46 protein-coding genes and 6 pseudogenes (2 of these 52 cut by a window edge) are annotated in these 57,671 nt (G+C 62.0%); 31 read left to right on the top strand and 21 right to left on the bottom strand.

Annotation, left to right across the window (positions count from 1 at the left end):
• From MJ643_RS04945 to MJ643_RS04895, 11 genes and pseudogenes are all read left to right on the top strand, one after another.
• Positions 1–703, top strand: partial view of a thiolase family protein gene (locus MJ643_RS04945; protein ID WP_247726677.1) — the 3' portion only. It extends 545 nt beyond the left edge of the window; 703 of the gene's 1,248 nt are visible here — the last part of the coding sequence; the start codon falls outside the window, past its left edge; the stop codon is at positions 701–703.
• A gap of 31 nt (positions 704–734) precedes the next feature.
• Positions 735–2,312, top strand: coding sequence for an AMP-binding protein (locus MJ643_RS04940; protein ID WP_247726676.1), 1,578 nt, complete (start codon positions 735–737; stop codon positions 2,310–2,312).
• 58 nt (positions 2,313–2,370) lie between these two features.
• The gene (locus MJ643_RS04935) at positions 2,371–2,694 is read left to right on the top strand and encodes an NIPSNAP family protein (RefSeq protein WP_172441397.1); all 324 of its coding nucleotides are present in this window, start codon (positions 2,371–2,373) and stop codon (positions 2,692–2,694) included.
• 125 nt (positions 2,695–2,819) lie between these two features.
• A complete protein-coding gene (locus tag MJ643_RS04930; protein WP_247726675.1) occupies positions 2,820–4,445 on the top strand; it encodes a bifunctional 3-(3-hydroxy-phenyl)propionate/3-hydroxycinnamic acid hydroxylase in 1,626 nt (541 codons plus the stop codon).
• Between the two features lie 71 nt (positions 4,446–4,516).
• Positions 4,517–5,830 carry a homogentisate 1,2-dioxygenase gene (gene hmgA / locus MJ643_RS04925; protein ID WP_247726674.1) on the top strand — a complete coding sequence of 438 codons (1,314 nt, stop codon included), beginning with the start codon at positions 4,517–4,519 and terminating at the stop codon, positions 5,828–5,830.
• Positions 5,831–5,844: 14 nt separating this feature from the next.
• The gene (locus tag MJ643_RS04920; RefSeq protein WP_247726673.1) at positions 5,845–6,651 is read left to right on the top strand and encodes a helix-turn-helix transcriptional regulator; all 807 of its coding nucleotides are present in this window, start codon (positions 5,845–5,847) and stop codon (positions 6,649–6,651) included.
• 237 nt (positions 6,652–6,888) lie between these two features.
• A complete protein-coding gene (locus MJ643_RS04915) occupies positions 6,889–7,281 on the top strand; it encodes a 2Fe-2S iron-sulfur cluster-binding protein (RefSeq protein WP_247726672.1) in 393 nt (130 codons plus the stop codon).
• Positions 7,282–7,389: 108 nt separating this feature from the next.
• Positions 7,390–8,801: pseudogene (locus MJ643_RS04910) on the top strand (acyl-CoA dehydrogenase C-terminal domain-containing protein).
• A 448-nt stretch (positions 8,802–9,249) separates the two neighbouring features.
• Positions 9,250–10,245, top strand: coding sequence for a fumarylacetoacetate hydrolase family protein (locus MJ643_RS04905; protein WP_247726671.1), 996 nt, complete (start codon positions 9,250–9,252; stop codon positions 10,243–10,245).
• Between the two features lie 57 nt (positions 10,246–10,302).
• Complete coding sequence (locus tag MJ643_RS04900) at positions 10,303–11,292, top strand: zinc-dependent alcohol dehydrogenase family protein (RefSeq protein ID WP_247726670.1); 990 nt, start codon at positions 10,303–10,305, stop codon at positions 11,290–11,292.
• Positions 11,293–12,113: 821 nt separating this feature from the next.
• A complete protein-coding gene (locus tag MJ643_RS04895; protein WP_247726669.1) occupies positions 12,114–13,844 on the top strand; it encodes a methyl-accepting chemotaxis protein in 1,731 nt (576 codons plus the stop codon).
• A 209-nt stretch (positions 13,845–14,053) separates the two neighbouring features.
• Here MJ643_RS04895 and MJ643_RS04890 read toward each other — a convergent pair whose 3' ends face one another.
• Positions 14,054–14,677, bottom strand: coding sequence for a hypothetical protein (locus tag MJ643_RS04890; RefSeq protein ID WP_247726668.1), 624 nt, complete (start codon positions 14,675–14,677; stop codon positions 14,054–14,056).
• Positions 14,678–15,075: 398 nt separating this feature from the next.
• Between MJ643_RS04890 and MJ643_RS04885 the strand changes: the two genes are divergently transcribed.
• The 16 genes and pseudogenes from MJ643_RS04885 (at position 15,076) to pcaC (ending at position 30,332) form a co-directional block, all read left to right on the top strand.
• On the top strand, positions 15,076–16,464 hold the full coding sequence (locus MJ643_RS04885; RefSeq protein ID WP_247726667.1) for an SRPBCC family protein: 1,389 nt from the start codon (positions 15,076–15,078) through the stop codon (positions 16,462–16,464).
• 87 nt (positions 16,465–16,551) lie between these two features.
• Complete coding sequence (locus MJ643_RS04880; RefSeq protein WP_172441222.1) at positions 16,552–17,112, top strand: 3-phenylpropionate/cinnamic acid dioxygenase subunit beta; 561 nt, start codon at positions 16,552–16,554, stop codon at positions 17,110–17,112.
• Positions 17,113–17,241: 129 nt separating this feature from the next.
• A complete protein-coding gene (locus tag MJ643_RS04875) occupies positions 17,242–17,571 on the top strand; it encodes a bifunctional 3-phenylpropionate/cinnamic acid dioxygenase ferredoxin subunit (RefSeq protein WP_172441221.1) in 330 nt (109 codons plus the stop codon).
• On the top strand, positions 17,568–18,797 hold the full coding sequence (locus tag MJ643_RS04870) for an FAD-dependent oxidoreductase (protein ID WP_247726666.1): 1,230 nt from the start codon (positions 17,568–17,570) through the stop codon (positions 18,795–18,797). The genes MJ643_RS04875 and MJ643_RS04870 overlap by 4 nt, the downstream gene beginning before the upstream one ends.
• A gap of 56 nt (positions 18,798–18,853) precedes the next feature.
• The gene (bphB, locus tag MJ643_RS04865) at positions 18,854–19,684 is read left to right on the top strand and encodes a cis-2,3-dihydrobiphenyl-2,3-diol dehydrogenase (RefSeq protein WP_247726665.1); all 831 of its coding nucleotides are present in this window, start codon (positions 18,854–18,856) and stop codon (positions 19,682–19,684) included.
• A 10-nt stretch (positions 19,685–19,694) separates the two neighbouring features.
• Complete coding sequence (locus MJ643_RS04860) at positions 19,695–20,633, top strand: VOC family protein (RefSeq protein ID WP_247726664.1); 939 nt, start codon at positions 19,695–19,697, stop codon at positions 20,631–20,633.
• A gap of 122 nt (positions 20,634–20,755) precedes the next feature.
• Entirely contained in the window at positions 20,756–21,538 is a 783-nt protein-coding gene (dmpE, locus tag MJ643_RS04855) for a 2-oxopent-4-enoate hydratase (RefSeq protein ID WP_247726707.1), read from the top strand.
• 26 nt (positions 21,539–21,564) lie between these two features.
• Positions 21,565–22,476 carry an acetaldehyde dehydrogenase (acetylating) gene (locus MJ643_RS04850; protein ID WP_172441217.1) on the top strand — a complete coding sequence of 304 codons (912 nt, stop codon included), beginning with the start codon at positions 21,565–21,567 and terminating at the stop codon, positions 22,474–22,476.
• Between the two features lie 25 nt (positions 22,477–22,501).
• Complete coding sequence (gene dmpG, locus MJ643_RS04845) at positions 22,502–23,524, top strand: 4-hydroxy-2-oxovalerate aldolase (RefSeq protein ID WP_172441216.1); 1,023 nt, start codon at positions 22,502–22,504, stop codon at positions 23,522–23,524.
• A 70-nt stretch (positions 23,525–23,594) separates the two neighbouring features.
• On the top strand, positions 23,595–24,968 hold the full coding sequence (locus tag MJ643_RS04840; RefSeq protein WP_247726663.1) for an outer membrane protein transport protein: 1,374 nt from the start codon (positions 23,595–23,597) through the stop codon (positions 24,966–24,968).
• 67 nt (positions 24,969–25,035) lie between these two features.
• Positions 25,036–25,866, top strand: coding sequence for an alpha/beta hydrolase (locus tag MJ643_RS04835; RefSeq protein WP_172441214.1), 831 nt, complete (start codon positions 25,036–25,038; stop codon positions 25,864–25,866).
• A 195-nt stretch (positions 25,867–26,061) separates the two neighbouring features.
• On the top strand, positions 26,062–27,024 hold the full coding sequence (locus tag MJ643_RS04830; protein ID WP_247726662.1) for an AraC family transcriptional regulator: 963 nt from the start codon (positions 26,062–26,064) through the stop codon (positions 27,022–27,024).
• A 282-nt stretch (positions 27,025–27,306) separates the two neighbouring features.
• On the top strand, positions 27,307–28,941 hold the full coding sequence (locus tag MJ643_RS04825) for a methyl-accepting chemotaxis protein (RefSeq protein ID WP_247726661.1): 1,635 nt from the start codon (positions 27,307–27,309) through the stop codon (positions 28,939–28,941).
• A gap of 12 nt (positions 28,942–28,953) precedes the next feature.
• A pseudogene (locus MJ643_RS04820) lies at positions 28,954–29,126 on the top strand (lyase family protein); the annotation flags it as partial.
• Between the two features lie 59 nt (positions 29,127–29,185).
• The gene (pcaD, locus tag MJ643_RS04815; protein WP_247726706.1) at positions 29,186–29,869 is read left to right on the top strand and encodes a 3-oxoadipate enol-lactonase; all 684 of its coding nucleotides are present in this window, start codon (positions 29,186–29,188) and stop codon (positions 29,867–29,869) included.
• A gap of 71 nt (positions 29,870–29,940) precedes the next feature.
• Positions 29,941–30,332, top strand: a pseudogene (pcaC, locus tag MJ643_RS04810) (4-carboxymuconolactone decarboxylase).
• Positions 30,333–30,437: 105 nt separating this feature from the next.
• On the opposite strand, the gene mobH reads toward pcaC, so the two are convergent.
• Positions 30,438–32,201 (bottom strand): MobH family relaxase, encoded by a 1,764-nt coding sequence (mobH, locus tag MJ643_RS04805; RefSeq protein ID WP_247726660.1) that lies wholly within the window; start codon positions 32,199–32,201, stop codon positions 30,438–30,440.
• Between the two features lie 795 nt (positions 32,202–32,996).
• On the opposite strand from mobH, the pseudogene MJ643_RS04795 reads away from it, so the two are divergent.
• Positions 32,997–33,098: pseudogene (locus MJ643_RS04795) on the top strand (bifunctional glyoxylate/hydroxypyruvate reductase B); the annotation flags it as partial.
• Positions 33,099–33,187: 89 nt separating this feature from the next.
• Here the strand turns inward: MJ643_RS04795 and MJ643_RS04790 are convergent.
• The 3 genes from MJ643_RS04790 to MJ643_RS04780 form a co-directional block, all read right to left on the bottom strand.
• The gene (locus MJ643_RS04790; RefSeq protein ID WP_247726659.1) at positions 33,188–34,777 is read right to left on the bottom strand and encodes a PAS domain-containing methyl-accepting chemotaxis protein; all 1,590 of its coding nucleotides are present in this window, start codon (positions 34,775–34,777) and stop codon (positions 33,188–33,190) included.
• A complete protein-coding gene (locus tag MJ643_RS04785; RefSeq protein WP_247726658.1) occupies positions 34,774–37,023 on the bottom strand; it encodes an EAL domain-containing protein in 2,250 nt (749 codons plus the stop codon). The genes MJ643_RS04790 and MJ643_RS04785 overlap by 4 nt, the downstream gene beginning before the upstream one ends.
• A gap of 169 nt (positions 37,024–37,192) precedes the next feature.
• Complete coding sequence (locus MJ643_RS04780) at positions 37,193–37,501, bottom strand: hypothetical protein (protein ID WP_247726657.1); 309 nt, start codon at positions 37,499–37,501, stop codon at positions 37,193–37,195.
• A 233-nt stretch (positions 37,502–37,734) separates the two neighbouring features.
• On the opposite strand from MJ643_RS04780, the pseudogene MJ643_RS04775 reads away from it, so the two are divergent.
• Both MJ643_RS04775 and MJ643_RS04770 read left to right on the top strand, forming a co-directional pair.
• Positions 37,735–38,798, top strand: a pseudogene (locus tag MJ643_RS04775) (IS1182 family transposase); the annotation flags it as partial.
• A 60-nt stretch (positions 38,799–38,858) separates the two neighbouring features.
• Positions 38,859–39,472, top strand: a pseudogene (locus MJ643_RS04770) (IS5 family transposase); the annotation flags it as partial.
• A gap of 125 nt (positions 39,473–39,597) precedes the next feature.
• On the opposite strand, the gene MJ643_RS04765 reads toward MJ643_RS04770, so the two are convergent.
• The 12 genes from MJ643_RS04765 to MJ643_RS04710 all read right to left on the bottom strand — a co-directional run bounded on the left by MJ643_RS04765 (position 39,598) and on the right by MJ643_RS04710 (position 52,463).
• Entirely contained in the window at positions 39,598–39,999 is a 402-nt protein-coding gene (locus tag MJ643_RS04765; RefSeq protein WP_077521618.1) for a biopolymer transporter ExbD, read from the bottom strand.
• Position 40,000: 1 nt separating this feature from the next.
• Positions 40,001–40,708: a MotA/TolQ/ExbB proton channel family protein gene (locus MJ643_RS04760; protein WP_247726656.1), complete on the bottom strand. Its 708-nt coding sequence runs from the start codon at positions 40,706–40,708 to the stop codon at positions 40,001–40,003.
• Positions 40,709–40,724: 16 nt separating this feature from the next.
• Complete coding sequence (locus tag MJ643_RS04755; protein WP_247726655.1) at positions 40,725–41,537, bottom strand: energy transducer TonB; 813 nt, start codon at positions 41,535–41,537, stop codon at positions 40,725–40,727.
• A 30-nt stretch (positions 41,538–41,567) separates the two neighbouring features.
• Complete coding sequence (msuE, locus tag MJ643_RS04750) at positions 41,568–42,131, bottom strand: FMN reductase (RefSeq protein WP_247726654.1); 564 nt, start codon at positions 42,129–42,131, stop codon at positions 41,568–41,570.
• A 385-nt stretch (positions 42,132–42,516) separates the two neighbouring features.
• Positions 42,517–43,311 (bottom strand): ABC transporter ATP-binding protein, encoded by a 795-nt coding sequence (locus tag MJ643_RS04745; protein ID WP_247726653.1) that lies wholly within the window; start codon positions 43,309–43,311, stop codon positions 42,517–42,519.
• Between the two features lie 9 nt (positions 43,312–43,320).
• Positions 43,321–44,091 (bottom strand): ABC transporter permease, encoded by a 771-nt coding sequence (locus MJ643_RS04740; protein ID WP_247726652.1) that lies wholly within the window; start codon positions 44,089–44,091, stop codon positions 43,321–43,323.
• A complete protein-coding gene (locus MJ643_RS04735; RefSeq protein WP_247726651.1) occupies positions 44,088–44,861 on the bottom strand; it encodes an ABC transporter permease in 774 nt (257 codons plus the stop codon). Before MJ643_RS04735 ends, MJ643_RS04740 begins: the two co-directional genes overlap by 4 nt.
• A 178-nt stretch (positions 44,862–45,039) precedes the next feature.
• Positions 45,040–46,095 carry an ABC transporter substrate-binding protein gene (locus MJ643_RS04730; RefSeq protein ID WP_172441202.1) on the bottom strand — a complete coding sequence of 352 codons (1,056 nt, stop codon included), beginning with the start codon at positions 46,093–46,095 and terminating at the stop codon, positions 45,040–45,042.
• A gap of 62 nt (positions 46,096–46,157) precedes the next feature.
• Positions 46,158–47,210, bottom strand: a complete 1,053-nt coding sequence (locus tag MJ643_RS04725; RefSeq protein WP_247726650.1) for an ABC transporter substrate-binding protein — start codon at positions 47,208–47,210, stop codon at positions 46,158–46,160.
• A gap of 243 nt (positions 47,211–47,453) precedes the next feature.
• Entirely contained in the window at positions 47,454–49,319 is a 1,866-nt protein-coding gene (locus MJ643_RS04720) for an ABC transporter ATP-binding protein (RefSeq protein WP_247726649.1), read from the bottom strand.
• Positions 49,312–51,093: an ABC transporter ATP-binding protein gene (locus tag MJ643_RS04715; protein WP_247726648.1), complete on the bottom strand. Its 1,782-nt coding sequence runs from the start codon at positions 51,091–51,093 to the stop codon at positions 49,312–49,314. Before MJ643_RS04715 ends, MJ643_RS04720 begins: the two co-directional genes overlap by 8 nt.
• A 209-nt stretch (positions 51,094–51,302) precedes the next feature.
• Positions 51,303–52,463: an LLM class flavin-dependent oxidoreductase gene (locus MJ643_RS04710; RefSeq protein ID WP_247726647.1), complete on the bottom strand. Its 1,161-nt coding sequence runs from the start codon at positions 52,461–52,463 to the stop codon at positions 51,303–51,305.
• A gap of 346 nt (positions 52,464–52,809) precedes the next feature.
• On the opposite strand from MJ643_RS04710, the gene MJ643_RS04705 reads away from it, so the two are divergent.
• Positions 52,810–53,547, top strand: coding sequence for a class II aldolase/adducin family protein (locus tag MJ643_RS04705; protein WP_172441197.1), 738 nt, complete (start codon positions 52,810–52,812; stop codon positions 53,545–53,547).
• Positions 53,548–53,737: 190 nt separating this feature from the next.
• On the opposite strand, the gene MJ643_RS04700 is transcribed toward MJ643_RS04705, so the two are convergent.
• From MJ643_RS04700 to MJ643_RS04685, 4 genes are all read right to left on the bottom strand, one after another.
• Positions 53,738–55,501, bottom strand: coding sequence for an ABC transporter ATP-binding protein (locus MJ643_RS04700; protein ID WP_247726646.1), 1,764 nt, complete (start codon positions 55,499–55,501; stop codon positions 53,738–53,740).
• Between the two features lie 66 nt (positions 55,502–55,567).
• Positions 55,568–56,167 carry a nitroreductase family protein gene (locus tag MJ643_RS04695; protein WP_247726645.1) on the bottom strand — a complete coding sequence of 200 codons (600 nt, stop codon included), beginning with the start codon at positions 56,165–56,167 and terminating at the stop codon, positions 55,568–55,570.
• 202 nt (positions 56,168–56,369) lie between these two features.
• A complete protein-coding gene (locus MJ643_RS04690; protein ID WP_247726644.1) occupies positions 56,370–57,500 on the bottom strand; it encodes an LLM class flavin-dependent oxidoreductase in 1,131 nt (376 codons plus the stop codon).
• A gap of 17 nt (positions 57,501–57,517) precedes the next feature.
• Positions 57,518–57,671, bottom strand: the 3' end of a protein-coding gene (locus tag MJ643_RS04685; RefSeq protein WP_247726643.1) for an LLM class flavin-dependent oxidoreductase. The gene runs 908 nt beyond the window's last position; the window shows 154 of its 1,062 coding nt (coding positions 909–1,062); the start codon falls outside the window, past its right edge — the gene reads right to left on this strand; it ends in the stop codon at positions 57,518–57,520.

Below are 57,671 nucleotides of genomic sequence, written 5' to 3'. Positions count from 1 at the left end.
TTTCGGCACCACGCAGAGGCAGATCGCCGCCGTGGCCGCGAAGAATCACACCCACTCTATGTGCAACCCGATGGCTCAGTTCCAGTACCCGCTCACCATCGACGAAGTTATGGCCGCGCGTGCCGTGTCGTGGCCACTCACGCTGCCGATGTGCGCACCCATTGGCGACGGTGCCGCTGCCGCCATTGTCTGCAATGAAGCAGGCCTGCGTCGCCTGAAGAGTCTGCGGCGCGAACGTGCGGTCCGCCTCCATGCCAGCGTGTTGCGCACGGCCACCGAGCGCGCGCCCGAGGACTACGCGCACCACCTCTGCCACTTGGCTGCGCTCGAAGCTTACGAAAAGGCAGGCGTGGGGCCGCAGGACATGTCGCTAGCCGAAGTGCACGACGCCACTGCCTTCGCCGAGATCCAGCAGACCGAGGCGCTGGGGTTCTGTGCCTTCGGCGAGGGCGGGCCGATGGCCGAGTCCGGTGCCACCACGCTGGGCGGGCGCATCCCCATCAATGTCAATGGCGGCTTGCTCTCGCGGGGGCACCCGATCGGTGCAACCGGCCTGGCGCAAGTGCACGAGATGGTCACGCAACTACGCGGCGAGGCCGGCGCGCGGCAGGTCGAGGGCGCGCGCTTCGCCATCGCCGAAAACGGCGGCGGCTTCAACGGCGTCGAAGAAGCGGTGACCTGCATCACCATCCTCGGCCGCTGAGCCTGACCCCATCCGCCAAGGAGAACACCTCATGCATCTGAACCGACTGTTCCAGCGCAGCGTGCGCATGCACGGTCAGCGCCCCGCGCTTGTGCGCGGACGGGGCGAACCGATCACGTACGCTCAGCTCGATCTGCGTGTGCGAGCGCTGGCGCGCTGGCTGCGGCACGACCTCGGCCTGGCGCGTGGCGACCGGGTAGTGCTTGCGATGAAAAACTACACCGAATACGCCGAGGCCTTGCTGGCCTTGTGGACGGCAGGGCTTTGCGCCGTGCCAGTCAACAACAAGCTGCATCCGCAGGAGGTCGCGTACATACTCGAGAACTCGGACAGCCGCCTGTGCCTGTCGAGTGGCGATCTACTGGAGCAACTGCGGCCTGTGGCGGCGAAGCTGCCGGGGCTGGCGATGGTGGACGTGCGCGGTGATGCGTGGCAGCAGGCGCTGACCGGCGAGCCGCTGCCATGCGCTGAAGAGACCGGCAGCGACTACGAGCTGGCCTGGCTCTTCTACACCAGTGGCACGACCGGGCGGCCGAAGGGTGTGATGCTGACGCACGCGAATCTGGTCGCGATGTCGCTCAACTTCTTTGCCGACGTGCTGGCGATCGATGAGCATGACGTGCTGGTGCATGTGGCGCCGATGTCGCACGGTGGCGGCCTCTACGGCATCGCCTACATGCTGCGTGGTAGCTTGCAGGTGGTGCCGGAAAGCGGAGGCTTTGATGAAGCCGAGCTGTTTGACCTGCTGGCGCATTACCAGAAGGTCAGCCTCTTCGCCGCACCCACTATCGTGCTACGCATGGTTGAACACGCGAAGCGTACGCGGGCCCTGGCTGATGCTCCGGTGTGTCCGGGTCTGCGCTGCCTGATAACCGGCGGCGCGCCGTTCTACGTGGAAGACATCAAGGCGGCCGTGCAGTGTTTCGGTCCTCGCATCGCACAGGTGTACGGCCAGGGCGAAACACCGATGACGATCAGTGCGCTGAGCGCTGTACGAATCGCGCAGGCGGTCGAAGAGGGCGACGGAGAGTTGCTCGCATCGGTGGGCTACCCTCAAACCACTGTTGAGATCGAGATCCTTGACAACATGGGCCGCCCGGTGACTCCCGGCACGCTTGGTGAGGTGACGGTGCGTAGCCCGACGGTGATGCGCGGCTACTGGAGTAACCCGGAGGCCACCGCGCAGACCATGCCCGACGGCGTGCTGCATACCGGCGACGTGGGTTTCCTCGATACGCGCGGCCTGTTGCACCTGCGCGACCGCTCCAAGGACGTGATCATCAGCGGCGGCACCAACATCTACCCGCGCGAGGTCGAGGAGGTACTGCTGCGCCATCCCGAGGTTGAAGAGGTGTCCGTGATAGGGACACCCGATCCGGAATGGGGGGAGGCTGTCACCGCCGTGGTGGTGGTTCGCAATGGCAGTTCAGTCGATCAAACGGAGCTCGACACTCTGTGCCTCGAAAGCATTGCTCGCTTCAAACGTCCCAAGCACTACGTGTTCATGGAGGCGTTGCCAAAAAATGCGACCGGCAAGGTATTGAAAAACCAGCTTCGCCAGGCAATCGCTGACCAAGTAGCCCCCAAATTTGATGCATGGCAACTATGACAACAACAGTTTCGGTGCGATCAACCGGCGCATCGAGCAAGTTTTGACAGGGGGCACGATGCTCGTCGAACAACGCACCTACACATTGCAACCGGGTAAGACCCACGAGTACTTGGCCTTGTACGAGGCCGAAGCCCTTCCGATCCAGAGGCGCATCCTCGGCCGTTTGGTCGGCTACTACCGCAGCGAGATCGGTGCGCTCAATCAGGTGGTACACCTGTGGGCTTTCACCGATCTCCTCGAGCGCGAGCAACGCCGCGCGGTAATGCAAGCTGACCCAGGCTTCAAGGCGTATGTGCAGAAGATGTTACCGCTGCTGATCAGTCAGGAGTCACGCATCCTGGCACCTGCCCCGTTCTTCACTCCGACCTGGCAGGAGTGAGCCTTGGACAGGGCACGGAATATCCCGGCGTTCCGGGACAGACGGGTCAGGGGGGCTTGCGTAAATTTCAGGGTGGAACAACAGCGTGCGCGCTGAATGTTGAATGAACTGAAAAGGGATACCGAGTGAGCGACCATAAACCTTCGTTGACATGTGATGTCTTGATTTCCGGATACGGTCCGAGTGGTGCCACATTGGCCAATCTCTTGGGCCTGCGGGGATTCAATGTCGTCGTTGTCGAGCGCGATAAGGAAATCTACGACAAACCCCGAGCGATTACTGCCGACCATGAGGTCATGCGGATATTCCAGGAATGCGGTCTTGCCGACGAAATCATGCAGTCGAGCATTCCCCATCCCGGCTCGGACTACATCGGTCTCGACAACCAGATCATCAAACGCCTCTATCCCGCACCCCCTCCGCTTTCGCTGACCTGGGATCCGACCTGGCTATTCGTGCAGCCGGAGCTGGAGGCCACTCTTCGGCGCGGCGTTGATCGTTTCCAATGCGTCAGCACCTTCCTGGGTCATGAACTCGTCAGCTTCACGCAGGATGATACGGGGGTGCGCGCAAGTGTCCGTCGTATGGACAGCGACGATTTCTTCGAGGTAACGGCTCGCTACCTGGTCGCCTGCGACGGTGGGCGCAGTACGGTGCGAAAATTGCTCAAGAGCACGGTTGAAAACCTCGATTTCGACGAGTGGTGGATCGTGGCCGACGCGAGACTGCGTGGTGAACTGGATCTGCCAAAGCGAGCCACCCACTACTGTCACCCATGGCGGCCGGGCTCATTCGTCATCGGCCCCGGCGACCTTCGCCGCTGGGAGGTCAAGATCCTTCCCGGCGAAAACCCTGCCTCGTTTGAGTCGGATGAGGCCTTTCTCCAAGTTCTGTCGAACTTTGTCGACATCTCGAAAATCGAGCTGTGGCGCAAGGCGATTTATTGCTTTCACGCCCTGGTCGTCGACGAATGGCGGTGTGGCTGCGTCTTCCTCATGGGCGACGCAGCACACCAGACTCCTCCATTTTTGGGGCAGGGATTGTGCGCAGGCATTCGCGATGCGGCAAACCTCGCGTGGAAGCTTGATGCCGTCGAGCGCAAGGGCTTTCCCAGCACACTGCTGGACACCTACGGTGAGGAACGAAAACCGCATGTTCGCCAAGTCGTCGCTAGTGCCAAGGAGATAGGCCTGATCATCGGTGAACTCGACATGGAAGCAGCGCGCAAGCGCGACGCACTGCTTGGCGAGCAGATCGCATCCGGAAAGGCGGAGACTATCCGTCAGAAGTTCGTCCCGGGGCTTGAGACCGGTCTGCTTGGCAAGGACCCTCAAGGCCGGCTTGCGAACAGTGCCGGCGAGGTGTTCGTCCAGCCCTGGGTGAAATCGGGTGGGAATGTGTTTGCCCGGATGGACGATCTGGTCGAGCCGGGGTTTGCCGTGTTTACCACTTCGCGCGAGTTGCTCCTTGATTTGAGCGAGGAGGCGCGAAGGATCATGCGGCGTTTTGACATTCATCTCGTCCAATTCGAAAAGGCAGCGCACGCGCCGGCGCGTGACCAGTGGAACGTGCTCCACCTGGAAGAGCAGAACGATCTCGCATTCAACTGGTTCAGGGACCGTCATGTACAAGCGGTCCTGGTCAGGCCCGATCACTATGTTTTCGGCGCAGCAGCAGATGCGGCTGCGCTCGACGGGCTCCTGCGCCAGTTGGCAGCACATGCCCCAGCGACAGAGCCAGAACTCCAATAGGCTAAAGCATCACGCCGGCTTGGCTTTCCCGTCTATCTACATTTCCATTTTCAGGGCAAGAGGATCAAATCGTGAACGCCATCACCTCAACCAGCAATGATCTGCAATACCAGGTTGGCTTCGGGAACCAGTTTTCGACAGAGGCCGTCGCGGGTGCGTTGCCGATCGGCAGAAACTCTCCGCAGAAGCACCCGCTCGGGCTTTATACGGAACTGCTATCAGGAGCCGCGTTCACCGCGCCGCGAGCTACCAACCAGCGGACATGGCTTTATCGAATTCGCCCGTCAGCGATGATGAAGCCCTTGGTGCGCCTCGACAATCGGCAGTGGAGGAGCGGCCCGTTCAACGAAGTGGATGTACCGGCGAGCCGGCTGCGCTGGAGTCCGCTGCCGATACCTACGGAACCAACCGATTTTGTCGACGGCATCTTCACGATTGCGGGCAATGGCTGCCCGCAATCGCAGTCCGGCGTTGCAATTCATGTGTACACCGTGACTAAGTCGATGTCAGATCGTTATCTCGTCAATGCTGACGGTGACATGTTCTTTGTTCCGCAGCACGGCCGGCTCGTCATCCATACCGAGATGGGCAAGCTGACTGTCGAACCGCTTGAGATCGCCGTGGTCCCGCGCGGAGTCAGTTTCCGCGTTGATCTGGATGGTGATGTAGCGCGGGGTTACCTATGCGAAAACTACGGAGCTGCCTTTGCGCTGCCGGAACTGGGGCCGATTGGCTCCAACGGCCTTGCCAACGCCCGTGACTTCATGACACCGGTGGCAAGTTACGAGGATCGTTCGGGCCCGGTAACCCTCGTCACCAAGTTCATGGGGAATCTCTGGACCTCGCAACAGGAGCACTCTCCGCTCAATGTCGTGGCTTGGCACGGCAACTATGTCCCTTATAAGTATGATCTGCGCCGCTTCATGGCTATCGGAACCGTGACTTACGATCATCCGGACCCTTCGATCAACACGGTACTTACCTCGAAATCCGAAGTGCCCGGCACAGCAAACCTCGACTTCGCCATCTTCCCGCCGCGGTGGCTGGTTGCCGAGAACACTTTCCGGCCGCCTTGGTTCCATCGAAACGTGATGAGCGAATTGGCCGGTCTGGTCGAGGGCGTTTACGACGCAAAGGCGGAGGGTTTCGTCCCCGGTGGCATCAGCCTCCACAACAGTTTCATGCCGCACGGCCCCGACAAGGCGTCTTACGATACGGCGGTGGCAGCGGATTTGCAGCCGCACCGGTTGGACAACACCATGGCAGTCCTGTTTGAAAGTCGCTATGTGTTCCGGCCCACCGCACAGGCGCTAGAGCATGCTTCGCTGCAAAAAGACTATGACGCTGTTTGGGATGGCTTCGAGGCGAATTTCGGCAGCAAATAGACTTGAGGTGCTAAATGCTCGACGCACTCTCCATCCATCCGGCCAAGCAGCATGTGCCGATATCGGGTCTGGGCTTGCTTGTGGGCGCCATTGGCGATGCGGCGTTCTGGCCCAGGCTTATCGATTACTTGAACTCGGAAGTCGGGGGCGAGCACTGCGCGGCTTGGCAACTGACGAACGAGAGAATGCATTGTGTCGGGGCTGCCAGCTGGAACGGCTCGAATCAGGCGCAGCGTCGGCTGGCCCTATACGCCGAACCAGCTTTCTGGCGCCGCGACCCCGGAGTGGCCCTGGCGCGCAGGTGTGGGGCTGACGGAGAGTCCATCATCATCCGCATGACCCCGCGTTTGGTATCCGACACCTTGATTAGGGAAACTTTGTACGGCAAAGACCATATCGTTGAACGGATCATGGCTTGTCGGCTACAGCCCGGTTCGATATTCGGATTGAACGTTCTGCGCTCCGAGGAACATGGTCCTTTTTCCGGTACACAGATGGAGACTTTTAGTGCAACTGCCGGGACGCTGTTGTCCATCCTGCAGAAACACGAGCAACTGGTGAAAGGGCGACCCAATGACAACCCCGTGTCAGAAGCAAGGCTTCCGGAGGTGGAGCAGGCGCTGCAGGTTGGACCTCCCCCCTTGTCCAGGCGGGAGGCGCAGGTTTGCGCGCGGATGATTTGCGGGTTCTCGTTGCAGGCGATTGCCAACGAACTTGGAGTCAGCCATGAAACGATCGAGACATATCGCAAGCGCGCATACCTGCGTCTGGAAATTTCTAGCAAGCAGGAGCTACTGCTCAGATATCTGGGTTACGGCTAAGGCCTGACGGGGCCATCCGAGCAGCCCCGTTCGCCTGCGAGCCTGCGGTTTCAGAGATCGATGACGCGCCTGAGCAGTTCGAAGGGTACGCGCCTCTGGGCTTATTCTCGGAGTCGTTGTCGGCCGTCTTCTGATGGATGTGCATCTGCAGGCGGCGATCCTCGAAGTTGACGCGGTCGCCGATGCGGAAGCACTCGCGGGTGGAGCGTACTGCTGCGTGCCAAGCACAAGAGGCACTTGTTCTGGGCCTTCCTCAATCGCTTCACCCGGCGTCCGTTGTTGGCCATGAAGCATGAGTTGGTGTTCGAGGACACGGACGAAGGCTTCCAATGCGACGAAAAGGAAAGCGTGCTGGCCGATATGGCTCGGCTCGGCCGCAAGGGGATTCCTGTGGGCTGCCGTGGCGGAGGATGCGGCGTGTGCAAAGTGCAGATCATCAGTGGCAGCTATATGTCCTGCACCATGAGCCGCCAGCATATAAGCGTCGAAGACGAGTCTTTGGGAATAGTGCTGGCATGCCGCATCTATCCGCGTAGCCGGATTACCCTCAGGGTAGTGGGGAAGATGAGGAAATCGGTTTATGCGGGAAGTACCGCTCCGGCCAGCATCGACATTGAGTCGCGGCCTTGATTGGCATCCCTGAGTTTTTCATTGCACCATGGACCTAGTTGTTCTCCACAGCGTTGTCGCGCCAACAAATAGCATCAATTGGCTACAAGTTCCGTCCTGAGGTTTTCGATGCCCGACTACAAGGCTTCGCTGCGCGACATGCGCTTCCTGCACACCGACGTGTTCGACGCCCCGGTCCTGGCCGAGCGCGTCGACGCCGACACCGCCGAGGCCATCCTCGAAGAGGCGGCAAAGCTCACCGGCGCCTGCTCGCCCCGCTCAACCGCAGCGGCGACGAACAGGGCGCGCAATGGCAGGACTGCGCGGTCAGCACCCCGGCCGGCTTCCGCGAGGCCTACGCCACCTATGCCGAGGGCGCCTGGGTGGGCCTGGCCGGCAACCCCGAGTACGGCGGCATGGGCATGCTGAAGATGCTCTCGGTGCAGTTCGAGGAAATGGTCTACGCAGCCAACGCCAGCTTCGCCCTCTACTTAACCCTGTCCGCCGGCGCCTGCCTGGCGTTGGACGCCCACGCCAGCGAGGAACTGAAGCAGAAGTACCTGCCGGCCATGTACGAAGGCCGCTGGGCCGGCTCCATGTGCCTGACCGAGCCCCATGCCGGCACCGACCTCAGGCTGATCCGCACGAAAGCCGAGCCGCAGGCGGACGGCAGCTACGCCATCAGCGGCACCAAGATCTTCATCACCGGCGGCGAACAGGACCTGACCGAAAACATCATCCACCTGGTGCTGGCCAAGCTGCCCGACGCGCCGGCCGGCTCGCGCGGCATCTCGCTGTTCCTGGTGCCCAAGGTGCTGGTGGGCGACGACGGCGCCCTCTGCGCGCGCAACGCCGTGAGCTGCGGCTCCATCGAGCACAAGATGGGCATCAAGGCCTCGGCCACCTGCGTGATGAACTTCGACGGCGCCATCGGCTGGCTGGTAGGCGAGCCGAACAAGGGCCTGGTGGCACTGCTCACACCGGTGGCCAAGGCCTTCTTCACCGACACCGGGCTGGAAAGCTGCGTGCACGGCCAACAGGTGTTCGGCGGCCACGGCTACATCCGCGAATGGGGCCAGGAACAGCTGGTGCGTGACGTGCGCATCGCGCAGATCTACGAAGGCACCAACGGCATCCAGGCCCTGGACCTGGTCGGGCGCAAGGTGCTGGCCAACGGCGGCGAGCTGCTGGCGCTGTTCGCCGGGGAAATCCGCGCCGGACGACGAATTCAGCGCCCCGCTGTTGGACGCCCTGGGCCAGCTGGAAGCTCTGACCCGGCAACTGCAGGACCGCGCAAGGCAAGACCCACGCGAATCGGGCGCAGCGGCGGTCGACTACCTGCACCTGTTCGGCTACACCGCCTACGCCTACATGTGGGCCCGCATGGCCCGCGCCGCCGCCGGCCAGGCCAGCGACTTCCACCAGGCCAAGCTGGCGCGCGCTCCTGCTTCGCCCGGCTGCTGCCGCGCACCCAGTCCCTGGCCAGCGCCGTGCGCGCCGGCAGCGAAAGCCTCTACGCGCTGGAGGCCGAGCAGTTCTGATTCCCTGTTGAGTGTGTTGCGCGGCCAGCCCTTCGGGGCGCGCCGCGCTTTTTTACTTAGGATTTCCAGCCAGAAATCCCTCTTCCATTTGTCCGAGCGGCCGGCCCTCTTCCTTTTCTGGAACTACGTGCAACGCGAGACGCCGTCGTTGGAGGAGCAGGCGCTGCGCTACCAATCCCCGGAAGACCACGGTCCCAGAGCCCGGTGTTTATCGGCCACCTTCGATGAACTGCAGGCGGTGCGCCAGCCTGGAGCTGTAGGGCAAGCGTGAAGCCGAACTGAAGCAGCATTCCAGCAGGCCATGGGCGATGTCAGCCGAGTGCTGTTAGCCAACGACACGGTGTCCTATCTGGCTCTGCGGCGAGACGGCTTGTCCCGGAGATCCGGGGCATACGGGCGAAGCACTTCTGACATAAATTGCGGAAGTCCAAAATCAAAAGGAGCGATCATGATACTTGCAACTCTCCGAGAGGGTGGCCCCGACGGCACTCTCATCGTTGTCAATCGGGCAAGGACTAAAGCCGTCCGTGCCGAAGGAATTGCGATCACGCTCCAGGCAGCCTTGGATACGTGGGTCACGGCCGAGCCACAGCTGCTTGCGCTTGCCGAAGACCTCGAGCGCGACGACTGCCCCGACGTGTTTGCGCTTGATCTGTCGAAGCTGGCGGCACCATTGCCGCGGGGTTTCGCCTTCTATGACGCGGCCTGCTATCCGGAGCACATTTCGATTATCCGCAAGGCACGAGGTGCCACCCTGCCGGCCGATTTCCTTGAACAGCCGATGATGTACCAAGCCGTCGCAAGCCCGATACTCAGTTGGTGCGATCCCATCAAGGTCGCCGACGACGTGGGCTACGGAGTTGACCTAGAGGCGGAAATCGTCGTCATCACTGGGGAGGTGCCGAGCGGCACCAAGGCCAACGAAGCCGCTGGGCACATCAAGCTGCTGGGCTTGCTGAACGATGTTTCGCTGCGCAACATCGTGGCTCCCGAACTGGCTCGCGGTTTCGGCTTTCTCCACAGCAAATCGGATAAGGCCATGGGGCCCTTCGTCGTCACACCGGATGAGCTCGGCAATCTTTGGAACGGGAGCATGTTCACCGGAGGGCGATATCTCATCGGGATCCGCGGGGAGCGCTTGGGCGAGTTGGACCCGGGCAAGGATGTCGTATTCAACTACTGCGACCTCATCCAGCACGCCGCAAAGACCCGCATCCTCGTGCCGGGCACGATGATCGGCGCAGGCACGCTTGCGAACAAGGACGGGAAAACGGGAAGCGGATGCATCGCCGAGCAGCGCGCCCGCGAGCAACTTACGCGAGGCGAGATGTGCACCGGGTACCTGCGCTATGGGGATGAGCTTTACCTGGAGATGTTCGATCTGGAAGGCCGGTCGATCTTCGGTCCCATCCGACAGAAGCTTGCGCCACTGGATAAGTCATAAAGCAGCGCTGAGCGAAATGTAAACAAGCTATCTCTGAACAAATTATCGAGGCCACACATGTCTAAGGTTGTAGTTTTTAACCAGACTGGCGGAGCAGAGGTATTAGACTTTCAGGATATTCAGGTACCTGCACCTGCGGCAAATGAAGTGCAGATCCGCGTAAGAGCGATCGGCATCAACCGCGCCGAAATCATGTACCGTCGTGGGCAATATATTTATCCGCCCGTTTTTCCGGCGCGTTTGGGCTATGAGGCTTCCGGTGTAGTGGAAGCCGTGGGGGAGGATATCCACGAGTTCGCGCCAGGTGACAGCGTTAGCGTCATCCCAGCGTTCAGCTTTCATGACTATGGCATGTACGGCAAAGTGGTCAACGCGCCAGGTCATGCGGTCGTAAAACATCCAGAGAGTCTGAGCTTTGAAGAAGCCGCAGCCTGCTGGATGATGTATATAACCGCTTTTGGCGCGTTGGTGGAATATGCCGACATCAAGCCCGGCGATAATGTACTAATCAATGCAGCTTCCGGCTGTGTCGGGCAGGCGGCAATCCAGATTGCCAACTGGCGTGGTGCCAAGCCCATTGCCATGACCCGTACCAGTGAAAAACGCGATTTGCTGTTGAAACTGGGGGCTGCAGCGGTGATTGCCAGTCAGGAGCAGGACCTGGTGGCAGAGATCGAACGTATTACCAACGGTGCCGGCGTCCGCGTGGTCTTTGATCCCGTGGGGGGGCCAGGGGTGGGGAAAATCGCCCAGGCGATGTCACCCAGAGGAATATTCTTCCAGTACGGTTTGCTGGATATCCGCGACCTGACGATTCCGCTATCCGCGATACTCGGTCGCCGCCTGACTTTCCGTGGTTATGACATTTTCGAAATCACTGCCGACTGCGAAAAACTGGCACGGGCCAAACAGTTCCTTACTGAAGGGCTGAAATCAGGCCAGCTCAAGCCGCCGATCGACAAAGTCTTTCCATTCGCCGAAATCGCAAAGGCACATGAGTACATGGAAGCCTGTGGACATGTCGGTAAAATCGTTGTCACCGTCTAACTCCGGTGGGGCGCGCCCCTGTGCTGCATTCGTCCTAGCCAAGAGCGCATCAGGCGTAACCGTCCGAGCAACCCGTAGTTCTCCACCGCCGCTGAATCATCGATCCTTGCGGCCCCGAACTCACTTTAGATTTATGTACTTCTGTCGTGGCGATGCAGCATTCGTCAATCGTGGTGGGGGTAAGCCGTGGCTATCGGAGACGCTTTTCTATCCGCTGGAGCGGATCCGGCATACCTGCGGGAAATCTTGGCGGAACTGACCGGGAACAGCATGGATGCGGTTGCAGTCGCCCGCCCTGCAACTGGCGGACGATATATGGGCAAGCTGGAAAACCTGAATGTGCCAGCTTTCGTATCTCCAGATGCTGCCTGGCAGGGTAGGACGTCGGCACGATAATTTTTCTCGTCGGCTCGCCAGCCCTCCGATCCTGCCGTCTCTCGAGCAGTCGGGTATGCCTCGAAGGTCACGCCCATTGGTGACGACAGGGTATACGCCGACCGCCCGGCCGCGGTACTGATGCAACTCGGGGCTGGGGAGTGGGCGGGTCGATATTAAGGTCGTCGAGGTACGGCGCACTGGACCGGGCACGACGATGTCTGCCGTGCGTTGGGCTGGTGGTGGCATGGTGGTGGTGGCAGGGGGCCCATACATATGGAAGTTTTGCTGCGTCCCGTTTGCGACGCCCCGGATGATGTGTGGTTGGTGGCCTTGAGCCCTCCATAGCTATGGTTCCGCGCAGCGGAGCGGACGCCACTTCGAGGACGCGCTGTTCTTCAACAAACGGAGCCGATTGGTGCGCTGAGCATAGGAAGAAAATAAGAATGAAGTTCAGATCCCGCGTTCCTGGAATTGATGCGCTGTCCGTCCGATCGCGATTGTGCGCGTTGATCCTACTTTCGATCCTCGGCCTGTCCGTGCTGGGGGGGCTGGGCGCGGTTGGTATGCATCGGGTGACCGAGGCCATGCGATCGGTCAGCCGGGTCAATGTTCCGGCGATGCAGCATCTTTCTGCGCTACGCACCGCGCGTCTCGAAACAATCCTCGTCGTGCAGGAGGGGGCGGCCTGGGACGTCGCCGAATTGGAGGAGACCATTCCGGACGAGCAGGAGCGGCTCGACGAGGGGCGCGGGGTGTTCGTCGGCATTTTCGAGCGCTTCAAGGAGGCCCGCGGCCGGGCGCTGGCCGCCGAGGCGCTTTATGCTTCCTTGCCGGTCGGAGAGCTCCAGCGTACTAAGTGGCGGGAGATGCATGCCGACTGGGAGCGCTTCAAGAAGGAAGAGGAAGGCTTCTTGGAACTTGCTCGCGCTTTAGGTGAGGCGCCATCGTGGCAAACATTCCGTGCGCGCCTCGGTGCCTTCCATGCACTGGCCGATCGGTGGGCCAATTACTACGGCACGCTGGATAGCCGGCTTGTCGAGCTTACTGGGGTGAGCGTGGATGATGCCCGCGGTGCACAAACCGAAGTCGACGCGGCTGCCGCGCTCGGCACTCGTGTGGGCCCGCTGTCGGCGGCCGTTTGCGCCGTGGTGCTGGTGCTGCTCGGCCTGTTGATCGCCCGGAGCGTGATAGTCCCTCTCAACCACATGCGCAATACGATCCGGGTCATCGCCGAACGTAACGATCTGACCCTCCGCGCGGCGGTGCGCGGCCAGGATGAACTGGCCGAGACGGCGAGCGCGCTCGACCTGATGTTGGGCAGTGTGCAGACATCGATCGCTGAGGTGCGTAGCGCCGCAAGCGCCATCGACGAGGCCTCGGCGCGCGCTGCCGACATGGCTGGGCGGGTGGCCGGCGCGTCCGAGCGGCTCAAGTGCACGGCAGACGACATGACACGCTCCGTCGCCGCCATGGTGGATGGCATCCGTAACGGCACCGCGCGCAGCGGCGAGGCACTTGACAGTGCGGCCGACGCGCGCGGCAGCGCGCGCGAGGGGGCGGACGCGATACGCCGTTCGGTGTCCGAAATGGAAGCGCTGTCAGCTCGCGTTCAGGAGACCGGCGCATGCGTGGCGGCGCTCGAACGTGAATCGGCCAGCATCTCGGGCATCGTCACGGTCATCAAGCAGATGGCGAAGCAGACCAACCTGCTGGCGCTCAACGCGGCCATCGAAGCGGCCCGCGCGGGCGAGCAGGGCAGAGGCTTCGCCGTCGTCGCCGACGAGGTGCGCATGCTGGCGGAGAATACCAGCACGTCCGCGGAGGAGATCGGTGACAAGCTGGTCGCCATGGCGGGTTCATGCCAGATCGCAGCACGCAGCATGGACGAGGTGGTCGCCCATATGGCATCGGGGCGCGAGCGTTCGAGCGCCGCGGCCTCGCACATGGCCAGCATCCAGCGCGAGGTCGAACGGACCGCAGGCATGATCAGCGGGGTGGCCGACGACATCGGTCGCCAGAATGCGGCGACCGCGGATATCTCATCGTTGCTGCAGGCGCTGGACGAGACGAGCCGCGCCAACGCCGAAGCGGGCACCCTTAGTACGGAGATGTCGGCGCAACTACGCGGCCATGCGGGCCAGCTGCGCGACGCGCTGGCCAGGTTCAAGGTCTGAAGGACTCCGCAGCATTATGGACGGGCCGGCCTCCAAAGGGGGCGGTTTTTCACTGCCGGTGTAGATGTCACCCACGCCCCAGGCCGAGCAACTCGGTGTCAGGCTGCGCGAGATTATCCGTTCTCCACCTTCGCGGTGATTGCCTACCGGGGGTTCTTGAGAGTCGACGTTTTTCCGAGAGTTTGCGTTCCGTACAGCAGAACGTGCGGTCACGTTTTCTTCATCCCATTTTCAATAGTGCTTCCGGTTGTTGCCGGGTGGTCTGGACTTTGATGAGCGCTGGCCTCGGGCGGCGCTGGATCCGCAAGCAACTCGGTCGCGCGACTGTTGAGCAGCGCACCGGCCTGGAAATAGCCCATCACCGTGCCGACGCTGCGGTACTCGGTCATCGCCATCACCTCACCGAGGGGCACGCTCTTGCGGCCGGCCTCAGTGGCGAAACCCGAGCGCAGGCTGTGCGCCTCGCGCAGCAGGGTCTTTAGCGTCGGCACCTCGGTCGGACTCGGCCAACCTTTAAGTGCATGCCACTTGGCGAGCACCGCCAGGCGGTGGCGCACGGTGTTGTAGCTCAGCGGCCCCGGCTGGGCCTTGACCCGCACGGCGACCAGGGCCGCGTCGAGCGCCGGCGGTAACAGATGGGGCCAGCCGTCACCCTCCGGTCGGGCCAGGTGATCAAGGATGAATTGCACGGCGACCGCCTCGGGCACTGCGCCCGCGTCGAGATCACGGCCGTAGCGCAGTTGCGCCCAGGCCGACCAGTAGGCGAGGGCGCGCAGGGTATTGGCCGCCGTGCCGGCGGCCTGGGCGCTGGCCTCGAAGCGGTCGGCCGGCAACGGGGCTACAGAACTGCATGCTATCGAATGTCCGGGGTTGTCTTCATGGCTCCAGTCTCTCAGGAGTTGGCGCTTCCGAGAGTCGGGGCGGTTCGGCTCAAAAAAAAGGATACATTCAATAAAAAAGTGGATATAGGCGCGCGCGTAACAAGACTAGAGTCAGCCTACATGAAGAGAAATCCGAAAGCATTCTGAGGGCATAGGTAAGTTCATAGAGGTCTCATATGAATTCTCGATTTCCTATGACGCTTAATTTAAATAAAAGGGATTTTGATGAGCTGTGGCAAGGTTATGGATAATGTTGGGTCTGAATGGTTTTTGAGTATAAAGTTTTATTGCCTGAATTAAAGAAGTAGTGCGGTAGATCTTTATAAAAATAAGTAGTCGGAGGTATGGTTATGCAATCAAAAGTCAAAAAAACGGATGCAGCAGTCACGCCGATCAAATGGGTGAATAATTGGTCCGATGAAGAAATTAAAGGGCTGATTGATCAGAACGTGGGGTTGATCGACCCTCGTATATACTCTGACCAAAGCCTTTATGAAATTGAACTTGAGCGGGTTTTCGCGCGCTCTTGGTTGCTGCTAGGGCATGAAGGACATATCCCTAAACCGGGAGATTATCTCACTACCTACATGGGAGAAGATCCTGTCATTGTGGTCAGGCAGAAAAATGGCAAGATCAAAGTATTTCTGAACCAGTGCCGCCATCGCGGCATGCGCATTGAGCGTTCCGACTTTGGCAACGCCAAGTCCTTTACCTGTACCTATCACGGCTGGGCTTACGATATTGCAGGTAACCTAGTCAACGTTCCATTCGAAAAGGAAGCGTTCTGCGACAAAAAGGAGGGAGATTGCGGGTTCGATAAGGCCGACTGGGGCCCTTTGCAAGCACGGGTCGATACCTATAAAGGGCTGATTTTTGCCAACTGGGACGAGGAAGCCCCTGATCTCCTGACTTACCTCAGCGATGCGACCCCTTACATGGATGTCATGCTCGATCGCACCGAAGCGGGGACCGAAGTTATAGGTGGCATGCAAAAAAGTGTGATCCCTTGCAATTGGAAGTTTGCTGCTGAGCAGTTCTGCTCCGATATGTATCATGCGGGCACAATGTCCCACTTGGCCGGCGTTCTATCAAGCCTTCCGCCGGAGGTTGATCTTTCTCAAGTTCAGCTGCCGACCAGCGGTAACCAATTCAGAGCCAAATGGGGCGGCCACGGCACCGGTTGGTTTAACGACGATTTCAGCATGCTGCAAGCGATTATGGGGCCGGAGGTCGTGAAGTACTGGACCGAGGGGCCTGCAGCGGAGCGCGCCAATGCCCGTTTGGGAGGGAAGCTTCCCGCGAACCGGATGGTGGCCCAGCATATGACCATCTTCCCGACCTGCTCCTTCCTTCCCGGCATCAATACCGTTCGTACATGGCACCCTCGTGGACCGGGCGAAGTTGAGGTGTGGTCCTTCGTTGTGGTTGATGCTGATGCTCCTGATGAGATCAAAGAGGAGTTCCGCAGGAAAAATATCTTCACCTTTAATTCTGGTGGCACTTTCGAACAGGATGATGGTGAGAACTGGGTCGAGGTTCAAAATGTTTTGCGGGGCCATATGGCCAGGAGTACACCATTCTGCGCGCAAATGGGGGCCAATATTGCGGGACGCAATAACCCCGATTTCCCCGGAAAAACAGGTTACGTTTATAACGAAGAGGCGGCGCGTGGTTTCTATCATCAATGGTCTCGCATGATGTCAGAGCCGAGTTGGGAAACGCTGAAGCCGGAATCTTGATAAAGCATGCGCAGGCGTATTTTTTAATATGCGCTAATTGAAATGAATAGTGCGCAAGATTCATATAAGAAAAGGTAGGTGATTAATATGCCAAGTCCTGAGTTGAGCAGGTCCTTTGAATGGCCGGAGAAGCCTGTAGATCTTCAGCTGCAACATGCGGTAGAGCAGTTTTACTATCGCGAAGCACAGTTGCTAGATACGCAGGAATATGAAACCTGGCTTACGCTGTTGTCCGAAGACATCCATTATTGGATGCCGTTGCGCACTACTCATACAACGCGGAGCCGGAAGCTTGAATATAGCGGGCCTCATGATAATGCGCACTTTGATGATGATTATGAGTCAATTCGAGCCCGCGTGCGAGGAAGGGTATCAGGGCTGAACTGGACCGAAGATCCCCCTTCGCGCAGTCGTCACATGATCAACAATGTGATTGTTCGAGAAGTGGATGCAAACGGTGTGCTTGAGGTCGGTTCCGCTTTTCTTTGCTACCGAAACAGGCAGGAGCGGATGATGGACATCTTTGTCGGAGAGCGTCGCGATATTCTGCGGCCGGCGGACAACGGCTTTGGCTACGTGATTTCCAAGCGCACAATCCTATTGGATCAGAGCACCATACTGTCAAATAATATCAGTCTGTTCTTCTAACATTCTAATGTTCTTTGGGTATTGCATTTTTTAGTTACTGTATTCCCCTCCGCATTGTGGAGGGGGTGCAGGTCTTGCCAGGAATGGCTCAGAGCGTTTGTTCGTATTCGTAAGATAGTGGGTGGTCTTATGGCATATATAAAGGTTTGCAGTGTTTCTGATGTGCCAGAGGGAGATGCACTACAGATAGACGTGGATGACTCAACGATTGCGCTTTTCAATGTCGATGGTGAATTCTTTGCGACGCAAGATAAGTGTACCCATGGCGATTGGTCGCTGTCGGAAGGTGGTTATCTCGACGGTGACGTTGTGGAGTGCTCATTGCATCGAGCCAAGTTCTGCGTGAGAACTGGCAAGGTAAAAGCGGCACCTGCCTGCAAGCCGTTAATGATTTATCCGGTAAAGCTGGAAGGAGGTGATGTATACATCGACTCCTCAGCAGGAACGATAGCATCATGATCAACTCTATCATTATTGTTGGCATCGGGCTGGCCGGGGTGAGCGCAGCTCGCGCGTTGCGAGATGAGGGCTATGAAGGCACCATTCATATGATCGGCGCCGAACCAGACCTGGCTTATGATCGTACGGTTTTGTCCAAGAAGTTATTAACCGGCGAGTTGGATCGATCACCTGAAATACTGTGTGCCACTTGGTATGAAACGGCGAATATCGACCTGATCGTGGGTACCCGCGTCTCCAGTATAGATATATCAAGGCACCGAGTTCACCTCGAGTCCGGTGAAAGCCTTACATACGATAAGTTGATACTGGCCACTGGTGCAGATGCGCGAGCCATGTCGGTATCCGGCAGCGATCTTAATGGCATACATAGACTGCGCGGCAACGCAGATGCCGTTGAATTCCAGAAGGCGCTGAAGCCGGATCAGGCGCTCGTGATCGTCGGTGGCGGGTTGATCGGATGTGAAGTGGCCACGACCGCCAGTAGTCTGGGTGCGAACGTCACCATTCTCGAATCCGGCGATGAGCTCCTGGTGCGTATTCTGGGTTATCAAGTAGGTGCCTGGTGCCGTAAAGAACTGGAACGATTGGGCGTAAAAGTCGAATTGAATACCATGGTTTCCGGCTTTGACGGCGACAGTTCCGTCAATGCAGTGGTTTGTGCGGATGGTCGTACGTTCAAAACAGACACCGTGTTGATCAGTATCGGTGCAGAGCCCGCCGATAGCCTCGCGCGCGAGGCAGGTATTGCCTGCGATCGGGGAGTCATCGTCGATGCCTGTGGTATGAGCTCGTCCCCGGATGTTTACGCTGTCGGCGACGTTGCATCCTGGCCGCTACGGTGCGGTGCACATAGATCGTTGGAAACTTTCTTGAATAGCCAGGCTCAGGCTGTGATCGCCGCATCGTCGATATTGGGTAAAGGTGTGCCGACGCCACAGATTTCGACCTCTTGGACCGAGATTGCGGGGCACCGGATACAGATGATTGGTGATATTACAGGTCGTGGGGAGTTGATCACCCGCGGAACCGTTGACGGCAAAGTTTCCTTCACCCTTTTTCGTATCGTGAATCAGGTTATCGAGGCCGCTATTTCCGTAAATGCCACCAAAGACTTTGTGGCGGCATCCCGTTTGGTGGAGTCACGGATGCCGGTCCAAACCAAAGTCCTGCAAGACAGCAGCTTCAAACTAGGTGATCTGCTTAAAGCAAAATCGGTAGCTTAGCAATACGAAGCAAGAGTTTTATGTTCTTTCTTTTAGAGAATAAGAAGTGGTGGCATATGAAGTTGTTAGGTGAAGTAGCATTGATTACAGGTGGTGCCTCCGGTCTGGGGCGCGCAATCGTTGACCGCTTTATTGCTGAGGGTGCTAACGTTGCGGTGCTCGATAAGTCCGAAGCCTGTATCCGTAAACTTGAATCCGAACATGGTAATAGGGTGGTCGGTGTCGTTGGTGATGTACGCTCGCTCGACGATCAAAAAACAGCCGCCAGCCGCTGTATCGATCAATTCGGAAAAATCGATACGCTAATCCCGAATGCCGGAATATGGGATTATAATACACCACTTATCGATCTGCCCGATGACCGGCTTGATTTAGTCTTTGATGAAATTTTTCAGATTAATGTCAAGGGCTATATTCACGCAGTAAAGGCCTGTTTACCGGCCTTAGCAAAAAGCCGCGGCAGTATTATCTGCACGGCTTCTAATGCGGGTTTCTATCCAAATGGCGGAGGGGTCCTCTATACGGCCTCTAAACACGCGATTATTGGTATCGTACGAGAACTTGCCTTCGAGCTCGCTCCCTATATACGTGTCAATGGCGTGGCGCCAGGAGGGGCACTGACAGACTTGAGAGGACCATGTCAATTAGGGATGGGCGAAAGATCCATATCCGACATCCCTCTTGCAGAGGTGCTGGAGGGTATGTTGCCTGTCGGTCGTATGCCCGAGGTTGAAGAATATACGGGTGCCTATGTCTTTTTTGCCACCCGCAGCGACTCCTTCCCGGCTACAGGCGCTGTCTTGAATTACGACGGCGGTCTGGGCGTCCGCGGAATTTTCTCCACGTCCGGTGGAAATGATCTATTAACTAAGCTGAATATTAGCTGAGGACATTTTTATGCTTATAAAAAGTTTGGGCTATATGGGTTTTTCTGTCAGCAATGTATCGGCGTGGCGCTCGTTTCTCACTAAAAAGGTGGGGCTGATGGAAGTTTTTGCTTCCGATAACCTCTGCCGTTACCGGATGGACTCGCGCAGTTGGCGTATATCGGTCGAAAAAGGAAGCGCCGATGATCTGGCGTATGCAGGCTATGAAGTGGCCAATGCAAAATCTTTGCAGGCACTGAAGCAATTGTTGGAAGAGCAAGGAGTCGATGTTACCACTGGAAGTAAAGAGCACCTAGAGCAGCGCGGGGTCATGGACCTGATCTCTATTCAGGACCCTTTTGGCATGACCTTGGAATTTTACTATGGCGCCACTGATTTGTTTCAATCTCCATTCATATCCCCCACTGGCGTCTCCGGGTTCAAGACTGGCGAGCAAGGTATGGGTCATTACTTCTATGCCGTTCCCGATATCGGGAAGGGCTTGAAGTTCTATACCGAAATTCTTGGCTTCGAGATTTCTGACGTCATCGATATCACCATCGCTCCTAATATGACAGTGCGAGGGTATTTCCTGCATTGCAACGGTCGCCATCACACCTTGGCGATTGCGGAGGCCCCGTTTCCCAAGCGCATTCATCACTTCCTCGTACAGGCATTGACCATTGACGATGTAGGTCATGCTTATGACCGATTGGATGCCGTAGACAAAACACTGGATTCGAATCTGAGTGCGATGCCAGAAGATGGTGTCGCTGAGTCGAGCGTGATTACGGCCTCCTTGGGCAGGCATGTCAACGACCACATGGTTTCGTTCTACGCGGCAACCCCGTCAGGCTTCGAGATGGAGTTCGGCTGGGGCGCAAGAGATCTCGACGACGACTCCTGGGTGGTTACACGGCACAATCGAACAGCGATGTGGGGCCATAAGTCGATGCGTACTGGTAAGTAGAAGTCTGGACTTTTTCGTAATAAATAAGCCGATTCAACTCCCTGCTTAATATGGTGGGAATGAATTGTGAAGGGCTTTGACCAGAGCAAATATAATAATTGCTCAAGGGGTATGCTTTGAAAATGTCACCAGCTCTTATCGAAAGCCTCGGCGATGAGCTTTATGCGGCCTATATGGAGTGCTCGACGATAGCGCCCCTCACGAGTCGCTTTGATAATATCCTCATTGAGGATTCTTATCATATCCAGCAGCGCTTTGTCTCCAGAAGATTGGAGGCTGGAGAGCGTGTGGTCGGGAAAAAGATAGGCGTGACAAGTCCGGCGGTGATGCAGTTGCTGTCGGTCGATCAGCCTGATTTTGGACAGATGCTGGATGGCATGATCGTTAATAGCGGATCTGCGATAAGTCTGAAAAAGCTAATTCAACCCAAGATTGAAGGAGAAATTGCGTTTCTTCTGAAAAAAGAAATCAAGGGGCCTGGGGTAAGTGCCGCAGACGTCATATCCGCCACCGAAGGGGTGATGGCCTGCTTTGAAATCGTCGACTCACGCATCACCGATTGGAAGATTAAAATTCAGGACACGGTCGCAGATAACGCATCGTGTGGAGCATTTGTACTAGGAGAGCAACTGGTTTCACCACGTCATATCGACTTACGTACTTGTGGAATGGTTCTCGAAAAAAATGGTGAAACCGTAGTAACCGGTGCCGGTGCTGCAACGATGAATTCACCTGTAAATGCTGTCGTCTGGCTGGCGAATACATTAGGCAAGTTGGGGATTCCGTTAAAGGCGGGAGAGATAATCTTGTCTGGGTCTCTCGGGTCGATGGTGCCGGTTGAAAAAGGTGATCACCTACACGTTACGATTGGTGGTATTGGCAGCGCATCGGTTAGTTTCGTCTGACTGTTTATGTTTGTAGGAACAACGCAATGAATGAAAAATTGAAAGCCGTAATAATCGGGCCGGGTAATATTGGCACCGACCTGCTGATGAAAATGCAGCGCTCCAAGAGTATTGAGCCGATCTGGATGGTCGGTATCGACCCAGAGTCCGAAGGCCTGAAGCGCGCGGCGAAAATGGGTATCAAGACCTGCGCTACCGGCGTGGATGGTCTACTGCCGCACGTGATTGAAGACGATATACGCGTGGCCTTTGATGCCACTTCGGCCTACGTCCACGCCGAGAACAGCCGCAAGCTTAACGAGCTGGGCGTGATTGTGATTGACCTGACTCCAGCGGCGATCGGCCCCTATTGTGTGCCGCCAGTGAATCTGGAAGCCCACGCCAAAAATCTGGAGATGAACGTCAACATGGTCACATGCGGGGGCCAGGCCACCATCCCGATGGTTGCTGCAGTTTCCCGGGTGCAGCCAGTGGCCTATGGCGAAATCATCGCCACTGTATCTTCCCGTTCCGTAGGGCCGGGCACGCGCCAGAACATCGACGAATTCACCCGTACTACAGCGAATGCCGTAGAGAAGGTCGGGGGGGCCAAGCAGGGCAAGGCGATCATCATCATCAACCCAGCTGAGCCCCCGCTGATCATGCGCGATACCGTGCACTGCCTTACCGAGGTCGAGCCGAACCAGGTGGCGATCACCGAGTCGGTCCACGCCATGGTGGCCGAAGTGCAGAAGTACGTACCGGGTTACCGGCTGGTTAACGGCCCAGTCTTCGACGGCAACCGTGTCTCCTTATTCATTGAGGTGGAGGGCCTCGGCGACTTCCTGCCCAAGTACGCTGGCAACCTGGACATCATGACCGCGGCAAGCCTACGTACCGCCGAGATGTTCGCGGAAAAAGTGGCGAACGGCATCATCGAACTGCCGACACGCGGATAAGAGCAGAGACGGAGGAGAATAGACAATGAATATACAAGGTAAGAAAGTCCGTCTGCACGATATGAGCTTGCGCGACGGTATGCATGCAAAACGTCACCAGATCAGCCTGGACGAGATGGTTAGCATCGCCACCGCTATGGATGAAGCAGGTATGCCGCTGATCGAAATCACCCATGGTGATGGCCTGGGCGGTGCTTCGGTCAACTACGGCTTTCCGGCCCACACTGACGAAGAGTACCTGGGGGCGGTGATTCCGAAGATGAAACACGCCAAGATCTCGGTGCTGCTGCTGCCGGGAATCGGCACCGTGGATCACCTGAAAATGGCCAAGGAGCTAGGCGTATCCACTATCCGTGTAGCCACTCATTGCACCGAGGCGGATGTGTCCCAGCAACACATCACACTGGCGCGCGAAATGGAGATGGACACGGTAGGCTTTTTGATGATGTCCCACATGGCGCCGGCCGAAAAGCTCCTGGAACAGGCCAAGCTGATGGTTAGCTACGGTGCCAACTGCATCTACTGTACCGACTCTGCCGGCTACATGCTGCCGGATGAAGTGACCGCGAAGATCGGGTTGCTGCGCAACGAGTTGGATAGCGATATCGAATTGGGCTTCCACGGTCACCACAATATGGCCATGGGCGTGGCTAACTCACTGGCGGCGATCGAAGCGGGTGCGGCCCGAATCGATGGTTCCGTAGCTGGCTTGGGCGCTGGCGCCGGTAATACGCCTCTGGAGGTGCTGTGCGCGGTACTGGATCGCATGGGCTGCGAGACCGGAGTTGATCTGTTCAAGATTATGGACGTGGCGGAAGATCTGGTCACGCCGCTAATGGATCAGCCAATCCGTATTGACCGTGACGCGCTGACGCTTGGTTATGCCGGTGTCTACTCATCTTTCCTGCTGTTCGCCAAACGAGCAGAGAAGAAATACGGCATCTCAGCCCGTGACATTCTGGTAGAGCTGGGCCGCCGCGGCACCGTGGGGGGACAGGAAGATATGATCGAAGACTTGGCATTGACGATGGCAAAGGCTTCCACATAACAGATGGCTCAATAGGTAATAGCAATATTCGCCTTGGTAGCCAATAATAATTAAAACAAGGATAAGAATGATGAATAAGAAGATCTTCTTTGTTTTGAATACTGCCATCTTGATCGCCTCGTCCGAAAGCGCTTATGCCACTAGTGATGTATATCGGTTCGTGGGGTACGGACCGATATCCTCCGCAATGGGCGGGTCGGCAATGGCCCATGATGTCGGTGTCGCCGGTATGATGGCGAACCCCGCCACTCTTTCATTGATGCGTGAGGGTGCAAAATTCCACCTTGGCGCCGATGTGATAATGGCCGACATATCGGTTAAAAATCTCGACACTGGCGAGAGGGCCGATTCTAATAACCATGCCAATAACCGTGGTCCCTATATAGCACCACAACTCGCCTTTGCGTATCACGCCCATCCCTATACATTCGGCGTTGGCCTTTTCGCTTACGGTGGGGTTGGCACGGAATATGGCGATCACAGCTTTCTGTCGCGCGCCACTGGGGGGGTGGAAACCGGGTTGGACAACGCTAGTCGCCTACTGACGCTTAATATTCCATTTGCCGCCAGTTACGAAGTGAATGATCGGCTCTCGGTCGGAGCGAGTATCGACGCCGTATGGCAAGGGTTGAACGTCGATCTGTTGATGGGCGCTGACCAAGTGGCTGCTTTGATTGGCTCGGGTCGTGCGACCGGTAGTCTGATTCCGGTCCTGGGTAGCCTGCCAGATTTGAGGGGCGCGCATTTGAGTTTCAGCAAAAATCAACCTGTGGCTAGCGGTGTGGATGCCTGGGGTCTGAACGGGCGCATCGGCATGTTGTACAAGATCACGGACAATACGATGTTCGGGTTGTCGTATGCCATGGAAAGCAAAATAGCCGACATGAAAGGCAATGCGTCCTTGACGGCAGTGGATGCCATCGCCGGTCAAATATCGTTGCAGGGGCGGGTCAAGGTTCGTGATTTTCAATCGCCAGCACAACTGAGTATCGGTTTCAGCCATCAAGTCAACGATCAGTGGCTTATTGCGGCAGACCTCTCAAGAGTATTTTGGGAACATGCAATGAAAGATATCGATATCGGTTTCGTTGATAACAGCGGTGCCAATCTCGATATCTTAATTCCTCAAAACTATAAGGACCAAACGGCCCTGTCACTTGGTACTGCGTACGAAGTAGGGAAATGGACCCTGCGGGCAGGTGCCCGTTTTGCCACGCAGGCGCTGCGAAGCGATACATTGTTGGCTCTGGTTCCGGCAACTCCAAATACTTTCGGCACCGCTGGCTTTTCATACCAACTGTCGCAGCATGATCAGCTTGATTTCTCGTGGACACACAGCTTCAAAAAGGAAATGACCAACTCCAGTCTTCCAAATACTTCGGCTAGCGTGAGGGTTTCACAAATGCAGGATAGTATGTCGATTGCTTATACGTATCAATTTTGATCGTGCCAGCCGCTATATGGTTTGGCATGTATGAAGCTCGTAAGTATCTGCTGAGGAATGTTAATAAATGAACAACCCTGAGATTGGAAAAAGTATCGTAGCCGCCAACATTGAGACGAACTACCATGATCTTGGTGATGGCTACCCCGTTATCATGATTCATGGCTCAGGCCCTGGGGTAAGTGCTTACGCTAACTGGCGCCTGACTTTCCCGTCATTGAGCGAAAACTTTCGGGTTATTGCACCCGACATGGTCGGCTTTGGATTTACAGAGCGCCCGGAAGACTATGATTACTGCATGGATAACTGGGTGACACATATAATCGGGCTCATGGATGCGCTTGATATCAAAAAGGCCCATCTGGTGGGCAACTCTTTTGGTGGGGGGCTCGCCATTGCCACAGCCCTCAGATACCCGGAGCGCGTAAACCGCTTAGTATTGATGGGCGCGGCGGGTACTCGCTTTGAGGTGACTGAAGGGCTGGAGGCTGTTTGGGGTTATGAACCATCGATTGAGAATATGCGTAAAGTTCTTGATATCTTCGCATATGATCGGTCTCTAGTGACGGATGACCTCGCGAAGCTTAGATATGAAGCAAGCATTCGACCGGGCTTCCAGGATTCATTTTCAAAAATGTTCCCGGCGCCCAGGCAGCGTTGGGTCGATGCGCTTTCAAGTTCCGATGAGGCTGTCAGATCCCTTTCCAATGAGACACTGATCATTCATGGTCGGGAAGATAGAGTGGTTCCGGTATCGAGCAGCATACGTTTGTCCAACCTGATCTTGAAGTCTCAGTTACATGTATTTGGGTGTTGTGGTCACTGGACTCAAATTGAGCAAAATAGTCGTTTTTGCAAGTTGTTGATCGATTTCTTGAATGAGGACAGTCCTGCCTAATCCGCCAACGAGTAGTTCTAGTGTAAGACTTGATGGCAGGGGCTATTCAAAGAATACCCCTGCCATTACGTATATTGTGCGAGTGATGACTGCTGAAAATTGACGATTTTTCTATAAGGGCTATAATATAATAAATATTCGGGCTAATTGGCATTGAGGTCGTGATTTTTTATAATTATAAGAAGGTCATCGATTATGACAATTTTGCTGCTTGGTGAGAAGAGTGAAGTTTTTCACATGGTGGATCCGTATCGGGTTCATGAGTATGCGAATGAGTATTTAGGCGCGCACAAGCTTATAGTTCCTGCTGCGCATGACCCGAAAGGTGGCCTTAAGCGTTGCAGGATTGCTAGTATTGATTTGTTTCAGTTTTCTTATGGGGAGCGAGTAAGTATAAATATCTCGAGCCCAGATGATGATGCTTACTATCTACATATGATAATGAGCGGGGCCTGTTCATTAAGTTCTCATGGGCATGAGCACGATTTTATTCCGGGTGAGATACTGCTGATCAATCCTGATGATACGCTCAAATTGAGATATTCGAATGATTATGAAAAGTTGGTTATTAGACTCCCGGCGTCCTTGATAAAGGCAGTGTGCGACGAAAGGCAGTATGTAATGCCACGTGATGGAGTCCATTTTTCCCCCGTTCACCGACTCAGTCAAGAAAATAATATTTTCAGCTTGCTCAGTCTGGTATGTCGTGAAGCTGAAAACGAGCCTAATGACCTTCAGGTTCAGAGGCATTATGCAAAAATTCTTGTTGGAAAATTATTGAGCTTGCCAGGCAATAATCTGAGGTTAAAAGCGTTGGCGGGAGAGAGTGTTTCGTTTGACAGAATTGAGGAGGTAATTGAGCAGAATCTGAAAAATGACATAAGTCTAAATCAGCTAGCAGAGCTGCTTGATGTGAGCATTTACTCATTGTTTCCGGTATTTGAGAAGCATGTTCATACAACGCCTAAGCGATACATACGTCAACGCAAATTAGAGGCTGTTAGAATACACCTTAGCGATCCTGCAGCCGTCATCAATAATATTACTGAGGTGGCGCTGAGTTACGGTTTTTACCATCTTGGTCGATTCGCTGAGATGTATAGAAATGCTTTTGGCGAGCTTCCATCAGAGACGTTTTCAAAACGTCATGAAGATTGATGGGCTGAGCATGTATGTCGGGTAGCTTGGTCTTTGATTACCTTAAGCGAGCCGCGTTACCCGAAGGGCGAAACCGGGTGGGTAGTCTAGCCTATTTGCCATCGAAGCCACGCTGATCCATTTCCGAGTTCGATCCAGAGCAAAAACAGATTGTTTCAGTCCTGCCTGAGTTAAAAGTCATGGTGACGTGTTTATGGTAGGCGGGCGTGGGAATACATTTACGTTTGTCGAGGGTGGAGCCTGGCTCTGTCTTACATTCATAAGAACGAGGTGCTTCCCTCTATGGCCGGTTTGAGAGATTTCCGTATCAGTACTCGCGTTACCCTGATAGCTACCACCGTTTCTGTGATCATCATTTGTTTGAGTGGCTGGCTGGGGCTACTTCTTCAGCGCAGCTTGATGGATGAAAAGTTGACCAATGTTGGTGCGGCGCTGGACACCGCGTCCAGTATCCTCGCTCATTACGAGGGGCAGGCGCGTGCAGGTCGGATGAACTTGGAAGAGGCGCAGCGGCAGGCCGCTGAGGTGGTGGGCACCATTCGTTATCTGGGCGACAATTATCTGTTGATCCTTGATCTGGAGCAGCGCATGGTGATGGATCCCACCGCGCCGGAGTTGGTTGGAAGGCAACTGAACGACTTTCGGGATCGCAACGGCAAGTATTTCGTCCGCGATATGGTTGCGGGTGCGCGTGATCATGGCCGAGCCACGGTCGACTACTGGTTTCCCCGTGCTGGTACCAGCGAGCCCGAATACAAGGTGTCCGAAGTCCGCCTGTTCAGGCCTTGGGGGTGGGTGGTGGCCAGCGGTATCCATCCGCAGGATGTGCGCAGCGTCGTGAATGATGTGCTGCTGGCGCCGGCCATCATGGTGCTGGTGGTTCTGCTGGCGATGGTTGTGCTCGCTTGGGTGCTGATCCGCAGTATCATCCGGCCGCTCAATGTAACCCAGGTAGCGCTGGCTCATGCCACCGATGGCAGCATCGACCTAACGATGCGCCTACCCACCGATGGGCGCGACGAGCTGACCCAGATGGCGCGCAGCATCAATCGCCTGGTCGATGCCGCCCACCAGGTCACTCGCAGCATGGCCGAGGCCAGTCATCTGATTTCTCGCGCCAGCGACGATCTTGGGCAGATTACCGAGGTCACCCAGCGCAACATGGAAGCGCAACAGCTGGAAACCGACAGCGTTGTCACCGCCATGACTGAGATGGTCTCGACCGTACAGGAGGTGGCACAGAATGCCGCGGCCACCGCCAGTGCCACTCAGGAGGCCGAAGGCAAAGCCATTGAGGGTAGTGGCGCGGTTCGCGACTCCGTCGAAGCCATCCGCTCGCTCGCCGACGCCCTGAACCAGAGTCGCGTCGTAGTCGACCAGTTGGCTACCGATTCCGGCAGCGTCGGCCGGGTGCTGGAAGTGATCACCTCGATCGCCGAGCAGACCAATCTGCTGGCGCTGAACGCGGCCATCGAGGCCGCCCGTGCCGGCGAACACGGTCGTGGCTTCGCGGTGGTGGCGGATGAGGTGCGTACGCTGGCCATGCGCACCCAGCAGTCAACGCTGGAGATCCAGCAGATCATAGACCGCGTCCAGGCCGGCGCCAGCCAGGCAGCGGGACAGATCGGCGCCAACGTCGAGGCCGCGCAGCATCCGGTAGTGGCTTCGGCCCGCGCGGGTCAGGTGCTGGAGTCGATCACCAGCACGTCCTTCACGATCAACCAGATGACCTTCCAGATCGCCAGCGCTGCGGAGGAGCAGGCGGCCACCGCCGATGAAATCAACCGCAGTATCGCCCGCATTCACGACGCCTCTTCCACCAGCGCCGAAACCGTGCAGAGAATCCGGCAGTCTTGCGATGAACTGCGCCAATTGGCGTGTCAGCTCCAGGAGCAGGTAGATCGGGTGGTTATCTGACCGGGAGAGGGGCCGCTCGCCGGGCGCACCTGGCTGCAACAGGCGACCCCCGTGACCCTCGGCATGAAACTGGCCGGGGTGCTGGGGCCATCACCTGTCATCGCCAGCGCCTCGCGGAACTCAAGCCGCGCCTACTGTGCCTGCAGTTCGGTGGCGCCTCCGGCAGCCTGGCGGCGCTGGGCGAATAGGCCTGGCCGGTGCGCCGGTGCTGGTGCTGTCCAACTCCCTGGGCACCGACCTGCACATGTGGGATGCGCAGATCCCCGCCTTCACTCGGCACTTCCAGGTGCTGCGCTACGACACCCGTGGCCACGGCCAGTCCCTGGTCAGCGAAGGTCCCTATAGCATCGAGCAACTGGGCCGCGACGTGCTGGCCCTGCTGGATGCCCTGGACATCCAGAAGGCCAGCTTCTGCGGCCTGCCCATGGGCGGCCTGACCGGCCAGTGGCTGGCCATCAACGCCCCGGAGCGCATCGAGCGTCTGGTGCTGTGCAACACCGCCGCCAAGATCGGCACTCCGGAAGTCTGGAACCCGCGCATCGACACCGCGCTCTCCGGCGGCGCCCAAGCCATGCGTGACCTGCGCGATGCGTCCATCTCCCGCTGGTTCACCCTGGGCTTCGCCGAGGCCCAGCCGGCCAAGGTCGAGCCCATCGTCGGCATGCTGGCGCAGACCTCCCCCGAGGGCTACGCCGCCAACTGCGCCGCCGTGCGTGACGCCGACTACTGCGAGCAACAGGGTGTCGTGCGTGCCCCGACCCTGATCGTCTGCGGCAGCGGCGACCCGGTGACCACCACCGAACATGGCCGCTTCATGCAGGAGCGCATCCAGGGTGCCGAGCTGGTGGAGTTTCACGCCGCGCACCTGTCCAACGTGCAGGCCGGCGATGCCTTCAGCCAGCGCGTGCTGGATTTCCTCAACGCCTGATCCATTTCTGCGGGAACGAGCGCTGTTCGCGAGCAGAGCTCGCTCCTACGGCCCCATTCGAGGAGTTGGCAATGGACGAGAAAGGACGCTACGAAGCCGGCATGCAGGTGCGCCGCGCGGTGCTGGGCGACGCCCATGCCGCAGCCTGCAGAACCTCACGCCGTTCAACGAAGAGTTCCAGGAAATGATCACCCGCCATGCCTGGGGTGATATCTGGACCCGCCCGGGCCTGCCCCGGCACACCCGCAGCCTGATCACCATCGCGATGCTTATCGGCATGAACCGAGAGGGCGAGCTGAAGTTTCACCTGCGGGCGGCGAAGAACAATGGCGTCTCCCGCGAGGATATCAAGGAAGTGATCATGCAGAGCGCCATCTACTGTGGCATTCCGGCGGCAAATGCCACTTTCCGTATCACCGAGGAGGTATGGAGCGAACTGGGTGTTGAGTCGCTGCAAGGCTAAGCAGCTGCCCCAGTTTTTCATCCTCTCGGCGAGCTACAGATTGGGCTACGGTCGTCGTCGCTCCATGAGCAGATTATCTGTAGCGCACTGGAGAGGCCGAGCATTTCAAGCATTGAGGTCAGTTGCCCTAAGTCGCAAGTACGGGTTATTCGGCGGCACTTCCTCGAATAGGCGATACGGGTCTGCGAGCAGATAGCCATGGAGGCGCCGAGACTTCCGCGGGCCTGTTACCTCGCAGCTCCAGATGTTCCGGCCGCTGTCCTGCTTGCGGTGCAACTGCAGCTTCTCGAAACGCTTCTGCACCCACTGCCAGTCGGCGACCTGATCCGGCTTGGCGAGTGCGGCCGTCTGCGGGTGTTCCTGGGCGTAGCGCTGGAACACGCCTGGGCTGACCAGGAACACCGTGTCGCCCGTGGTATGCACTAAGGCTCGGGCGTCATTGAGGATGAGCTTGCGGCTCTGGATGCTCTGCCGCAGCCAGGCCATGAAGTGTTCTCCGGACGGCGGCTCCCGTGAGTTTCCGCTGCTATCGATGGGTGGCAGCGCAGGGGCCGAACGCGTTGAGTTGGTCTCGAGAGAGGGGGCGGGCAGTTCATTGATCCGGGTTGCCGGCGGTGATTCTACCACCTCTGGCTCCTGCGGCGGTTTGGTATCGGAAGTACCGAGTAGTGCCAGTAGTGCTTCCACGCTATCGACAGCAGGGGCAGCTGCCGGCGCAGGTGGATCGCTGATCTCTGCCTCCACGGTACCAGTGAACGGCGCTGGCCGATCGTCTCCCTCCCAGATCAGGGCCGGAGTCAGCCGCAGCAGAGTGAACGCGTGCGACCAACCGAACTCGCTGGTGACCGTTGCCCTCCAGATCGCCTTGCCGTCCGGCGTGGGCTGAAGCATGCCGTGATCCTGAAGCACGTTGAACAGCACGGTGTTGTTGGCAGGGATGCCTTCAATGCCCTGGGTCAGCAGATGCGCGCGTAGCTTGTCGGAGACGGTCTTGCTCACTAGCCAGAGCGCGTCCTGGGTCAGCCAGCCATCCGATGCTTGGGGCTGATTGAGCTTTAGTTCCTCCTTCAGCAGGTAGCGCAGCCCATCAAGCAATTTGCGCTGGAGGGAGTGGGTCGGGGCCGACATGGCTCGGGCCGGATCGCCGCCCAGAGCTTGGGCGACCGACGCTCGGTCGGCCTGCACAACAAGCTCGCCTAGTGTGCCAGCGTGCTCGTACTGGCCTGCGAGGACGTACAGCAGCGAGGTCCAGAGCGGCGGATAGGCGCTGAGCCAGTCGAGGATCTCGCCATCAAGCACCTGCCGGTACAGCAGGCCCGTCGCCGCGCTGTGCAGTCGGTACTCGCGATCCTGGCGGTAGCGGAAGCGATATGGGTGCGCGAGTGGGCCATGCCAGGGATGCCAGTGGCTGCCGTCGGCCAGCTCGACATGAAAGTCGACAGCGATCTTGCCAATGTCGTGCAGCAGCGCGGCGTATGCCGTGGCGGCACTCCAGGCTTCCGCTTGGACCACCTGATCCTCAGGAGTGGTGCCGGTGGGCAGCAGGTATGGCTGCCGAAGTTTGAGCGCATAGGCCACGATCTCCAGACCGTGGTCCAGCATGCCACCGGGGTAGGCGTGGTGGTGGTTCTCGGAGGCAGGGAATTGCTGAACCAGCTCGGCGTAGCGCTCCAGCGGTGCGAGGTAGAGCGAGGCGAACTGCTTGCGCGAGAGCGAGGTGCGCTGCCAGATGTGCTCCAACAGGCGTTGCCGGCGTGGAGTGGACAGCAGGGAGGCGGCCGACTCCGGCCGTATCAGCCCTTTGCCCTTGTCGCCGGTCGGGGCTGGCGTCGCTGGCGAGAGGCGTTTTCGTTGGAACAACGCTAGCATCGATGGCACCAGGTGTTGCGATAGGTGAGAGGCCTTTTCCGGGTAGGCCCGTTCCCCTTGGCCCCGTTCCCTTGTCCCCTTGCCGGAATCCTTTGATATAGCGAGTGCCTGAGGTTTGCAGCGAGCTTCAATGCGCAATGAGCGCTTTCCTTTTGGTGCCGGTATCCGCCAAGCTGGGAATATGAACCGTTTGCGGAATTGCACTCTACTTGACCATCCATTTGCATTCGACCTGAGCGGTCATTTTCATTCGTTCTGACCACCGATTGCATCGGATATGACCAGCACGCTTTGTAACCATGATGGGCAGAGAACGCCCCGAAGTGGCGGGTGACGACCGGCAGATACCAGCCGATTCTGTTGAATAAAGTAGGTTCAGCGGCAGCCGGCCGGTCAGTTGTGCCTGCTGTCGAAGTGGCTGCAGGCCACTTCACGTTGCCTTTCGGCATTTCACTGAGCGTCCTTGCTCAGGTTTAAGGGTTAATTCGAGGGCTTCTGCTCGCCGCAGACGTGCCTATCCCGTGAGCGGTGGCCCTTGAGGCAAGGGCTTGGCCATGCGGCGCAGGTTCTGCACAGTTGCTGCCAAGGTGAACTCGTCAGTGGCAGCCAAGTCACCTTCCGAACCCCAGCATTAAGGGCGATGGTGTCCGCGTATTTTTAAGCGGACGCGATAGCCCTTATCGCCGGGATTTCCATGCGCCAACGAAGCTCTTACCCTAAACCGTTCAAGGCCCAGGTTGTTCAGGAGTGCCTGCAACCCGGTGCGACCGTCTCCAGCGTTGCCACCGGCGAGACCGCCAGGCCATGGCCGACCGTGCCGTCGACAACCTGCTCGCCGCGCTGCGCGGCGAACGTCCTCGCGACCTGGTCAACCCGCAGGCCTGGCGCGGGACCTGAGGTCTGGTATCGGACGCGATGGGCGGTGCATGTCCGGGGAGAGGGGCGACTCCCGGCAGCCACGGCCGCCAGGCCCCGATAGCAGCCCCTCAGCTGCCGTAACGCGGCCCACGGAACTGTTCGGCCAGCAGATGCAGGCGCCCGGCCAGGTCGGCCACGCGGCCCGAGGCGGTGCGGCAATGGCCGCTGGCGGCGAGCGTGCTGTCGGTGGCGGCGCGGATGCCGTCGAGGTTGCGCTGGATGTTCCCGCCCACCGCGCTCTGCTCCTCCACCGCGGCCGCGATCTGCACGCTCATCGCGCTGATCTCTCCGACCCGCTGGTTGATGCCGTTGAGCGCCCCGACCGCTTCCAGCACCTGTTCGACGCTGGCCTGCGCCTTGCCCTGGCTGCGCTGCATGGCGACCACAGCCTCGCCGGTGGAGCGGCGCAGGGTCTCGATGATCGCCTGGATTTCCGCAGTGGACTGCTGGGTGCGTAGCGCCAGCCCGCGCACCTCGTCGGCGACCACGGCGAAGCCGCGCCCGGCCTCGCCGGCGCGCGCCGCCTCGATGGCGGCGTTCAGCGCCAGCAGGTTGGTCTGTTCGGCGATACCCTGGATCACCTCCAGCACGCGGTTGATCTCTTGGCCGTGCAGTTCCAGGCGGTCGATCGCCGCGCCGGTCTGGCCGACCTCCGCGACCAGGCCATCGATATGCCGGCGGGTCTGCTCGACCAGATCGCGGCCCAGGCCGGTCTCCTGATCGGCGGCGCTGGCGGCGCTGGCCGTCAGCTGGGTGTTGCGCGCCACGCTCTGCACGCTGCCGGCCAGCTGGGTGATGGCGCAGGCTACCTGGGTGGTCTCCCCCTGCTGACGCAGGGTCGCCTCGCCGTTGCGCTCCAGGGCGGCGACCAGACGTCCCGCCTCCTCGCTCAGTTGGCGCGCCGAGTCGGCGATGCGCCCGGCGACCGCCCGCGCCTCGGCCTCCAGCATGCGCAGGGCGAAGTCGATCTGCCCGAACTGGTCGTCGCGGCCGCTGTAGAGCTGCTGGCTGAGCGGGTTGTCGACCAGCGCGCGGGCCTTGCCGGCCAGTTCGTCCAGCGGGCGTAGGCCGCGGTGCACCAGACCGCCGAGCAGCAGGCTCAGCGGCAGCGCCACCGTCGCCAGGGCGGCCCAGGACGGCTCGCCCACCAGCCCCAGCACGCCGAAACCGGCGAGGTTCAGCCCGGCCACCACCAGCGCCAGGCGCAGCCGCACCGGCAGCCCGGACAGCAGGCCGCGGCGCAGCCGGCGGCCGGCGCGCAGCGCCGCGTAGAGGCGCTCGGCGGCCTCCGCCAGTTGCTCCGGCACGCGGCTGCGCACCGACTGGAACTCCACCACCTCGCCGTTGTGCAGCACCGGCGTGGCATAGGCGCTGACCCAGTAGTGGTCACCGTTCTTGCAGCGGTTCTTGATCACCCCCATCCACGAGCGTCCCGCCTTGAGCGTGCGCCACAGGTGGTCGAAGGCCTCGGGCGGCATGTCCGGGTGGCGCACCAGGTTGTGGCTGGCACCGAGCAGCTCGTCCTCGTTGAAGCCGCTGATGTCGATGAAGTCCGGGTTGACATAGGTGATCCGGCCCTTGAGGTCGGTGGTCGAGAGGATGTTCGCGCCGGCCCCGACCACGACCTCGCGCCCACTCACTGGCAGGTTGATCTTCATGGTTGTTCTCCGGATACGGTCGGTTGCGCCGGCAGGCTCCAGGCCGGCGGCGGGCACTCCTTGCCGTCGAACAGGCGCTGCAGCTCGGCGGCCGCCTGCGGCCGGCGGAACCAGTAGCCCTGTGCGTAGTGACAGTCCTCGGCGGCGACGAACGCCAGCTGCTCGGCGCGCTCGATGCCCTCGGCGGCCACCTCCAGCCCCAGGCTGCGGCCGAGGCCGATGATCGCCCGGGCTATGGTGTTCAGCTCGCCGTCGTGCGGGATGCCGCCGATGAAGCTCTTGTCCACTTTGAGGATGTGTAGTGGGAAGCGCGCCAGGTAGCCGAGGGCCGCATAGCCTGTGCCGAAATCGTCGAGGGCCAGCTTCACGCCCAGGCCGGCCAGTTCGCGCAGGCTAACCAGCGTCTCGGTGTCGTCCTCCATCAGCAGGCTCTCGGTGATCTCCAAGATCAGGCTGGCCGGCGGCAGGTCGGTCTCCCGCAGGATGTCGATCAGCCGTGGCACGAATTCGGGCCACTGCAGCTGGCGGCTGGAGATATTCACCGAGCAGCGCAGCTGCGTCTGGCCACCCAGCTGCCAGGCGCGCACCTGGCGGCAAGCCTGGCGCAGCACCCACTCTCCGACCGCGACGATCTCCCCCGATTCCTCCAGGACCGGGATGAACTCCTGCGGCGACACCAGCCGCCCGTCCTGGCGCCAGCGCAGCAGCGCCTCGACCCCGGCTAGGTCCGGCGGGTCACGGCCGAGGCGGCAGATAGGCTGATAGTGCAGTTCGAACTCCTCGCGCTGCAGCGCCTGGCCGAGCGCCGACTCCAGCGCCAGGCGCCGGTGCACCAGTACCTGCAGCTCGTCGCTGTAGCGGGCGAACTGCGCCTTGCCGGCGGCCTTGGCGCGGTACAGGGCGAGGTCGGCGGCGCGCAGGGCGTCCAGCGTCTGGCCACGCTCGTGCAGCGGCGCGATACCGATGCTGGCGCTGACCACCAGGGTGTGCTCGTCCAGCGCCAGCGGCTGGTGCAGCTGTCCGAGGATGCGCTGCGCCACGCGCTCGGCGTCGCCGCTGCAGGCCAGGCCGTCGAGCAGCACGATGAATTCGTCGCCGCCGAAGCGGAACAGCTGGTCGCCGGGGCGCAGGCAATCGTTCAGGCGTCGCGCCACCTCCACCAGCACGCGGTCGCCGGCGCTGTGGCCGAGGCTGTCGTTGATGAGCTTGAAGCGGTCGAGGTCGATGAACAGCAGCGCCGCCTCGAGTCCGCTGCCGCGCTCCTGGCGCAGCAGGATGTGCTGCAGTTGCTCGTCGAGCCGCATGCGGTTGGCCAGGCCGGTCAACGGGTCGTGATGGGCGGCATGTTCGAGGCGTTCCTCGGCGCACTTGCGGGCGCTGATGTCGGTCTGCGAGCCGGCCATGCGCAGCGGCTCGCCGCCGGCCGGCTCGGCCACGCCTCGCACCAGCACCCAGAGGTAGTCGCCGTCCTGGCGGCGCATGCGGTACTGGTGGTGGAGGAAGGCAGTCCGGCCCTGGAGGTGGTCGTCGATGGCCTGGCGCAGGGCCGGCAGGTCGTCGGGGTGGACGCGGCCGAACCAACTGGCGCTGGACTCGCCGAGGGCGTCGCGGCTGAGGCCGAGCATGCTGGCCCAGCGCTCGGAGACGTACAGCCGGTCGAAGCCGATATGCCAGTCCCAGATGCCGTCGTTGGCACCGCGCAGGGCGCGGGCGTAGCGCGCCTCGCTGTCCTCCAGGGACTTGAGCTGAGCGCCGCCATAGGTGTCGATGGCCAGCGTCATGTCGAAGAACACCGCCTTGAGCAGGCTGGCGAACAGCGCGCCGTCGGGGTGCTCGCCGAACACTTCGCCGACCATGTCGTTCAGGTACAGGCAGTAGGCGCCTAGGTACCACTTCAGCTCCAGGCCGACCTGATGGTGGATCAGGCCGATGCGCAGGCGCCCGTTGACGTAGTCCTCGTCGAACGGCCCGCTCCACAGGCGCTGGTAGTATTCGCTCTGGCTGTGCTTGAGGCGCACCACGTCCGCGGGGTTCTGCAGGAGCGAGGCTGGCGTGGCGAAGTGCTCGAGGTGGCCGTACAGGCGCTCGACGAATGCCTGCTGCGCCGGCGTCATCCGCGCGGCGGCCTGGGCCAACCGCTGCGCATCGTCCCTGTGCCAGTCGAGGAAGCGCAGGCGCTCGGCCACCTCCTCGCGGCCCAGGTGGATGCGTCGCAGCAACTCCTGCAGTTCCTCTGTCGCCTTCATCCCCACCTCCCTGAAGCGGCCTTGTTTTTATCCGGACAAAAAAAAACGCCGGGACGCTCGTTCAGGTCGGGAACGTGGGTCGCGGCGCTTCGTCTTTCAGGCCCTGGGTCCTGCTCGGCAAAGCTGGTCCCCATCCCTGTGGGTGGGACCACCGACCGGTATGTTTACATCATTGCGATTGGCTTGCCAACTCTTCCAGAAGGGCCTGAAGGCGGCGCCGGAGCAGGCCCAGTTCGCGCGACTTGAAGGCGTGGCGGGTCCGCTCGAGCACCGCGGTGGCCTCGGCCAAGGCGGTCTGCACCTGGCACGAAAGCCCAAGAGGCGTTTCGAACCAGCGGCAGAAAGGCATCGCGCTGCAATCGCAGGGATCGCTCAACAGTTCGCACCCGGGGGACAGGGCGGAAAGCACGGGTTCCAGCGCGCGGGCCAGAGCCTCGTCGTTGCAGATAACCCGGAGCGGTCGGTGGGGTTGGTCCATGTTCGCCATCGCTAATGTCAAAATGATGTCATTTCTTACAATATCGAACTGGGGGGAAACATTGACCCAAGTCAATGACGGGGCGCTGCCGCCAACCGGCCGACGGGCGCGCACGAAGAGCCGACGCCAGGCGGGATTGCCCCCCCCACGCAGCCGCCCGCAAACAGCCCGCCCGGACAATCCCGTCTAGGGCCTGTTGACGTTTCACATGGGTACCGGGAGGACAGCAGCGTCTGTTCTACTCGTTCAATCTGGAAGAGCACGTCCCCCCCAACACCTCCGGCGCAGCATCGACCAGTGCTTGGATCTCAGTGACCTGCGCGCTTACCTGGCGGATTTCTATAGCCCCATCGGACGCCCCTCGATTGATCCGGAGTTGATGGTGCACATGCTGGTCGTCGGCTACTGCTATGGCATCCGTTCCGAGCGGCGATTGTGCGAAGAAGTGCATCTAAACCTGGCCTACCGCTGGTTCTGCCGGCTGGGTCTGGAAGACGAAGTCCCCAATCACTCGACCTTCTCGAAGAATCGCCACGGCCGCTTCCGTGACAGCGATCTGTTCCGCTGGTTGTTCAATGAGGTGCTGCGGCGCTGCATGGCGGCCGGCCTGGTCAAGGGAGAAGGTTTCGCTGTGGACGCCAGCATCATCAAGGCGGATGCCAGCAGGCAACGTGGTGTGGCGGGAGATGAGGTCGACTGGCGCGATCCAGCGCTCAGCAGCCGCGCTGTGCGCGAGTACCTCGAAGCCCTTGATGAGGAGGCGCTGGCTGAAGCCCTTCCCAAGAAAATTTCGCTCACCGATCCGCAGGCCCGTTGGACCGCAGCGCCAGGTGGCCCGGCCTACTTTGCCTACGCCACCAACTACCTGATCGACACTGAGCACGGCGTGATCCTGGATGTGGAAGCCACCCCGGCGCATCGCACGGCAGAAGTCGAGTCGACTAGGACGATGGTGGAGCGCGTCGAAGCGCAGTTCGACCTCACGCCGGAACGCCTCATCGGCGACACTGCCTACGGCACAGCTCCGATGCTGGCCTGGATGGTCGAAGAGAAGGACATCGAGCCGCATGTGCCGGTGTGGGACAAGACCGAGCGCAAGGACGACAGCCTCTCCAGCAACGACTTCCACTGGAATCAACAGGCTGATGAATACCGCTGCCCAGCCGGCAAACCGTTGCGCAGAGAATGGCGTGCCTTCACCCAAAAAAGATCATGGGTGACCAAGGCCAACACGATCATCTACCGCTCCAGCCAAACCGACTGCGGCACCTACCCACTGAAAGCGAAGTGCTGCCCTAGGTTCTGTACGAAAAGTCGGTGCGGGTAGAATCGCTGCCATGATTGGCTGGAGGCCCACATGGCAAGGCGCTACGAACTCCCCGATGCGGCCTGGGAGTTGATCAAGGATCTGTTTTCCCCGGAACAGAAGATGGGGCGCCCGCGAAGTGATGATCGGCTGGTACTCAATGGCATCTTCTGGATCCTGTGCTCCGGGGCTGCTTGGCGCGACCTGCCGGAACGCTTCGGCCCTTGGTCGACGGTGTATCAGCGTTTCCGCGATTGGCGAGACGACGGCACGTTTGACCAGGTGCTTGAGCGTTTACATGTTCGTCTGAATCAGGAAGGGCTGATCGACTTGGACACCTGGATGATCGACTCCACCGTAGTGCGTGCAACCCGAGCCTCTTCAGGCGCCGGGAAAAAGGGGGGCCGGAAGAACCGCTAGACCACGCATTGGGACGCAGCCGAGGTGGCCTGACCACCAAGATTCACCTGGTCTGCGATGCTAACGGTGTGCCTCTACGCTTCTTACTTTCGCCAGGGCAGGCCAGCGACATTGGACATGCCCAGCCGCTCTTGGAGCAGGTGCGCTTCCCCGGAAAGCCGGGACGGCCTCGCAAACGCTGTCGCTGGTTACTGGCCGACAAGAGCTACGATGCCGAGCATCTGCGTCAGTACTGCGACCGCTATCCATCAATTACCTCCGCATCCTTGATCAAACTCTATCGCATTTGGGGAGGGCATAGCGCCTTGCCGAGAGGCGCTCCAGCCAATCACGACGGTAGTTCTACCTGTACCGAATTTTCATATAAAACCTAGCGGGCGGTGATGACCGCCAACTTGGTAATTCCGGCCCGTTCGATGGAAGCCATGGCGCGGGCCACCGCGCCGTAGTCCACCTGGTCGTCGGCCTGTAGCTGCACGCGCAGTTCCGGGTCCTTGGCCTTGGCGGCCTCGAGGCTGGTCTGCAGCAGGTCAGGCTGGATCTCGTCCTTGTTGATGAACAGCTTTCCGGCGCCGTCGATGCTCACCACCAGCGGGTCCTTCTGCTCCGGCGGGGCCACTGCCTCGGTTTTCGGCAGGTTGATCGGAATGGCGTTGGTCAGCAGCGGTGCGGTGACGATGAACACGACCAGTAGCACCAGCATCACGTCCACCAGCGGGGTGACGTTGATTTCGGAAAGTACTTCGTCGTTGTCCTGGGTGGAGAAGGCCATGTCAGGAGGCCTCCTTCACAGTGGTCGCGGCGCGCGCCGGGATGGGATTGACGATCAGCTTGAAGGCGCTCTTCTGCGCCAGGCTGTAGAAGTCGTGGGCGAAGTCGTCGAGGTCGGCGGCGTTGAGTTTCAGGCGGCGGAGGAAGTAGTTGTAGACCAGCACCGCCGGCACGGCGACGGCGATGCCGACGCCGGTGGCGACCAGCGCGGCGCCAATGGGCCCGGCCACGGTTTCCAGGCTAGCCGAACCGGCCGCGCTGATGCCCTTGAGGGCTTCCATGATGCCCCACACGGTGCCGAACAGGCCGATGAAGGGCGAAGTGGAGCCAATGGAAGCGAGCACCGCCAGGCCGGATTCGAGGGAGCGCCGCTCACGCTGGATCTGCTGGCGCAGGGCGCGCTCCAGACGGTCCTGGTGGTTGATCGTCTGGCTAAGGTCGCCAGGCTGGCCGCCCTGCACCAGGATGGCGGCAAAGCCGGCCTGGGCCACGTGGGCGGCGGCGCCGGGATGCTGCTGCAACTGCTCGGCGGCGCTGTCCAGGCTGGTGGCGCTCCAGAAGCGCTTCTGGAACTGGCGGTCGCGGCGTTTCAGGCGGGCGAATTGGATGCCCTTGACCAGGGCCAGGCCCCAGGTGATGACGGAGAAGCCGATGAGCAGCCAGATGACCAGATGCTCGATGGAGGCGAAGGGGTTGGTTAGCAGGTCCATGGTGGGATTCCTCTGATCAGTTCAAATTGAAATCGATGGGTACGCTGACCCAGCCGTCGCGGGCTACCTCGCCCTGCTTGGCCGGTACGAAGGTCCAGCGCTTGACCGCGCTTACCGCGGCTTGGTCGAGTAGCTCTCGGCCGCTGCTCCGCTGCACTTGGATCTCGCTCGGCAGGCCGCTGGCCAGCACATGCACCCGCAGCAGCACGGTGCCTTCCCAGCCGCGCCGCTGGGCCAGCGAGGGGTACTCGGGGGCAGGGTTGCGCAGGTAGCCGGCGTTAGCCGACGGTGGCGTCACTGGTGCCGGTGGGGCCGCCGGCGCGGGTGGCGCTTCGGCCTTCGGCGGTGCGGGCGGCGGCTCCACCGGCTTGGCCACGGGTTTCGGCGCGGGCTTGGGCTTGGGCGGTTGCGTTTTCGGCTTGGGTTTCAGCACCGGCTTGGGCGGCGGTTTCACCGCCAGCTCCTCCACCACCGGCGGTGGCGGCTCGACCACCGGAGGCGGCGGTTCCGGTAGCGGAGGCTTGACCACCGGCGGCGCGGGCGCGGTGAATTCGATGGTCATGGGCGGGGTTTGCGGTGGCACTTCCGGCAGCGGCGGTGCGGGCTTCTGGCTCAGCCAATGCAACACGGCGCCGTGCAGCAGCAGGACGAAGGCGCCCAGCAGCCAGGTCTCGCGGCGGCTGAGCACGCGAGTGGCGTCGGGGCTGCGGAAGACCACGCGGCCCAGTGCTTGGCGTGCCGGTATGCCGAGGCCGCGGACCTCGGCCGGCCGAAGCGCTCCTGGCCAGGGTGATTCAGCAAAGGATGGGGCTTGGATGGCGTTGTTCATCGCCTGGCAACTCCTGTCGACAGCAAGGGATCAGGCGATCTTCCGGGCCGGGGCCGGTAAGACCCCGAAGATCGGTGCGGTACGCTCGGCGGCCAGTGCGATGCGGGCCTTCAGCGCGCCGCTGCTGATCTGGTAGTCGTTGAAGTCGGCCTCCGAGGCGTAGACGCCGATGGGCAGGGTCAGGGCCTGGAAGAAGTTGAACAGCGGTCGCAGCTGGTGATCCAGCACCAGGGCGTGGCGCTCGCTGCCGCCGGTGGCGGCCAGCAGCACCGGGGTATCGACCAGCGCGTTGTGTTCGACCAGGTCGAACAGGTGCTTGAACTGGCCGGGATAGCTGCCGCGGTACACCGGTGTGGCTACCACCAGCAGGTCGGCCGACTCTATGGCCCGCAGCTCCTGCTCGATGTGCCCGGGCAGCTCCTTGCGCGTCAGCGCGCCACCCAGGGAGCGGGCAATATCGGCCAGATCGATGAGGTAGCTGTGGATGGGCAGGTGCCGGGCCAGCTCGGCGACCAGGGCCTGGGTCAGTGCCCGCGTGCGGGAGGGGCGGAAGGTGCTGCCGGTGACGGCGACCAGGTTGATGGGATTGCTCATGATGGGTCCTGAGGTTGCTACGCAAGGTCATTCAGGCTTGAGCAAGACCCGTACCAAGGCCGCGGACCCAGTAAATACGGGGCTTTCAGGGAATCACGGGTGTCTTTTTAGCAGCAGCTGCTGCTGGATCGCTGCTGAAAGGGCAGCAGTCCTGCGTCGCACGACAGGCCGTTCGCCGGTTTCGTTGTGCGTCGACGGAACCCCGGAAGTGGCCTCCGAGTGGTGGTGGCGACGTGGGGGCATGGCCTTGGCGCGTGACTTATATCGGGGGGTGTCGAAAGTGGGGGCGTGGCCGGACTATCGCTGCCCCGCAGGCGCGGGGCGCGGCGACGGCAAGGGCCACAATTGGAACAACATGCCGGGGGGCTTCGCTGAAGGGCGCTGCTCAGCTCCCGATCAGCTCTTCCAGCAGTTCATCCTTCAACTGCTGCAGGCGCGGGGAGTTGCGCTCGCGCGGATGCGGCAGGTCAACCCTCACTTCATGACGGATGCGACCCGGGCGGGGGTCCATGACGATGACCCGGTCACTGAGGAAGAGCGCCTCCTCGACATCGTGGGTCACCATGATCATGGTACTGCGCTGCTGCACCCAGATGCTCTGGAGCTCGCGCTGCAGGTGCAGGCGGGTCAGTGCGTCGAGGGCGCCGAAGGGTTCGTCCAGCAGCAGCACCTTGGGCCGCGTGATCAGCGCCCGGGCGATCGCCGCGCGCTGGGCCATGCCACCGGAAAGCTGGTGCGGGTAGGCCTGCTCGAAGCCGGTCAGGCCCACCAGCGCCAGGTGCTGGGCGATCAGCGCCGCCTTTTCCCGCTTGTCCTGGCGCTGATTCTTCAAGGCCAGGGCGATGTTCTGCTCGACGGTCTTCCAGGGGAAGAGGCGATGGTCCTGGAACACGATGCCGCGCTCCAGGCTGGTGCCGGAGATCGGCACACCGTCGAGCAGGATCTGTCCCTCGTATTCGCTTTCGAGTCCGACGACCAGGCGCAGCAGTGAGGATTTGCCGCAGCCGCTGGCGCCGACGATGCTGACGAACTCGCCGGGCAGCACGCCGAGGTTGATCCGCTCCAGCACGGGCAGCGGCCTGCCATCGATCCGGTAGGACTTGCTCAGGCCACGGATTTCCAGCGTGCCGGGTTGAGTCAGGCCGGTGTCGAGCAGTTGGGGGGCAAGTATGGCGGTCATCGGGATCACCTATCGGAGGTTGCGCCAGCGCAGCAGGTAGCGGCTTGCGCGGGAAAAAAGCTGGTTCATGGCGTAGCCGAGCAGGCCGATGGCCAGGACACCGATCACCACGACCTCCATGCGTGCGCCGGTTTCGGCGTTCATCATCAGGTTGCCCAGGCCCATGCCGGTGGAGAGGAACAGCTCGCAGCCGACCGAACTGACCCAGGCGAAGGCCAAGGCGTGCAGCACGCCGTTGGCGATGCTCGGTGAGGCCGCGGGCAGCAGCACGTGGAGGAAACGCTGGGTGCGGTTCAGTCCGAGTACCAGGCCGACCTCTTGGTGGCGCTTCTCCACGTGGCTGAAGCCCTCGAAGGTGTTGAGCGCCATGGGGTAGAAGGCAGCCAGCGAGACGATCAGCACCTTGGAGAACTCGCCGCTGCCGAACCACAGCGCGAGCAGCGGGATCAGGCCGAGGATCGGTATCTGGCGCAGGGTATGGTAGAGCGGCGCGAGCAGGCGCTCGGCGATGCGCGACAGGGCCATCAGCGCGCCGACGGCGAAACCAGCAAGCACGCCGTAGAGCAACCCCGCACAGGTGCGCTGCAGGCTGGCGAGCACGCTCAGCCAGAGTTCGCCGCTGTCGAGCAGTTCGAGCAGGCCGGCGCCGATCCTGCCGAGCGGCACGAAGGCGTACGCGTGGCTGGCGCTTTGCCGCGAGGCGAACTCCCAGGCGGCGACCAGCAGCAGCGGCAGCACCAGGCCGCGCAATGGACGGAACAAGCGGGTGACGTCATTCATGGGCGGGGTTTCCAGCGGAACAGGCGTTTTTCCAGGAGGCGCAAACCATGGTCGAGGGTGAAGCCGACCAGGCCGGTGACCACCACGCCGACCATCACGATGTCGATGCGCAGCATCTGCCGGCTCAGCTCGATCATCTGGCCGAGGCCCGTGTCGGCGGCCAGCAGTTCGGCGGCCACCAGCACCATCCACGAGCGGCTGAGGCTGATGCGCAGGCCGGTGAGGATCGGCGGTGCGGCGGCGGGGAAGGCCACGTCCCTGAACAGGCTCGGCAGTGGCAGGCGATAGACGTCGGCCACCTCGAAATAGCTGCGCGGGATGCCCTTGACTCCCTCGCAGGCGGCCAGCGCCACCGGGAAGAAGGCGGCTTTGGTGACGATCAGGACCTTGAAGGTCTCCTCGACGCCGAAGAACAGGATGAACATCGGGATCAGGGCGATCGACGGAATCTGCCGCAGGGTGTGGAACAGCGGCGCGCAGTAGGCCTCGACCGTCCTGGACAGGGCCATCGCGGTGCCGAACAGCAGGCCGCCGGTGGCACCGAGGACGAAGCTGATGGCCAGGCGCGACAGGCTGCCGCGCAGGTGCTCAAGGAGTTCGCCGCTGCCCAGCAGCTCGACGAAGGCCTGGTAGACGTGCTGCGGCGGCACCAGCAACTGGGTTGGGTACCAGCCGGCATTGGCCACCAGCGCCCAGGTGGCGAGCAGGGCCAGCGGCGAGGCGAACCAGCTCAGGCGATTCAGGGACAGCGCGGAAAAGGAAAGCGACATGTTCGACCTTCGACGGGATGACGACAGCCCGGCCGCGAAGGCCGGGACAGGGCTGAAGCAGCAAGCATGCCAGCCCCCTGGTGGCCCGGCGGCGGGCGTTTCGCGAGGCACCGGGAGGACGGTTGCTGATTGTCAGCCAGCGCTTGCTGAGGGACTGCTGCTGGTGCAGCAGTGCGCCTCAGATCGCCAGCTTTACCTTGCCCAGCACGGCTTCCAGCGGGCGTGGATCGATCCAGTCGCGGACGTCGAAGCTGCGCGGGATGAAGCCGTGGCGTTCGAGAAAGTCGGACAGATCCTGCAGCGCGACCAGGGATTTTTCCTCGAGCTTGGTGAACAGCCGCTGATGGGCATCCTCGCCATAGGCGGCCGCCACCCAGTACTCGCTGGTGTTCAGCTCGCGGGCGAGGAAGCGCCGGGTATCCTCGGGATGGGTCCAGGCCCATTGCTCGGCACGCAGCACAGTCTCGACGATCAACACGGCGGCATCGAAGTGCTCGTCCAGAAGGTGCTGGTCGACGGTCAGCGTGCGTGGCGTGCCGATGTTGCTGCGAATCAGCGGGTCGGGGTGCGAGCCGGTGTCGACCACCACGTGCAGGCCGAACTCGTCGGCGAGCTGGATGCCATGCGCGCCCTTGAGGAAGATCGCGTCGATGTCGCCGCGCAGCAGGCCGATCAGTTCGTTGTTGCGCCGGCGCACGCGGTTGCCTTTGAGCGCCACCTGGGCGCCGAAGACATGGCGCACCGGCTCGTCGCTGTAGGTGCCGCCGTAGGGGTAGTCCACCAGTTCGATCTCGGAGATGCCCAGGCCCTCCAGCCGCAAGGCGTTCTCGAGCCCGCGCAGAGCCTGGGCGCGACTGAAGTCGATCTGCACATTGGCCCACTTCGGCAGGCCGAAGCGGCGGTTGCGCAGGTCGCGGATGGTCTTCACTCCGCTTTCCGGTGAGCTGACGATCAGCTGCACTTCGTCGCTCCAGGACAGGCCGAGCGCGCGGGTGTCCTGGCCGCTGGCGCGGGCCCAGATGGCGGGGATGTTGCCGCCGTGGCGTACGGAGTTGCGCAGGTGGTGATCGAAATGGGCCTCGCGGATCTCGCGGTCGGAGGACTCGCGCAGGGCCTGGATATTGGTGCCGTAGGGGCGGAAGGCCTCGGCCAGGCGGCCGGATTCTACGGCAATGCCGAGTCCGGTGGGGACCGGGCTGTGGGTGTACCAGAGGGTGTCGAGGCGGACGCTCATAGAAACTCGTGAACCTGTGAAGGACGAAAATCCCCTCCCGTGTGCGCGGGAGGGGAACGAACTCAACCCGCCAGTGCGGTACGGCTGCGCAGGGCTTCCAGCGGGCGCGGGTCGATCCAGTCGCACACGGAGAAGGTCTGCGGGATGAAGTTCCAGCGCTGCAGGAAGTCGGTGAAGTCCTGCAGGGCGACAATGGAGGGCTCTTCGAGCTCGGTGCGCAGGCGCTGGTGGGCGTCCTCGCCGTAAGCCTGGGTGACCCAGTATTCGCTGCTGTTGGTCTCGCGGGCCAGGTAGCGGCGGGTGTCGTCGGGGTGCGTCCAGGCCCACTGCTCAGCGCGGACCACCGACTCGAGGATGCCCACCGCGGCGTCGAAGTGTCGGTCGAGCAGGTTGAGGTCGACGCTCAGGGTGCGCGGTGTGCCGTTGTTGGCCCGCACCAGCGGCTCCGGGTGCGAGCCGGTGTCAATCACCGTGTGCAGGCCGAACTGCTGGGCCAGTTGGGCGGCGCTGGCGCCCTTGAGGAAGATCGCGTCCACCTCGCCGCGCAGCAGTCCTACCAGCTCGGCGTTCTGCCCGCCGCTGCGGCGGCCGCCGAAGGTGGAGATGCCGTTGACCAGTTGCGCCGCTTCGTCACTGAAGGTGCCGCCGCGCAGGTAGTCGACCAGCTCGACGTCCTTGACCTCAAGGCCTTCGAGCCGCAACGCGTTCTCCAGGCCGCGGATGGCCTGCGCGCGGGTGAAGTCGATCTGTGCGTTGGCCCAGTGCGGCAGGCCGAACCTGCGGCCTTTGAGATCCTTGACGGTCTTGATGCCGCTGTCCGGGGTGGTGAGGATCAGCTGCACCTCGTCGGCCCAGGACAGGCCGATGACCCGCGTTTCGCGGCCGCTGGCGCGGGCCCAGATGGCCGGGATGTTGCCGCCGTGGCGCACCGAGTTCTGCAGTGTATGGTCGAAGTGCGATTCGCGTACCGCCTGGTTGTCAGATTCGCGCAGCGACTTGATGCGCGTGCCCTGGCCAGCCAGGGTTTCTTCCAGCCAGCCTTTCTGCACGGCGATGCCGAGCCCGGTCGGGACGGGACAGCGGGTGTACCAAAGCGTATCGAGTGGTTGACTCATGAAGCTCGTCTCCAAATTGAGCGATGGCCACGACGGCCGGATGAACGATGGGGATGGCGCTCTGGCCGGGTCGTTCCTGACCCGCAGAGCGCTGTCTGGGTTGAGTGCAACCCCTGTGCCAGGCCCTTGCCGGCGGGCGCGGGGCCCCGTCCGCCGGGGCTCGCGGGGCGTTCCCGGAGCACGCGCGGGTGCCGCCTGCTGCTCTGGCAGCAGCCGACAAGCACTCCTGCCGCGATTGCCCGTTCAGGCCGGGACATCGGCGCCGGCCCCGGCCTGACGTTCGCCTCCAGCACTCTGCCGGTAGGTCCGGTAGAGGGCGGCGTAGGTGCCCTGGCGCTCCAGCAGGCCGGCGTGGTCGCCGTGCTCCACCAGCCTGCCGTCGAGGATCACGGCGATACGGTCGGCGTCGCGAATGGTCGCCAGGCGGTGGGCGATGATGATCGCCGTGCGTCCCTCGCAGAGCCGTCGGAGCGCGCGCTGGATGCGCCGCTCGGTGTGGATGTCGACCGCCGAGGTGGCTTCGTCGAGGACCAGCACCGCCGGGTCAGCCAGGTAGGCGCGGACCAGGCAGACCAGTTGGCGCTGGCCGTGGCTGAGGTGTGCACCGAGCGGGCCGACTTCGGTGTGGTAGGTGTGCGGCAGGCGTTCGAGCACCTCGTCGGCGCCCAGCTCGCGGGCCGCGGCGATCAGCGTGGCGTCGTCGGCCTCGGGGGCGGCGAGGCGCAGGTTGTCGAGGATGCTGCCGGAGAACAGCACGTTGTCCTGCAGCACTACGCCGACGCTGCGCCGCAGCTGGTGCTGGGCCAGCTCGCGGACGTCGATGCCGTCGATCAGTACCGCGCCCCGCTGCGCTTCGTAGAAACGCGTCAGCAGTTGCACCAGGGTGCTCTTGCCATGCCCGGACGGGCCGACGATGGCCAGTACCTGGCCGGCGGGGATGTGCAGGTCGAGGTCCTCGATCACCGGACGTGCGGCGGCCGGGTCGTAGGCGAACCGCACCTGGCGGAACTGCACGTCGCCGCGGGCCCGTGGCAGGGCGAGCGGCTGCGTGGCGTCGACGATCTCCGGGCGGGTGTCGAGTAGCAGGAAGATCCGCTGCGCCGAGGCCGAGCCCGTGGCGTAACGCTCCAGCAGGTCGGACAGCTCCTGCAGCGGGCCGAGGAACAGCATCACGTAGAACAGGCTTTCGGCGACCTGGCCGACCGTCACGCTGCCGTCGGCGATGCCGTGCGCGCCGACCAGCAATAGCACGCCCATGCCCAGCGCGGAGAGCACTCCGGTGAACGGCGCGAACCAGCCGGATCGCAGGTTGCCGCTGATCAGCGACCAGTTGAAGTCCTCGAGCAGGCGCCGGTAGCGCACGCGGTTGGGCTCCTCCTGCACGCACTGCTGGATCATCCGCGCGCCGGCCACGGTCTCCACCAGGTGCGCGGTGAAGCGGCTGCGGTTCTCGGCGACCTTGGCCCAGTTGCGCTGCGAGATGCGCTTGAAGCTCCAGGTGGCGAAGAACAGCAGTGGCACGGTGCCGGCCAGGCTGAAGAAGAATAGCGGCGAGATCAGCCAGAGCATCACCGCGGCGACCACGCAGCGCAGCAGCGCGCCGAGCAGTTCCGGCGGGCCCTGGATCAGCAGCGATTCGAGGCTGTCGACGTCGCGGTCGGCGCGGGAAATGATCCGCCCGGCCTTGGTCCGGTCGAAGTAGCCGATGCTCAGCGCCTGCACGTGGGCGAACACGCGGATGCGCAGCTCGTTGAGCACGCGGATCGCCGCGCTACCGGCGATGTACTGGGACACCCCGGCGAGCAGGAAGCGCGCCGCCCAGGTGGCCGCCAGGCCGAGACCGAGCCAGACCAGTAAACGCTCGTCGAGCAGCCAGGCGCCGTCCTGCTCGATCAGCCCGTGGTCGAGCAGCTCGCGGACGAACCAGGGGCGCAGGAACACCGCGAACACTAGCACCAGCTCGAGGACGATCACCGCGAGGATGCGCTGGCGCACCGGGCCGAGCAGCGGCAGCAGGCGGCGGAACATGCTGCGGTCGAGGGCCTTCTTGGCGAGCATCTCCTCGATTTCGATGTCACTCAGCGCCTTGCCAGGCAATGGATTAGCCATGGTCGACTCCCAGCAGGTCGCGGTAGGTGGCGTTGCGCGCGACCAGTTCGGCGTGCCGGCCGCTGTCGCTGATGCGCCCGTGTTCGAGGAGCAGCACGCGGTCGGCGAGCAGGATGGTGGACAGCTTGCTGGAGATCACCAGCAGCGTGGTGGCGCGCCCGCGCGTCTCGCGCAGGGCGCGGATGTTGTCGAGCACGGCGCGTTCGCTGAGCGCGTCGAGGGCGCTGGTGGCGTCGTCTAGGCACAGCAGGTCGGGGCGGGCGAGCAGTGCCCTGGCCAGGTTGATGCGCTGGCGCTGGCCACCGGAGAGCGTCACGCCGCGGTCGCCGAGAGCCGTGTCGAGGCCGCGCGGCAGGCGTTCCAGCACGTCCTCGGCGGCGGCCATCTGCAGCGCCCAGAGCAGCTCCTCGTCGCTGGCGCCGGGGGCGGCGAGGCGCAGGTTGGTGGCCAGGGTGTCGGAGAACAGGAAGCTTTCCTGCGGCACTACCTGCACGCGGCGGCGCAGGGCGTCGAGCTGGAGGTCGCGCACATCGCGCCAGGCGTCCTGCGCCGAGCCCACCTCCACCTGCCCGGCCTGGACATCGGCCAGGCGTGGCAGCAGGCTGGCCAGCAGACTCTTGCCGGCGCCGGTACCGCCGACCAGGGCGACCACCTCGCCGGGTTCGATGCGCAGCGAGCAGTCATCGAGGATGTGCCGTCCGCCGCCGGGCGCCTGCACGCTGACCGCGTCGAGGCGCAGGCCGAGTGCGCCATCCGGCAGTTCGGCCTGGCCGCTGACGATCGCCGGGCGAGCGTCGAGCAGTTGCCAGATGCGCTCGGCGGAGGAGCGCGCGTCGGCGAACACCTGCATGACCCGGCCGACGCCCTCGATGCGGAATACCAGGGTGGTGGCGATCAGCAGCGCGCTGACCAGTTCGCCGATGCCGAGCTGGCCGTCGCGCACCAGGGTCGCGCCGAAGGCGAGAATCCACACGTGGCCGAGCGCGACCACCACCTGCGGCAGCGGAATCCGCGTGCTGGCGAAAGCCAGGGCGAGGCGCGCCTGCTCGGCGAAGAAGCCGACCTGGCTGGCGAAACGCTCGATGCGGCTGGCTTCCAGGGCGAACGACTTGATCACCCGCACGCCGCCGATGCCTTCGCTGAGGTCCTGATTGACCCGGTCGTAGGCGGCGCCGACCTCGCGGTCGAGCACCACCAGGCGGCCGGTCTGGCGCACGAAGATCCACAGCCCGACCCCGGTGAGCAGCAGCGGCACCAGGCCGAGCAGCGGGTGATACCAGGTCAGCAGGCCGACGGTGGCGAGCACCACCAGCGGGGTTTCCACCACCTGGCGCCAGAAGCTGATCAGCGCGTCGCGCAGCTTGTCGGCGTCGCGCGTGGTGCGGGTGATCATCTCGCCCATGCCGTGCTGCCAGTGGTAACCGAGGTGCAGACCCTGCACCTGCTGGAGGATGCGTTCACGCAGGCGGGTCAGCAGCGACTGGCTGAGCACCAGTGACAGCACGCCGGCGGCGTACTGCAGCACGCCGCGGCCGAGCGCGACCGCCAGCAGCAGCCACAGCCAGTGCCAGGCGACGCTGGAATCCAGGCTGCCGTCGGCCTGGCGGACCACCGCCAGGCCAGCGTTGACGTCGTTCAGGGCATGGCCGACCAGCCATTGCTGCAGCGCCAGGCCGGCGTTGCCGGCGATGAACAGCAGGGCGGTGAGGAGGAAGCGCCAGGGCATCTCGCGATAGATCGCCAGGCTGCGCAGCAGGGGGTAGTCCTTGATCATTCGGGCTCCGGGCGGAAGGGCCATGGCCCGTGATGTGTCTGTAGGAGCGAGCTCTGCTCGCGAAGCTTTGTGCATAGCCATTCGCGAGTAGAGGGCTCGGCGCCCCCCTCGCTCCTACAGGTATGAGGCAGCCCTGCAACACATAACGGGAACGTAGCCGGAAAAAAGCCCCGCGCTGGGCGGGGCTTCGGGGTAGGTGGAAAGGGCGGTCAGACCACCGCTTTCAGCTCCTCGCTGGCCTTGGCCGGCTGGCACGCGTGTACCAACGGCAGCACTTCCTGGCCGATGCGCAGGGCCTCTTCCAGATGCGGGTTGGCGGCCAGGATGAAGGTCGAGAAACCGGCGTCGCGGTATTCGGCGAGACGCTCGGCGACGTTCTGGTGGCTGCCGACCAGGCCGATGGTCGGCCCCGGCTTGGCCTTGCCGAAGCCGGCGAACAGGTTGGGGCCGATGATCAGGTCGTCGAAGCGGTCGGTGTTCTGGTGGTAGGCGGTCTGCCGCGCCGCGCCGACTGAGTCGGAGCCGGTGGCGAAGTGCTTGATGAAGGCACTGGTCTTCGCGTCGATGCGATCGTACTGGCGGCGCAGCTCGCTCCACGCGGCTTCCTCGGTCTCGCGGGCGAACAGGTCGATGCGGATGCCGAAGCGCACCTCGCGGCCCTGCTTGGCGGCCAGCTCGCGGACCCGCTCGATGTGCGGCTTGAGCTTGTCGACCGGCTCCGCCCAGTTCAGGTAAACGTCGGCGTGCTTGGCGGCGACGTCCAGCGCCGGGTCGGAGAAGCCGGAGAAGTACACCCCCGGCTTGCGCTCGTTGCGCAGGCCGAGCGGCAGCGAACCGTTCTCCAACTGGTAGATCTCTCCCTGGTAGCTGAACTGCTCGTTCGCCCACAGGCCCTGGATGATGTCGAGGAATTCGCCGGTGCGCTGGTAGCGCTTGTCGTGCTCGAGGAAGTCGCCGTTGGCGCGCTGACTGGCCGGGTTGCCGCCGGTGATGATGTTCCACTCCAGGCGGCCGCGGCTGAGGTTCTGCAGGATCGCCGCCTGCTGTGCGGCGTAGGCGGGAAGGGTCCAGGTGGCCTGGAAGGCGATCAGGAACTTGATCCGCCGCGTCTCGCGGGCCAGCGCCGCGGCGGCGATCCACGGCTCGGGGCCGGTCGGCAGCAGCGCGCCTTCGAAGCCAGCCAGCTCGGCGGCCTTGGCCACCTGGGCGACGTAGTCGATGTAGGTGAAGCCGTCCGGCTCGCCATTCGGCAAACGGCCGGGGGCGATGTTGCCCGGACGATGCTGGGCGGCACCACGGTTGTTCTTGTCCGCGGCGAGCTGCGGACCATCGCTGCCCAGCGGCAGACGCCAGAAGAATTCGGTGCTCATGAGCGACTCCAGAAAATGCACGTGACGGGGCTGGCCACGCCAGGCGCGACCCATGCCCAGGGCGGGTGCAACGCCTATGCCAAGGGCTCGGAGCCCCGCGCGGCGGGCCTTGCGCGGTGTGTTGCAGCGGCATTGCGTGCCCAGCAACAGTCGAGCAGCAGTGGCTGCTGACGCGGCAGCAGGAATCGCCGGTGCGAGGCACTGCCGCCGGTTCGCTTGCTCGGTTGTTTCGAATAAAGGCAGATAAATCAATGGTTTGTGGTGATGGCACAGGAACTGCTGAGGGTCCTGCAGCGCCGAGGGCCGCCCCCTCGGTTTCGTCCATTCCTCAACAGGGATATTTGCCATGACCGTGACTACCCTCGACGCCCAGCAGAGCGCCTTCGTCGACCAGGCCAAGCGCGATTTCGCCAAGGCCTTCCGCGTGCTCAAAGACACCCACACGCTGACCGCCACCAACACCTTCCAGGCTTACCTGCGGGTACCGGATAGCGAGCTGGTGGTGGCCCTGCACGGACCCAGCCCGTGGGCCGACGATGAAACCATCCGCGCGGTGGTGGCCAGCTACGACGGCGTGGTGGCCCTCGACGAGAGCATCGACGACAATTCGCCGCTCAGCGGCAGCAAGGCCGGCGGCAACGGCAAGCGCTACGCGGCGATCTTCCAGCAGCGCCCGGAAGTCAACGTGGTGATCCACGTACACACCCCGTACCTCGGCGGCTGGGCCAGTGCGCACCGCGTGCTGCCGATCCGCTACGCCGCCTCGCAACGGGTGACCCTGGCGCGCGAGCTGCCGATCTACATCGACCGTCGCCAGCCGGAAGCCGACTACATCGTCGAGCAGATCCAGGCCAACCCGCACACCCCGGCGATCCTCGAGGCCAACGGCGGCGCGACCTTCTGGGGCACCGGCCTGATCCAGGCTTCCAAGCTGATCCTGCTGATCGAGGAGGGCGCCTACTTCCAGGGCCTGGCCGAGAGCTTCGGCGGCTCCAAGGAGTTCGGCCCCGGCGTGCTCGAGCAGCAGTGGAAGATGACCGGCCTGTGGCCGCAGGGGCAGAAGCTGCTCGAAGCAGTGGCCTGATTCTTCGCTGATGAAAAAGCCCTCGCCAGAGGGCTTTTTTGTGCGTTCGCAGAATGTGCCGCTCCCCACTTGTAGGAGCGGCCCATAGCCGCGAACTGGACGCCACGATCGATATCGCGGCCATGGGCCGCTCCTACAAAGGCGGCGCAGTCGTAGGGTGGAAAACCGCGAAGCGTTTTCCACCAGGCCTTCAATCCACCGCAATCAACTTGCCCTGCGTCTGCAACGAGAACAGGTGCGCATAGAACCCCGCCTCGCGCTGCAGCAGTTCGCCGTGGCGACCCTGTTCGAGCACCTCGCCGTTGCTCATCACCAGGATCAGGTCGGCGCTCATCACCGTGCTCAGGCGGTGGGCGATGATCACCGAGGTGCGGCCGCTGACCAACTGTTCCAGGCCCTTTTGCACCAAGTGTTCGGATTCCGAATCCAGCGCGCTGGTGGCCTCGTCAAGAACGATCAGCTGCGGGTCCTTGAGGATCGCCCGGGCGATGGCGACGCGCTGTTTCTCGCCGCCGGAGAGCTTGATGCCGCGCTCGCCGACCAAGGTGTCGTAACCGGCCTCCATGCGCAGGATGAAGCTTTCCGCGTGGGCGGCACGGGCGGCGGCGCGCACCTCGGCGTGGCTGGCGCCGGGGCGGGCGAAGGCGATGTTCTCGCCGATGCTGTCGTTGAACAGAGCGACGTCCTGCAGCACCACGCCCATCACCGCGCGCACGCTGCGCTGGCGGTAGTCGTGCAGGTCGCGGCCGTTGATCAGGATGCGCCCCTGACTCGGGTCGTAGAAACGCATCAGCAGCTTGACGATGGTGCTCTTGCCGCTGCCGCTGCTACCGACCAGCGCCAGGGTGCGGCCGGCCTCCAGGTGGAAAGACACCCGGCGCAGCGCGTAGTCCTCCTTGCCCGGGTAGCGGAAGCTGACGTCCTCGAAGGTGATGCTGTCGAGCCGCTCCAGGGGCACCGCGTCGGCGCGGTCGGCGTGCTCGGACTCGACGTCGAGCAGCTCGACCAGGCGCTCGGCGGTGCTCTCGATCTCGCCGGCCTGGTTCAGCTGGCGGGCGATGGGCGTGATGCTGTTGACCAGGTTCTGCGTCAGGGTCAGCACCAGGAGGATGTCACCGGCGGTGAAGCGGCCCTGCAGGGCGCCCTGCACGGTGAGGGTGACGGCGGCGAACACGCCGAAGGTGTTGAGCACGTTGAGCGCCTGCTCGGAGCGCCACTCGGTCTTGTGCAGGTTGCCGCGCACCACCATCCACTCGGCCTGGGTGTCATCGTAGCGTTGCTTGACCGCCGGCTCGCCGCCGAAGCTGCGCACCGTGGAGATGTTGCCGATCATCTCGGCGAGCAGCCCGGTCATGCGCCCGGCCAGCGCCTGCCAGCCGCGCCGGTAGGGGCGCGTCCAGCCGACGGTGCACCAGGAGATCCAGAAGTTCAGCAGCAGCACGCCGGCCATGATCACCCCCACCAGCGGCGCTTTGAACAGCAGCACGGCGAGGATGAACAGCATCTGCAGGATATTGGCCAGGGTGCCCTCGGTGAGCGACGACAGCCACATGGTGATGGTGGTGATGTTGCCGAAGCGGTCCATGATCTCGCCGACGCGGGTCTTCTCGAAGTAGTCGATGGACTTCTGCGTCATGTTGTCGAACACCCGCTGGCGGAAGGTGCTCACGGTGTGCAGCCAGAGGTCGTCGGCCTGCTTGTTCTGCAGCGCGCCGAAGATCACCACGCCGAGGCGCAGGGCAAAGAACAGCACGAGCAGCAGGGTCACGCTGGCGGTAGCCTGCTGCTGGCTGACCTGGCCGGCGAGCAACTGGGCGATGGCGTCGACGATGCCCTTGTACAGGTAGGGCGTGGCTGTCCCGATGAAGCCGAGGATGGTGCCGACGGCGATCACGCCGACCACGCGGCCGCGGTATTCGGGAATCAGTTGGATGGTGCGCCAGAGGTTTCTCATCGAGGTCCTTGTTGGCGGGGAAAACGAATCCGCCCGGCGAACCGGGCGGACGTGGTGGATGACGGCTCAGGCCTCGTCGAAGGCGAAGCGGCCCTCGGCGACCAGTCGCGACAGCGGGTGGCGCTGGTTGGGCAGTTCGCGCTCGCGCAGGTCGTCGGCCAGCGACTCCGGCGCGGCGCGGCGGCCGATGGCGATGGCCACCTCGACCTGGTAGCCGTCCGGCACGCCCAGCTCGACGCGCGCACGCTCGCGGTCGAAGCCGCCGATCGCGTGGCTGCTCCAGCCGCTGTGCAGCGCCTGCAGGGCCAGGCTGGCCCAGGCCGCGCCGCTGTCCAGCGAGTGGCTGCGCAGCGGCGTGACTTCGCTGGCGCCGGGGCGCCGATGGCTGGTGCGCGACACCAGCACCACCAGCGCCGAGGCGTTGGCCGCCCAGCGCTGGTTGCCCTCGTTGATCAGGCCGAACAGCACCGGCCAGCTCGGCGCATCCTTGCGCGCATAGATGAAGCGCCAGGGCTGCGCGTTGTTGGCCGACGGCGCCCAGCGCGCGGCTTCGAACAGGGCGAACAGCTCGTCGTCGCGGATCGCTTCGCCGGTGAAGGCGCGCGGCGACCAGCGTTCGAGGAATTGCGGGTGGATGGCGTAGGTGGCTTGGCGGGGAGTGCTCATGGCGGTGTGCTCGCGAAAGAGGTCAGCGGATGGTGCCAGCGGAGGAGCACAAAGCATTCCAACTCACGGCCGCTGTAGAGCGTTTGTAAGCTATTGAAATTTAATGATTTAAATTGACGCTCTGGGCGTCAGTGGCAAGGCTGCTGCGCGGGCAGCAATCGGTCACCAGCCGACTGTTGCCCGTGCAGCAATGGCGCGTGGATCAGCGCTGGCCGCGCAGCAGCGGCAGGACTTCCTCGCCGACCCGGTAGGCCTCTTCCAGGTGCGGGGTGCTGGCCAGGATGAAGGCGTCGGCGCCGAGCTGGACCAGTTCGTCGAGGCGTTCGGCGACCTGCTGGTAGCTGCCGACGATGCCGTTGGTCTGCCCGCCGCGCAGCAGGTTGAAGCCGGACCAGACGTTGGGCTCGATGATCAGGTCCTCGAAGCGGTTGATGGTCTGCGGCCGGTTGCTGTCCTGGCGGCTGGCACCCACCGAGTCGCCGCCGGCGCGTTGGCCGACGCGCGCCAGTTCCGCCGGCGACAGCCGTTCGAAGCCCTTGCGCACCTCGCGCCAGGCTTCCTCCTCGGTGGCGCGGGCGACGATGTCGACGCGCACCGCGCACTTGATCTTGCGCCCCAGCGCGTCGGTGCGCTCCTTGACCCGGGCGAACTTCTCGCGCAGCTGGGCGAACGGCTCCAGCCAGGTCAGGTAGTACTCGGCGTGTTTCGACGCGGTGGCCAGCGCGGCATCGGACGAGCCGGAGAAATAGATTTCCGGGAACGCCTGCTCGGCCAGCGGCAGCGCCAGGCCGGCGTCCTTGACCTGGTAGTAGCGGCCGTCGTAGCTGAACGGCCCGCCGTTCCACACGCCGCGCAGCACGTCGAGGAACTCGTCGGTGCGGTTGTAGCGCGCGTCGTGGCCGGCGCTGTCGCCCCACCACAGCTGCGCCGGGCCGCCGCCGCCGGTGATCACGTTGAACAGCGCGCGGCCGTTGGTGGCGCGCTGCAGGCTGGCGGTCATGCGCGCCGCGGTGACCGGGTTCAGGAAGCCCGGCTGGAAGGCGATCATGAAGCGGAAGGTGCGCGTCTCGCGGGCCAGGAAGGCGGAGATCGCCCAGGGTTCGTCGGTCATCGGGAAGGACGGGATCAGCCCGCCCTGGAAGCCGGAGATTTCCGCGGCGCGGGCGATCTCGGCGAGGTAGTCGATATAGCTGAAGCCGTCGTCGCGGGTGCTCAGGCCGCTGCCGCTGGGGGCGCCGTTGCCGAAGAACCAGTCGCCGCGAAACGGCTCGCGGTTGCGGTGGGTGCTGGGTTCGCCGTGGGTGGGCAGGCGCCAGAAAACATCGATGGTCATGGGGGAAGTCTCGTCGGTCAGGCGGTATGGGCGGTGGCGCCGCTGAGGCGGGCGCGCAGCAGGGGCAGCAGGTTTTCGCCGACCCGGTAGGCTTCTTCCAGGTGCGGCGTGGCGCCGAGCAGGAAGCTTTCGATGCCGGCGCTGGCGTATTCGGCGAGCGCGTCGGCGACT

The sequence above is a fragment of the Pseudomonas sp. PNPG3 genome (assembly GCF_023093815.1).
GTDB classification, from domain to species: Bacteria; Pseudomonadota; Gammaproteobacteria; order Pseudomonadales; family Pseudomonadaceae; genus Aquipseudomonas; species Aquipseudomonas asiatica.
This window is presented reverse-complemented; position numbering and strand designations above follow the sequence as displayed.

Coding starts and splice junctions, on each gene's coding strand:
- MJ643_RS04940 (WP_247726676.1), top strand. CDS start 735: ATGCATCTGAACCGACTGTTCCAGCGCAGCGTGCGCATGCACGGTCAG.
- dmpE (WP_247726707.1), top strand. CDS start 20,756: ATGTCACCAGCTCTTATCGAAAGCCTCGGCGATGAGCTTTATGCGGCC.
- MJ643_RS04835 (WP_172441214.1), top strand. CDS start 25,036: ATGAACAACCCTGAGATTGGAAAAAGTATCGTAGCCGCCAACATTGAG.
- MJ643_RS04860 (WP_247726664.1), top strand. CDS start 19,695: ATGCTTATAAAAAGTTTGGGCTATATGGGTTTTTCTGTCAGCAATGTA.
- MJ643_RS04785 (WP_247726658.1), bottom strand. CDS start 37,023: ATGAAGGCGACAGAGGAACTGCAGGAGTTGCTGCGACGCATCCACCTG.
- MJ643_RS04700 (WP_247726646.1), bottom strand. CDS start 55,501: ATGAGAAACCTCTGGCGCACCATCCAACTGATTCCCGAATACCGCGGC.
- pcaD (WP_247726706.1), top strand. CDS start 29,186: ATGTGGGATGCGCAGATCCCCGCCTTCACTCGGCACTTCCAGGTGCTG.
- MJ643_RS04710 (WP_247726647.1), bottom strand. CDS start 52,463: ATGAGCACCGAATTCTTCTGGCGTCTGCCGCTGGGCAGCGATGGTCCG.
- MJ643_RS04740 (WP_247726652.1), bottom strand. CDS start 44,091: ATGAATGACGTCACCCGCTTGTTCCGTCCATTGCGCGGCCTGGTGCTG.
- MJ643_RS04760 (WP_247726656.1), bottom strand. CDS start 40,708: ATGGACCTGCTAACCAACCCCTTCGCCTCCATCGAGCATCTGGTCATC.
- MJ643_RS04830 (WP_247726662.1), top strand. CDS start 26,062: ATGACAATTTTGCTGCTTGGTGAGAAGAGTGAAGTTTTTCACATGGTG.
- MJ643_RS04870 (WP_247726666.1), top strand. CDS start 17,568: ATGATCAACTCTATCATTATTGTTGGCATCGGGCTGGCCGGGGTGAGC.
- MJ643_RS04905 (WP_247726671.1), top strand. CDS start 9,250: ATGATACTTGCAACTCTCCGAGAGGGTGGCCCCGACGGCACTCTCATC.
- MJ643_RS04765 (WP_077521618.1), bottom strand. CDS start 39,999: ATGGCCTTCTCCACCCAGGACAACGACGAAGTACTTTCCGAAATCAAC.
- MJ643_RS04875 (WP_172441221.1), top strand. CDS start 17,242: ATGGCATATATAAAGGTTTGCAGTGTTTCTGATGTGCCAGAGGGAGAT.
- MJ643_RS04935 (WP_172441397.1), top strand. CDS start 2,371: ATGCTCGTCGAACAACGCACCTACACATTGCAACCGGGTAAGACCCAC.
- MJ643_RS04900 (WP_247726670.1), top strand. CDS start 10,303: ATGTCTAAGGTTGTAGTTTTTAACCAGACTGGCGGAGCAGAGGTATTA.
- MJ643_RS04840 (WP_247726663.1), top strand. CDS start 23,595: ATGAATAAGAAGATCTTCTTTGTTTTGAATACTGCCATCTTGATCGCC.
- MJ643_RS04885 (WP_247726667.1), top strand. CDS start 15,076: ATGCAATCAAAAGTCAAAAAAACGGATGCAGCAGTCACGCCGATCAAA.
- MJ643_RS04895 (WP_247726669.1), top strand. CDS start 12,114: ATGAAGTTCAGATCCCGCGTTCCTGGAATTGATGCGCTGTCCGTCCGA.
- MJ643_RS04790 (WP_247726659.1), bottom strand. CDS start 34,777: ATGAAGATCAACCTGCCAGTGAGTGGGCGCGAGGTCGTGGTCGGGGCC.
- MJ643_RS04730 (WP_172441202.1), bottom strand. CDS start 46,095: ATGAGCGTCCGCCTCGACACCCTCTGGTACACCCACAGCCCGGTCCCC.
- MJ643_RS04745 (WP_247726653.1), bottom strand. CDS start 43,311: ATGACCGCCATACTTGCCCCCCAACTGCTCGACACCGGCCTGACTCAA.
- MJ643_RS04715 (WP_247726648.1), bottom strand. CDS start 51,093: ATGATCAAGGACTACCCCCTGCTGCGCAGCCTGGCGATCTATCGCGAG.
- bphB (WP_247726665.1), top strand. CDS start 18,854: ATGAAGTTGTTAGGTGAAGTAGCATTGATTACAGGTGGTGCCTCCGGT.
- MJ643_RS04695 (WP_247726645.1), bottom strand. CDS start 56,167: ATGAGCACTCCCCGCCAAGCCACCTACGCCATCCACCCGCAATTCCTC.
- MJ643_RS04825 (WP_247726661.1), top strand. CDS start 27,307: ATGGCCGGTTTGAGAGATTTCCGTATCAGTACTCGCGTTACCCTGATA.
- MJ643_RS04850 (WP_172441217.1), top strand. CDS start 21,565: ATGAATGAAAAATTGAAAGCCGTAATAATCGGGCCGGGTAATATTGGC.
- mobH (WP_247726660.1), bottom strand. CDS start 32,201: ATGCTAGCGTTGTTCCAACGAAAACGCCTCTCGCCAGCGACGCCAGCC.
- MJ643_RS04735 (WP_247726651.1), bottom strand. CDS start 44,861: ATGTCGCTTTCCTTTTCCGCGCTGTCCCTGAATCGCCTGAGCTGGTTC.
- MJ643_RS04720 (WP_247726649.1), bottom strand. CDS start 49,319: ATGGCTAATCCATTGCCTGGCAAGGCGCTGAGTGACATCGAAATCGAG.
- MJ643_RS04725 (WP_247726650.1), bottom strand. CDS start 47,210: ATGAGTCAACCACTCGATACGCTTTGGTACACCCGCTGTCCCGTCCCG.
- MJ643_RS04880 (WP_172441222.1), top strand. CDS start 16,552: ATGCCAAGTCCTGAGTTGAGCAGGTCCTTTGAATGGCCGGAGAAGCCT.
- MJ643_RS04705 (WP_172441197.1), top strand. CDS start 52,810: ATGACCGTGACTACCCTCGACGCCCAGCAGAGCGCCTTCGTCGACCAG.
- dmpG (WP_172441216.1), top strand. CDS start 22,502: ATGAATATACAAGGTAAGAAAGTCCGTCTGCACGATATGAGCTTGCGC.
- MJ643_RS04755 (WP_247726655.1), bottom strand. CDS start 41,537: ATGAACAACGCCATCCAAGCCCCATCCTTTGCTGAATCACCCTGGCCA.
- MJ643_RS04690 (WP_247726644.1), bottom strand. CDS start 57,500: ATGACCATCGATGTTTTCTGGCGCCTGCCCACCCACGGCGAACCCAGC.
- MJ643_RS04920 (WP_247726673.1), top strand. CDS start 5,845: ATGCTCGACGCACTCTCCATCCATCCGGCCAAGCAGCATGTGCCGATA.
- MJ643_RS04780 (WP_247726657.1), bottom strand. CDS start 37,501: ATGGACCAACCCCACCGACCGCTCCGGGTTATCTGCAACGACGAGGCT.
- msuE (WP_247726654.1), bottom strand. CDS start 42,131: ATGAGCAATCCCATCAACCTGGTCGCCGTCACCGGCAGCACCTTCCGC.